A 55,845-nucleotide genomic window follows, 5' to 3' on the forward strand; every position below is an offset into this window, starting at 1 on the left:
CCCGGTGCCCAGCGCCCCCGCGGCCCCGGCGCCGCCCCCCCCCCCGCGCGCCCCCCCGGGGCCCGGGCCCGGACGCTTTCAGCGGCGCCGTGCGCGCACGGCGTGTGCCTCGCCGATGTGCGCGGTCAGCGCGAGCGAGGCGGTGGCCCGTTCATAGGTCAGCTGCGCCACCCGCGCGAAGAGGCAGTCGAGGATCAGCAGCACCGAGTGGCGGGTGCCGAATCCGCCGCGCCGGAAACTGGTCTCCGCCGAGGTCGAGGTGAGGTGGACCGAGGCCGCGGCGGCGATGGGTGAGCGCGGATCGCCGGTGACCGCCACGGTCGCGGCGCCCCGCTCGGCGGCGAGTCGGAGCGGGCTGAGGACCTCACGGGTGGCGCCGGAGTGGGAGAGGGCCACCACCGTGTCGGAGGGCGTGAGCAGGGCGGCGGAGGTCTCCGCGGCATGGACCTCGGTCCAGCTCCGGGCGGCGCAGCCGATGCCGAAGAGCCGGGCCTCCGTCTCGCGCGCCACGATGCCCGAGGCGCCCACTCCGTAGACGTCGATGCGCCGCGCCCGGGCGACGGCCTGCGCCGCCCGCTCCAGGGCGTCCCGGTCGAGGTGCTCCACAGTCTGTCGCAGGGCCTGCAGATCGGCCCGGGCGACGACCGCGACGACATGGTCCAGCGGGTCGTCGGGGCCGATTCCGTGTCCGATGGGACGTTCGTCGGCGGGACGGCCCCCCTGTTCCTTGGCGAGTTCGAGCAGCAGGTGCTGGTACGAGTCGAGGCCGAGCGCCCGGCAGAAGCGGGTCACCGAGGCCTGGGACGTCCCTGTGCGGCGGCCGAGTTCGGCCGCCGAGGCGAGGGTGACGCTCTGCGGATCGGCCAGCACGTGCTCGCCGACCTTGCGCAGGGAGCCGCTCATCCGGGGCAGCTCGGAGCGGATCAGTGCGGTGATCATGGCGGCTCGTCTCTGGCGTTCGGTGCTCTGGGCTTGTCCTCGGGGAATCTATCAACCACGATGCGAGCTCATGAGTGAATCCATCAGCCGGCCTCTGGTCATCGGCGTCGACGCGGGCGGGACGCGGGTCCGCGCGCGCCTGGCGGAGGCGCGCGGCGGCGCCGTCCTCGGCGAAGGCACGGGCGGGCCCGGCAACGCGATGAGCGTCGAGCGTGACGCCCTCACCCGCCATCTGACCGCCGCCCTCGCCGGGGCCGTTCCGCCCGGCCTCGGCGGCACGGTCACCGCCGTCGTCGGCGGCTTCGCCGGCGGGTCGACCGTCGGCCCACCCGACAAGGGGCGCTCGCTCGCCCTGCGTTGCCTTGCCGAGGCGCTCGCCGCGGTGGGGGCGGCACCCGCGGCGCTGGACGTGTACGGAGACGTGGACGTCGCCTTCGCCTCGGGCCGGGGGGTGCCGGCCGACGGGCTCGTCGTCATCGCCGGCACCGGTGCGGTCGCCGCCCGCGTGGCGGACCGCCGGTCGGTGCGCTCGGCCGACGGGGACGGCTGGCTCCTGGGCGATTCCGGGAGCGGCTTCTGGCTGGGCCGGGAGGCGCTGGTCGCGGTGCTGAGGGCGCTGGACGGGCGTGGGCCGCGGACCGCGCTGGCGGAGCCGCTGCTCGCGCACTGTCTGGGCCGCCGGGGAGAGCTGCCGGAATCCTGGGCCGGTCGCAGATCGCTCCGCGAGGCCCTCATCGGGCACGCGTTCACGGAGCACCCCGTACGGCTCGCGGCGCTCAGCCCCTTCGTGGTGGCGGCCGAGGAGGCGGGGGACGAGGTGGCCCGGAGCCTGCTCGACCGCGCCGCGGACGAACTGGCCGCCACGGTCAGCGCGTTGGCCCCGATCCCGGGAGAACCCCTGGTCACGAGCGGTGGACTGCTGGGCCCTCAGGGGCCGCTGCTGGAGCGACTGACGGTGCGGACACGGGCGTTGGGGCTGCGGCCCGAACCCGTGACGGACGGTGCGGCCGGGGCCGTGGAGCTGGCGCGGCTCTTGACGTGAGATGCCGGCGGCTGATTCATTGAGCCGAAATGTGCATGGGGCGGTGAATCACTGATTCGATGGTTCACGATGCGGGCACGCCTGATGCATGCCATGAGCCGGTCGTCGACGTTCTCCCAGGGAGTCAGTCATGCCTCAGTCGCACCAGGGCCCTCACGCGCAGCTCGGGGCCGGCCTGTTCGTCGACCACGGACGCGCGGCCTTCGAGCGGGCGGTCGAGGCCAACAAGGACTCCGTCGCGGCGGCGGCCCGGCTCATCGCGGACTGTGTCGCCGCGGACGGCGTCGTCCACGCCTTCGGCACCGGGCACTCGCAGGCGGCCGCCCTGGAGATCGCGGGCCGGGCCGGCGGACTCGTCCCCACCAGCCGGATCTCCCTCGCCGATCTCGTGCTCCGCGGCGGCGAGGACCGCGCCGTACTCGACGACCCGCTGCTGGAGCGTTCCCCCGGCCTGGCCGCCCGGCTCTACACCCTGGCCACGCCACGCCCGCAGGACATGTTCGTGATCATCTCCAACTCGGGTGTCAACAACTCGATCGTCGACATGGCCCTCCATGTGAAGGCGGCGGGCCACCCGCTGGTCGCCCTCACCTCGCTGGAGCACACCAACTCCGTGCCATCCCTGCACAGCAGCGGAAAGCGGCTCGCCGACCTCGCCGACGCCGTCCTCGACAACTGCGCGCCCACCGGTGACGCCCTCCTTCCGCTGCCCGACGGCAACGCCCTGTGCGGCGTCTCCACGCTCACCTCCTCGCTGCTCATCCAGATGACCGTCGCCGAGGCCGTCGCCCTGCTCGGCGCGGAGGGCCACGAGGCGCCCGTGTACGTCTCCGCCAACGTGCCGGGCGGTTACGAGCGGAACGCCGTGCTCGAAGCCCGCTACCACGGGCGGCTGCACCGAGGCGGGCACTGACCGGGCAGGGCGGACTCGGGCGCGGCCGCTGCTCGCCGCCGCGTCTGCGGCCACCGGATCAACTAGGTTGGTGGGGCAGCGGGGCACGCAGGCAGGTACGAGAAGAAGTGGGCTGAAGATGAACGCAACCCGGCTCAACCGGACGCCCGAATGGGCTGCTCTCACCAAGCACCGTGAGCAGCTGGCCGACACACATCTGCGGGAACTGTTCGCCGCCGATGCCGAGCGCGGCAGCCGGTACACCCTCCAGGTCGGCGACCTCTACCTCGACTACTCCAAGCAGCGGGTGACCGACGAGACGCTGGCGCTGCTGCGGGACCTGGCGGCGGCGACCGATGTGGCGGGGCTGCGGGACGCCATGTTCCGCGGCGAGAAGATCAACATCACCGAGAACCGGGCGGTGCTGCACACCGCGCTGCGCGCCCCCCGTGGCGCCGTCATCGAGGTCGACGGCGAGAACGTGGTCCCCGCGGTGCACGCCGTGCTCGACAAGATGGGCGCCTTCTCCGAGCGGATCCGCTCGGGCAGCTGGACCGGTCACACCGGAAAGCCCATCAAGAACGTCGTCAACATCGGTATCGGCGGCTCCGATCTGGGTCCGGCGATGGCCTATGAGGCACTGCGCTCCTACACCGCACGGGACCTGACGCTCCGTTTCGTCTCCAACGTCGACGGGGCCGATCTCCACGAGGCGGTGCGCGACCTCGACCCCGCCGAGACGCTGTTCATCATCGCGTCAAAGACGTTCACCACCGTCGAGACCATCACCAACGCCACGTCCGCCCGCGACTGGCTGCTCACCGGCCTCGGCGCCGGCCAGGACGCCGTCGCCAAGCACTTCGTGGCGCTGTCGACCAACGCCGGCAAGGTCTCCGAATTCGGCATCGACACGGCCAACATGTTCGAGTTCTGGGACTGGGTCGGCGGCCGCTACTCGTACGACTCGGCCATCGGACTCTCGCTGATGATCGCCATCGGCCCGGACCGGTTCCGCGAGATGCTCGACGGGTTCCACCTCGTCGACGAGCACTTCCGCACGGCGCCGCCGGAGGAGAACGCGCCGATGCTGCTCGGCCTCCTCGGCATCTGGTACGACAACTTCTTCGACGCCCAGTCGCACGCGGTGCTGCCCTACTCGCACTACCTGAGCAGGTTCACGGCGTACCTGCAGCAGCTGGACATGGAGTCCAACGGCAAGTCCGTCGACCGCGAGGGCAACCGGGTCGACTGGCAGACCGGGCCCGTCGTCTGGGGCACCCCCGGCACCAACGGGCAGCACGCGTACTACCAGTTGATCCACCAGGGCACCAAGCTCATCCCCGCCGACTTCATCGGCTTCGCCGAGCCGGTCGGGGACCTGCTGCCCGGGCTCGTGCCCCAGCACGACCTGCTGATGGCCAACTTCTTCGCCCAGACCCAGGCGCTGGCGTTCGGCAAGACCCCCGACGAGGTGCGGGCCGAGGGCGTCGCCGAGGACCTGGTGCCGCACAAGACGTTCGTGGGGAACCACCCGACCACCACGATCCTGGCGAAGCAGCTGACCCCGTCCGTCCTCGGCCAGCTCGTCGCGCTCTACGAGCACAAGGTGTTCGTCCAGGGCGCCGTCTGGAACATCGACTCCTTCGACCAGTGGGGCGTCGAGCTCGGCAAGGTCCTGGCCAAGCGGATCGAGCCCGTACTGACCCGCACGGGGACACCGGCCGCCGACGCGGCGGGCGGCGAGGACCTCGACAGCTCGACCGCCACGCTCGTGGACACGTACCGCACCCTGCGCGGCAGGTAGCCCGATGCCGGGGGAGGGGACCGTGCGGCTGCGGCCGCCGAACAACAGGGTGGACGAACGGGCCGTCGGCTGGTGGCGCGTGCAGTGCCTGCTGACGACGCTGGTGCCGGTGGCGGTGCTCGCCGTCCTCGGCGCGTTCATCGAGCCCGCCAGGGGCCGGCTGCTCACCGCGGCCGGCGCCCTGGCGGTCCTCGGCCTCGCCGGCACGGCCTTCTTCCCCTCCTGGTGGTACCGGGTCCACCGCTGGGAGGTCACGGACGAGGCGGTGTACGTCCGTACCGGTGCCCTCTGGCAGGAGTGGCGGATCGCCCCGATGTCCCGGATCCAGACCGTCGACACCGTCCGCGGACCGCTGGAGCAGGCCTTCCGGCTCGCCACCGTCACCGTCACCACGGCCTCCGCCAAGGGCGCGATCAGGATCGAGGGCCTGGACCACGAGCTCGCGGCGGAGCTGGCCGAACAGCTGACCAGGATCACCCAGGCCACGCAGGGGGACGCCACATGAGCGCCACCGGCGGGCCCGACGGGACCGCCGGGCGTCCGGACGACGGGCACCGACCGGACGACAGCCACCGACCGGACGACAGCCGACGACCGGCCGACGGCCTGCGGTCCGATGACAGCCGACGGTCCGATGACAGCCGACGGTCCGGCGACGGCCTGCCGCCCGATGACAGCCCGCCGCCGGACGACGGCTGGAGGCAGCTCGACCGGCGCACCGTCCTCGTCACGGCCGCGGTCATGGCGGGCGTGGCCGGCGGCGCCGGACTGCCCGCGCTCCTCGGCCTCGCCGGCGGCATGCCGTGGTGGCGGGCGCTCGCCTGGGTGCTCGCGGGTGCCGCCGTGCTCATCGCGGCAGGCGCGGGCGCGGACTACGTACGGTGGCGGCGCACGCGGTACCGCATCGGGCCCGAGCGCGCCGAACTCCACACCGGGCTGCTGCTGATGAAGCGCCGCTCCCTGGCGCGTGAACGCATCCGCAGCGTCGACCTGACGGCCCATCCGCTGCTGCGGATACTCGGCCTGGTCAAGGTGCGGATCGGCACCGGCGAGCACACCGGCACCGGAGAGTCCACGCTGGAGCTCGACCCGGTGACGAAGGCGGAGGGCGAGCGGCTGCGTCGTGAACTGCTGGCCCGTAGCGCCGTGTCCGCCCCGGGGAGCCACCGGGAGGGCACGCTGGCCGTTCTCGACCCCCGCTGGATCCGCTACGCGCCGGTCTCGTTCGTCGCCCCGCTGCTCGGCGGGGCGGCCGTCGGCGCGGTGATGCAGGTCAGCGAGTGGTTCGGCGCTCAGGCCCGGGTCATCGACTGGGTCGGCGAGCGCTTCCAGGACACGCCGCTGGTCTGGACGCTCGTCGTGCTCGTCGCCGCGGCCCTCGTCGCCGGCGTCGTCGGCGCGCTCGGCCTCTGGGTCGAGATGTGGTTCAACCACCGGCTGGAACGGGAGCCGGGCGGCACCCTGCGGGTCCGCCGTGGGCTGTTCACCACCCGCTCGATCTCCATCGAGGAGCGGCGGCTTCGGGGCGTCGAACTCGTCGAGCCGATCGGCGTACGGCTGTGCGGGGCGGCGCGGGTGGACGCGGTCGCGACCGGTCTTGCCACGGACGAGGCGGACCAGCACGCGGACCACAAGACGCTGCTGCCGGCCGCGCCACGGGCCGTCGCCGACGAGGTCGCGGCGCTGGTGCTGCGGGAGACCGGGGCCCCGACGAGCGCGCCGCTCACCGCCCATCCGCGCGCCGCCCGCAGCCGCAGGCTCCGCTGGGCGCTCGGCGCCGCGCTGCTGCCGCTCCTGGTGCTCACGCTGCTGGGGCTGCTGCTCACGAACGTCCTGCTGTACGTCGCGGCGGCCTGCGCGGTGCTGTTCCTTCCGCTCGCGGTGGTGCTGGCCCTGGACGCGTACCGGAGCCTCGGTCACGCGCTCGGCGGCGACTATCTGCTCGCCCGCTCCGGGACCGTCCGGCGCGCGACCGTCGCACTCCAGCGCGACGGGGTCATCGGCTGGACGGTCAAACAGTCCTGGTTCCAGCGCCGTGCCGGGGTCCTCACCCTGACGGCGACCACGGCGGCGGGCGACGGGGCGTACTCGGTCTACGACGCGGATCCTCACGAGGTCCTCGACTTCGCCTCCCGCGCGGTCCCGGGCCTGCTGGAGCCGTTCCTGGAGCGACCGGAACGCACCCTGTGAGAGACCTCACCGCCGGAGCGGTCCGGAGTGTCTCGTTCCGCCGTGATCATGACGTGCATGACCTCTACCGATCGCCGCACCGTACTGGCCGGACTCGCCAGCGCCGCACTCGGCGCCTCCGTGCTCAACGCCTTCACCGCCGCCCCCGCGTACGCCGTCGACGGCTATGCGTCGAACACCGACCTCTACACGAAGCTCGCCGGAAGGGAGGGGACGGACTTCGCCCGGCGCTACAAGCGCCTTGAACTGGTCGACAGCAGCAACGAGTTGAGACACCCCTTCAACCGCACCACGATCATGGCCATCCACGGCGGAGCCATCGAGGGCGGCACCTCGGAACTGTGTCTGGCCATCGCCGGTTACCACCCCGCCACTCTGGCCCCGACAGCCGCCGGTGGCCCGCTGCACGACTACTGGATGTTCGAGGGCATCGCCTCGGACGGCAACGCCTCGATGCACGTCACCTCGACGCACAACGACGACCGCATCGCCCTCTCGATGGCCGCGGCCAGCCTCAACGTCCTGAGCCTGCACGGCTGCGACGCGAAGACGGCAGGTACGTCCGCGGCGCCCGAGGCGGTCGTCGTCGGCGGTCGCAACGGCGACTTCAAGGCCCGGCTTCGCGAGGAGCTCGAGGCCGCGGACTTCCGCACCATCGACGGCTCGTCCGTCCCCGCTCTCGCAGGTACCGACGTGGACAACATCTGCAACAAGACCCTGCTGGGCAAGGGCGCGCAGCTGGAGATCACCGAGGAGCTGCGCCGCAGCCTGTTCGAAGCGGGCCACTTCACCCGCCTGGGACGGCCGAACCACACCAACGACCGCTTCACCGCGTTCGTCGGCGCCACCCGCAGGGCCATCGCCGGTCTGGAGGCCCACCCGGACCAGGTGATCCTCTGACGCGGCGAAGGCCCGGTCCGCCGAAGGGCGGGCCGGGCCTTCGTGTCACCAGGTGACCTCCCGTCAGGGCGAGGCCGGGGGATACAGGTCGCGCGGAAGCTGCGAGGCCGCCGCCGAGTCGAGCAGCCACAGCGTCCGCGACCTGCCGTAGGCGCCCGCCGCCGGTGCCTGGATCTCGCCGGCACCCGAGAGGGCGATCCTCGCCGCGTTGGCCTTGTCCTCGCCGGCCGCGAGCAGCCACACCTCGCGCGCCGCGCGGATCGCCGGAAGCGTCAACGAGACACGCGTCGGCGGAGGCTTGGGCGCGCCGTGGACGCCGACGACCGTGCGCTCGGTCTCCCGTACCGCCGGAAGCTCGGGGAACAGGGACGCGACATGCGTGTCCGGGCCGACACCCAGCATCAGGACGTCGAACGTGGGCACATCGGCGTGGTCCTCGGGCCCCGCCGCCGCGGCCAGTTCCTCCGCGTACGCCGCCGCGGCCGCCTCCGCGTCGGTGCCGTGGGGTCCGTCGGACGCGGGCATCGCGTGCACCCGGGACGGGTCGAGCGGGACCGAGTCCAGCAGGGCCGCACGGGCCTGGGTGACATTGCGCTCCGGGTCGCCCTCGGGCAGGAAGCGCTCGTCGCCCCACCACAGATCGAGCCGCGACCAGTCGATCGCGTCCCGCGCGGGCGCGGCGGCGAGCGCGGCCAGCAGGCCGTTGCCGTTGCGCCCGCCGGTCAGCACGACCGACGCGGAGCCGCGACCGGACTGGGCGTCCACGATCTTGGTGATCAGCCGGGCCGCGGCGGCCTGCGCCATCAGCTCCTTGTCGCGGTGGACGACGAGTTGAGGGGCGCTCACTTGGAGGCCGCCTTCTTGGCCGGGGCCCTGGTCGCCGTCTTCTTCGCAGCCGGTGCGGACGTGATCTCGGCCGACTCGTCGTTCAGCCGCTCCACGCCGTAGCGCAGCGCCGAGGCGTAGGTGTCGTCCGGGTCGAGCCGCCGCAGCTCCTCCGCGATCAGCTCGGCCGTCTCCCGGCGCTTCAGCGCCACCGCGCGGTCCGGCTGGCCCTGGATGGACAGCGTCGCGAGCGAGCCGTCCGCCCGGTCCAGCACGATCGGGCCGTTGTCCGTCTGGAGCCGTACGGCCGTGAGGCCGGGACCGGCCGACACCGAGCGCTTCACCGGTACCTTCAGCCGGTCGGCGAGCCACATGCCGAGCAGCTCGCAGCTCGGGTTGAACTCCTCGCCCTCCACCTCGGCCGAACTCGCCTGCCACGGGACCTGGTCCAGTGCCGCCGCGAGCATCGAGCGCCACGGTGTGATGCGGGTCCAGGACAGATCCGTGTCGCCCGGGGTGTAGGCGTCGGCGCGGGCCGCCAGCTCGGCGACCGGACGCTCACAGGCGTAGGTGTCGGTCACCCGCCGCTGGGCCAGTGCGCCCAGCGGGTCGGACGCCGGGTCCACCGGGGCGTTCACCGGCCACCACACCACGACCGGGGCGTCCGGCAGGAGCAGCGGCAGCACTACCGACTGGGCGTGCTCGTTGACCTCGCCGTACAGCCGCAGCACCACCGTCTCGCCGGTGCCGGCGTCCGCGCCGACCCGCACCTCGGCGTCGAGGCGCGCCTTCGCCCGGTCGCGCGGCGAGCGCGAGACCCGCTTGATGACGACGAGGGTGCGCGAGGGGTGCTCCCGGGACGCCTCGTTCGCCGCCTTCAGCGAGTCGTACGCGTTCTCCTCGTCCGTGACGATGACGAGCGTGAGGACCATGCCGACGGCCGGTGTGCCGATGGCCCTGCGGCCCTGCACCAGCGCCTTGTTGATCTTGCTGGAGGTGGTGTCCGTAAGGTCGATCTTCATGGCCGACGCCAGCTCCGTCCGTCTCGTGCGAGCATTTCGTCCGCCTCGACCGGACCCCAGGTGCCGGCCGGATACTGCGCGGGCTTGCCGTGCTTGTCCCAGAACTGCTCGATCGGGTCGAGGATCTTCCAGGACAGCTCGACCTCGGCCAGCCTCGGGAAGAGGTTGGAGTCACCGAGCAGGACGTCCAGGATCAGCCGCTCGTAGGCCTCGGGGCTGGACTCCGTGAAGGACTCGCCGTACGCGAAGTCCATCGAGACGTCCCGGACCTCCATCGACGTGCCCGGCACCTTCGAGCCGAACCGCATCGTCACGCCCTCGTCCGGCTGCACCCGGATCACCAGGGCGTTGTGCCCCAGCTCCTCGGTGGCCGTCTGATCGAAGGGGGAGTGCGGCGCGCGCTGGAAGACGACCGCGATCTCGGTGACCCGGCGGCCCAGCCGCTTGCCGGTACGGAGATAGAAGGGGACACCCGCCCAGCGGCGGTTGTCGATCTCCAGCTTTATGGCGGCGTAGGTGTCGGTCTTCGACTTCGGGTTGATGCCGTCTTCCTGGAGATAGCCGACGGCTTTCTCGCCGCCCTGCCAGCCCCCCGCGTACTGCGCGCGCACCGTGCCGGTCGCCAGGTCCCTGGGCAGCTTCACCGCGCCCAGCACCTTGGTCTTCTCCGCCGCCAGCGCGTCCGCGTCGAAGGAGGCGGGCTCCTCCATCGCGGTCAGCGCGAGCAGCTGGAGGAGGTGGTTCTGGATGACGTCACGGGCGGCGCCGATGCCGTCGTAGTAGCCGGCGCGGCCGCCGATGCCGATGTCCTCGGCCATGGTGATCTGGACATGGTCCACGTACGACCGGTTCCAGATCGGCTCGAAGAGCGTGTTGGCGAAGCGGAGCGCCATGATGTTCTGGACGGTCTCCTTGCCGAGGTAGTGGTCGATACGGAAGACCTGGTCCGGCGCGAAGACCTCGTGGACGATCGAGTTCAGCTCCATGGCGGAGGCCAGGTCGTGGCCGAAGGGCTTCTCGATGACGGCGCGCCGCCACGAGCCGTCCGCCTGGTCGGCGAGACCGTGCTTCTTGAGCTGCTTGACGACCTTGGGGAAGAACTTCGGCGGCACCGAGAGGTAGAAGGCGAAGTTGCCGCCGGTTCCCTGCGCCTGGTCCAGCTCCGTGATCGTCTTCTTGAGGTTCTCGAAGGCGTCGTCGTCGTCGAAGTCGCCCTGGACGAAGCGCACTCCCTGAATGAGCTGCTGCCAGACCTCCTCGCGGAAGGGGGTGCGGGCGTGCTCCTTCACGGCGTCATGGACCACCTGTGTGAAGTCCTGGTCGTCCCATTCGCGACGCGCGAATCCGACGAGCGAGAAGCCCGGCGGCAGCAGCCCGCGGTTGGCGAGGTCGTAAACAGCGGGCATCAACTTTTTACGTGACAAATCGCCCGTGACGCCGAAGATCACCAGGCCCGACGGCCCCGCGATACGCGGGAGCCGTCGGTCCGCGGCGTCACGAAGCGGATTGGCTCCGTGTGCGGAAGACAAGGTGCTCAGCCCTCCGAGGGAGCGAGGCGATCGAGCTCCGCCTGCGTCGACTTGAGCAGATCGTTCCAGGACGCCTCGAACTTCTCGACGCCCTCGTCCTCCAGCAGCTGCACGACGTCGGCGTAGGAGATCCCGAGCTTCTCGACGGCGTCGAGCTCGGCGCGCGCCTGCTCGTAGGTACCGCGCACCGTGTCGCCGGTGATCTGCCCGTGGTCGGCGGTGGCCTCCAGGGTCGCCTCCGGCATGGTGTTGACCGTGCCCGGGGCGACCAGATCGACCACGTACAGCGTGTCCTTGTACGCCGGGTCCTTGACGCCCGTCGAGGCCCACAGCGGACGCTGCTTGTTGGCCTGCGCCTTGTCCAGCGCGGCCCAGCGGTCCGAGGAGAAGACCTCCTCGTACGCCTGGTAGGCGAGACGCGCGTTGGCGAGCGCCGCCTTGCCGCGCACCTCCTTCGCCTCGTCCGTGCCCAGCGCGTCCAGCCGCTTGTCGATCTCGGTGTCCACACGGGACACGAAGAATGACGCCACCGAACGGATCTTGGACAGGTCGAGGCCCGCGGCCTTGGCCTTCTCCAGGCCCGCCAGGTAGGCGTCCATGACCTCGCGGTAACGCTCCAGCGAGAAGATCAGCGTGACGTTGACGCTGATACCGAGGCCGATGACCTCGGTGATCGCCGGCAGGCCGGCCTTCGTCGCAGGGATCTTGATGAACGTGTTCGGCCGGTCCACCAGCCAGGCCAGCTGCTTGGCCTCGGCGATGGTCGCCGTCGTGTTGTGCGCGAGACGCGGGTCGACCTCGATCGACACCCGGCCGTCCTGGCCGCCCGTCGAATCGAAGACCGGACGCAGCACGTCGGCGGCGTCCCGCACGTCCGCCGTCGTGATCATGCGGATGGCTTCCTCGACGGTCAGCCGACGCGCGGCGAGGTCGGCGAGCTGCTGCTCGTAGCCGTCACCGGACGAGATGGCCTTCTGGAAGATCGACGGGTTTGTCGTGACACCCACGACGTGCTGCTGGTCGATCAGCTCCGCGAGGTTGCCGGACGTGATCCGCTTGCGCGACAGGTCGTCGAGCCAGATCGCGACGCCTTCGTCGGAGAGGCGCTTGAGTGCGTCTGTCATGAGAGTTGCATCTCCTACTAGTCGTGTACCGGCGTCAGCGCGCGGCGGCTTCGATCGATTCCCGTGCCGCGGCGGCCACGTTCTCGGGGGTGAACCCGAACTCACGGAACAGCACCTTGCCGTCGGCCGACGCACCGAAGTGCTCCAGCGAGACGATCCGGCCGGCGTCACCGACGTAGCGGTACCAGGTAAGACCGATACCCGCCTCGACCGCCACCCGGGCCTTCACCGAAGGCGGCAGCACGCTGTCCTTGTACGCCTGGTCCTGCTCCTCGAACCACTCGACGGACGGCATCGAGACGACCCGGGCCGGGATGCCGTCGGCCTGCAGCTGCTCACGGGCCTCGACGGCCAGGTGGACCTCGGAGCCCGTGCCGATCAGCACGACCCGCGCCTCGCCGCCCTCGGCCTCGAAGAGGACGTAACCACCCTTGGCCGCGTCGTCGTTGGGCTCGTACGTCGGCACGCCCTGACGGGTCAGCGCCAGACCGTGCGGGGCGCCCACACCGAATTCCTTCGTGTAGCGCCGGAGGATCTCGCGCCACGCGATCGCGGTCTCGTTGGCGTCGGCCGGACGCACGACGTTCAGACCCGGGATGGCACGCAGCGAGGCCAGGTGCTCCACCGGCTGGTGGGTCGGGCCGTCCTCGCCGAGACCGATCGAGTCGTGCGTCCAGACGTACGTCACCGGCAGGTGCATCAGCGCGGACAGCCGGACCGCGTTGCGCATGTAGTCGGAGAAGACCAGGAACGTGCCGCCGTAGACACGGGTGTTGCCGTGCAGCGTGATGCCGTTCAGCACCGCGGCCATGGCGTGCTCGCGGATGCCGAAGTGGATCGTGCGGCCGTACGGGTCGGCCTCCGGCAGCGGGTTGCCCTCGGGCAGGAACGACGACGTCTTGTCGATCGTCGTGTTGTTCGAGCCGGCGAGGTCGGCGGAGCCGCCCCACAGCTCGGGAACGACCGCGCCCAGCGCCTGCAGCACCTTCCCGGAGGCGGCGCGGGTGGCCAGACCCTTTCCGGTCTCGAACACCGGGAGCTTCTCCTCCCAGCCGGCCGGCAGCTCGGTCGAGCGGATCCGGTCGAACTCGGCGGCCCGCTCCGGGTTGGCGCCCCGCCACTCGGCGAACGCCTTCTCCCACTCGTCCCGGTCCGTACGACCGCGGTCCAGGGCCTTGCGGGTGTGCCCGATGACCTCGTCGGCGACCTCGAAGGACTGCTCCGGATCGAAACCGAGGACGCGCTTGGTGGCCGCGACCTCGTCGTCACCCAGCGCCGAGCCGTGCGCGGCCTCGGTGTTCTGCGCGTGCGGGGCGGGCCAGGCGATGATCGACCGGGCCGCGATGAAGGAGGGGCGCTCGGTCTCGGCCCGGGCCGCCCGCAGCGCCTCGTACAGACCCACCGGGTCCAGGTCGCCGTTCGGCAGCTGCGCCACGCGCTGGACGTGCCAGCCGTAGGCCTCGTACCGCTTCAGCGTGTCCTCGGAGACGGCGGTCTCGGTGTCGCCCTCGATCGAGATGTGGTTGTCGTCCCACAGCAGCACCAGGTTGCCGAGCTTCTGGTGACCGGCCAGCGAGGACGCCTCGGCCGAGATGCCCTCCTGGAGGCAGCCGTCACCGGCGATGCACCAGATGGTGTGGTCGAACGGGGAGGTGCCGGGCTCCGCCTCCGGGTCGAACAGGCCGCGCTCGTAGCGGGCGGCCATCGCCATGCCGACGGCGTTGGCGACACCCTGGCCCAGCGGGCCGGTCGTCGTCTCGACGCCCGTCGTGTGGCCGTACTCCGGGTGGCCCGGCGTCTTCGAGCCCCAGGTGCGGAACGACTTGAGGTCGTCCAGCTCCAGGCCGTAGCCGGCCAGGTAGAGCTGGATGTAGAGCGTCAGGCTCGAGTGACCCGCGGAGAGCACGAACCGGTCACGGCCGGTCCAGTCCGCGTCGGCGGGGTCGTGCCGCATCAGTTTCTGGAAGAGGACGTACGCCGCGGGGGCCAGGCTCATGGCCGTACCCGGATGGCCGTTGCCGACCTTCTGTACGGCGTCAGCGGCAAGGACACGGACGGTGTCCACGGCCCGCTGGTCCAATGCGGTCCACTCGAGGTCTGTGGTGGTCGGCTTGGTGCTCACCCTGAGTCAGGGCTCCTCTCCACATGTTCGGGTCCCGGTGACGAGGGGTGTACCGGGCGCTGTCGAGCCTACCCTCGCAGCAGCGTGCGTCCTTTCGGGTGCACGTCTCTCCAATCGGACACATCAACCAGCCTGCGGGCACGGGCCCGACTTCGCCTCTCGTCGGGGCTTTCGTGGGTGATTACGCATGGCGTCGCGGCACCGCTCAACACGACCCACCCCCGCGAAGATCGGCATGCGGCCAACGTCTAGAGTGGCGTGGTACGCGCAAGTCTTCACCGAGGATTCGCCTCCATCGCCCTGAGGGCACGGGAGATGCCCTCAGGCATGAAGCTTGCTGGGAATTTCTCTGTCAGGGGTGTGCGTGACGGCCGTCGAGTCCCGACCCGCAGGGGTCGTCTTGACTCCCAGCCCGGGGGGCCACCGGCCGTTCGGGGCCCGCGTCAAGGCATTCGTGGCGCTGACGAAGCCGCGGATCATCGAGCTGCTGCTCATCACCACCGTACCGGTGATGTTCCTGGCGGCGCAGGGTGTGCCGGACCTCTGGCTGGTCGTCGTCACCTGCGTCGGCGGGTACCTCTCCGCCGGCGGCGCGAACGCGCTCAACATGTACATCGACCGCGACATCGACGCGCTGATGGACCGCACCGCTCAGCGGCCCCTGGTCACCGGCATGGTCTCGCCGCGCGAGGGCCTGGTCTTCGGCCTCGCTCTCGCCGTGGTCTCCACCCTCTGGTTCGGACTGCTCGTCAACTGGCTGTCCGCCGCGCTCGCGCTCGGCGCGCTCCTCTTCTACGTCGTCGTCTACACGATGCTGCTGAAGCGGCGCACCGCGCAGAACATCGTGTGGGGCGGGATCGCCGGCTGTATGCCGGTGCTCATCGGCTGGTCCGCCGTCACCAACTCGGTGTCGTGGGCGGCGGTCATCCTCTTCCTCGTCATCTTCTTCTGGACGCCGCCGCACTACTGGCCGCTGTCGATGAAGGTGAAGGAGGACTACGCGCGGGTCGGCGTGCCGATGCTGCCCGTCGTCGCCTCCAACAGGGTCGTCGCCCGCCAGATCGTCCTCTACAGCTGGGTGATGGTCGCCGTCTCGCTGCTGCTGACGCCGCTCGGCTACACCGGCTGGTTCTACACGGCGGTCGCGCTGGCGACCGGCGGCTGGTGGCTCTGGGAGGCGCATGCGCTGCAGAGCCGCGCGAAGGCCGGGGCGACGGGCGGCAAGCTCAAGGAGATGCGGCTGTTCCACTGGTCGATCACGTACGTCTCGCTGCTGTTCGTGGCCGTCGCGGTGGACCCGTTCCTGCGCTGACCCACCCCGCCCTCCCGCGGCGTGGCCGAGGCCACGTGACCCGACGGTCGCCAGTGGATCTACCCGCGAGTAGCATCCTGGGCATGGCAGACACGCAGGTTGACGAGAAGCAGGCGAGGCAGTCCGCGAAGGCCGAGCGCAAGGCGGCGAAGCTCGCCAAGCAGATCGGCGCCTTCGCCAAGGCGCACGGCGGCGCCGAGGGCCAGCTCGCGTACATCGGGCAGATGGGCACCCGCATCGTGCTCGTGGGCGAGGACGGCGGCTGGGGCGACCTGGTGGCACCGACCCACGACATCGCGGTCAGCGCGGCCGAGAAGTCCGGCATCACGCTGCACGAGTCCTTCGACGGCGACTTCGCGCTGAAGGTCCGCACCGGACCGTACGAGTGGACGCGCATGGCGGGCATCCAGGTGGGCGGCCCCTCGAACGGCTGACGAGCCATCGCCGGAGGGGCCGGAGAACCGGCCCGTCCGGCGGCCGGGGGCACGGCCGCGGGCCGTGCGGGAACAGGGTGCGAAGCCCGCCGCGTCAGCACGTAGGCATCGGGGGCAACACCTCAGGCGGGGCTCACCCGTTAGGACGTGTGGAACGATGTCCACCGCTGGGAGCCCCCGGATGATCGACACACCGTCGTTGGTGGATCAGTACTGCCACGGCGTCCTCCGCACGGAGCTGGGCCTCGGCACCTTCGAGGCCCACCTCGGCAGGACCGCCGGGCCCCCCGCGCCCGGCACCACCTTCTTCGACACCCAGACCGGCTTCGCCGTACGACGCTGGTGTCCGCCGCTGCTCGGTCTGGAACCGCACTGCCCGCCGGCGCACTATCTCGCACGGCGCAGAGAGCTCGGCGTCCTGGAATCCGGCAGGCGGCTGCTGCGGGCCACCGGGATCTCCACCTATCTGGTGGACACCGGACTGCCCGGAGACCTCACCGGACCGCCCGAGATCGCCGCCGCGGGCATGGCCGACGCCCATGAGATCGTCCGGCTGGAGCTGCTCGCCGAGCAGGTCGCCGACACCTCCGGCACCGTCGACGCATTCCTCGCCAACCTCGCGGAGGCCGTGCACGGCGCCGCCGGATCGGCCGTCGCCTTCGCCTCCATGGCGGGGGCACGGCACGGGACGGCCCTCGCGCCCGAGCCGCCCGGCCCCGGCGAGGTGCGCGGCGCCACGGGGCGCTGGCTGGCCGGACGCCCGGTCGGCGGGCCGCTCGACGACCCCGTACTGCTGCGTCATCTGCTCTGGATCGCCGTGGCCTCGGGCCGGCCGCTGCAACTGCACGTCGGGGTGGGCGATCCGCTGCTGCTGACCGACTTCGCGGCGGCCACCGCCGGACTCGGCACCGATCTCGTGCTGCTGCACGGCTACCCGTACCACCGGCACGCCGCGCATCTGGCGAGCGTCTTCCCGCACGTGTACGCGGACGTCGGACCCGCGCTCGCCCATACGGGGGCGGGGGCCGCGGCCGTCCTCGCGGAGATCCTGGAGCACGCCCCGTTCGGGAAGCTGCTGTTCTCCAGCGGTGCCCGGGGGCTGCCCGAACTGCACGTGGTCGGGGCGCAGACCTTCCGGGAGGCGCTGGGGCGAGTGCTCAGCGGCTGGGTGGCGGACGGCGCCTGGTGCCGCACGGACGCCGAGCGGGTCGCCGGGATGATCGCGGCGGACAACGCCCGCCGCGTCTACCGGCTCACGTGCTGAGGGTGGCCGGGGTCAGGCCGACGCCGGCGCGGGGTGCTGAGGGCGGCTCGGGTCAGGCCGACGCCAGCTCGGCGTCCTGCCGGTCCGGGGCGTCCGGCGCGGCGAGCGGCCGTTCGCGCAGGCTCAGCGCCAGCCGGAGCACGGCGATCCACATCAGCGAGGAACCGAGCATATGGGCGCCGACCAGCAGCTCGGGCACGTCCGTGAAGAACTGCACGTAGCCGATGGCGCCCTGTGCGACCAGGACGAGCAGCAGCTCCCGGGCGCGCGCCCGGGTGTCGTCGGGCGCGTCCACGACCCGCAGCGTCAGCCACATCGCCACGGCGAGCACGCACACCAGCCAGGCCAGCGCGGCATGGACATGCGCCGCGTCCACCCAGTCGAACGGCATCCGCGGCACGTCGCTGCTGTCGCCCGCGTGCTTGCCGGAGCCGGTCACGACCGTGCCCAGGGCGATAAGCACCGCGGCGGCGGAGGCCAGCACCCAGGCCAGCTTCCGCACCGGGCGCGGCACCCGGGGGCGTGGCGCGCCGTCCCCCTCGCCCGCCCGGACCCAGGTGACCACGGCGACCGTGAGCAGCAGGTTGGCGGCGAGGAAGTGCCCGGCCACCGTCCACGGGTTGAGGCCCGCCCACACCGTGATCCCGCCGAGGACGGCGTTGCTCATCACGACCCAGAACTGCGCCCAGCCGAGCCGGGACAGCCCGCGCCGCCACGGCTTCGTGGCACGCGCCGCGATGATCGCCCAGCCGACGGCCGCCGACAGGACGTACGTCAGCATCCGGTTGCCGAACTCGATGGCACCGTGGATGCCCTGTTCGGGCGTGGCGAAGAGGCTGTCGTCCGTGCACTTGGGCCAGGTGTCGCAGCCGAGCCCGGAGCCGGTCAGCCGGACCGCGCCGCCGGTGACGATGATGACCACGCTCATCACGACGGGCGCGAGAGCGGCACGCCGGAGGGTCTTGGGGGACGGCGTCCAGCGCTGGGCGATGTAGGCGAGGGGGGTCTGCACGGCGACCATCGTAGAGGGGCGCTTGTGCACGGATTCACGTGGGTGGCCATGTCGGGACAGACCGCCCCGGGGATCACCAGGGCAGGGGCCCTCGACGGTGAAGCAGCCGCCGGTCGGGTCATGCCGCCATGCCTCCAGCTTCGGCCGGGGCACGAGGGCAGCCGGTCGTCCGGCGGCGTCACTCCCAGCGGAAGAACCTCGCCGCGGCACCCAGGCCGAGAACCGCCCACCCCGCCAGGATCCCGAGGTCGCCCCACGGCATCGACGCACCGTGCTGGAGCACGTCCCGCAGCCCGTCCGAGAGCGCGGAGATCGGCAGCAGGCCGAGTACCGACTGCGCGGCCTCCGGGAACCTGTCGAGCGGGACGATCACGCCGCCGCCCACCAGCAGCAGCAGGAAGACCAGATTGGCCGCGGCGAGCGTCGCCTCGGCCTTCAGCGTGCCGGCCATCAGCAGCCCGAGACCGGAGAAGGCCGCCGTGCCGAGGACGAGCAGCAGGAGCACGGAGCCGGCGCCGCCCCGCGGGTCCCAGCCCAGCGCGAGGGCGATCAGCGTCAGCAGCACGATCTGCAGCACCTCCGTGACCAGCACGGAGAGCGTCTTCGCCGCCATCAGGGCCCAGCGCGGCAGCGGGGAGGCGCCGAGCCGCTTCAGCACGCCGTAACGGCGCTCGAAGCCGGTGGCGATGGCCTGACCGGTGAAGGCCGTGGACATCACGGCAAGAGCGAGGACGCCGGGCGCGAGGAAGTCGACCGGCCGGCCGGCGTCCCCCGTGGCCGAGACCGGCACGGTGACGATGTCGACCGTCGAGAACAGCACGAGCAGCAGCGACGGAATGATCACGGTCAGCAGCAGCTGCTCCCCGTTGCGCAGCAGCATCCTCGTCTCCAGGGCCGCCTGCGCCACGATCATCCGTGCGACGGGGGCGCCGCCCGGGTCCGGGGCGTACGTCCCCGGCGCTCCCGGGGCTTCGGACGTCACGTCCGTGGTCACCTCAGCGGTCACGACCGCAGCTCCTTCCCGGTGAGCTCCAAGAAGACGTCCTCGAGGGTGTGGCGCTCCACCGAGATGCCGTCCGGCATCACGCCGTGCTGCGCGCACCAGGAGGTGACGGTGGCGAGCAGCTGGGGGTCGACCGTGCCGGTGATCCGGTAGGCACCCGGCGTCAGCTCCGCGGCGGCCGTGCCGTCCGGCAGCGCCTTCAGCAGGGAGCCCAGGTCGAGGCCGGGACGGCCGGTGAAGCGCAGCGTGTTCTCCGCGCCGCCGCGGCAGAGCTGCTCGGGGCTGCCCTGGGCGACGACCCGGCCCGCGTCGATGATCGCGATGTCGTCCGCGAGCTCTTCCGCCTCGTTCATGAAGTGCGTGGTCAGGACGACCGTCACGCCGTCCGTGCGCAGTTCGCGCACCAGATCCCAGGTGGCGCGGCGGGCCTGCGGGTCGAGTCCGGCGGTCGGCTCGTCCAGGAAGACCAGTTCCGGGCGGCCGACGACGGCCATGGCGAGCGCGAGCCGCTGCTGCTGTCCGCCGGAGAGCCGCCGGTACGTCGTCCGGCCGCAGGAGCCGAGACCGAGTCGCTCGATCAGGGCGTCCACGTCCAGCGGGCGGGCGTGCAGCTTCGCCATGTGGCGGAGCATCTCGTCGGCGCGGGCGCCGGAGTAGACGCCACCCGACTGGAGCATCACGCCGATCCGCGGGCGCAGCCGCGCGGCGTCGGCGACCGGGTCGAGGCCGAGGACGCGGACCGTGCCCGAGTCGGCGCGGCGGTAGCCCTCGCAGGTCTCGACGGTGGTGGTCTTCCCGGCGCCGTTCGGACCGAGGACGGCGGCGACCGTTCCGGCGCGGACGTCGAGGTCGAGCCCGTTCACGGCGGTCCTGGCTCCGTACCGCTTGACCAGGCTCCGTACCCGGACGGCGGACTCGTTCATCATGCGGGGCAGTCTAGGGAGGCCCGACGGCTCCACGGGCCCCCGGGGCGGGAACGCACGCTGGGTGACCGCCCGGTTCCGGCCACCTCCTCGGCGGACAAATCGCCGGTCAGCGGGGTCGCCGGCCCGCCGGATGCCTTCCCGCGCACGGCGGGGGACGGTGGCCGATTGATCCCATGAATGATCATTCCCGCAGGTCAGGTTAGGTTTCCCTTAGTGATGCACGGCACCGTCCGTCCGGTGGGACGCGGCTTGTCAGTCTCTCGGGAATTACGCAACAATGGTGTTGTGAAAAGCGGCGGAGCTGTTGGGGAGTCCCCACAGGAGGAGCTCGCGACCGGGGAGCGGTCCACCCGCAACCGGGTTGCGCGGTCCATCCTGGACCACGGGCCGTCCACCGTCGCCGATCTCGCCGGGCGCCTCGGACTCACCCAGGCCGCCGTCCGCCGCCATCTCGACGCGCTGGTCTCCGACGACGTCGTCGTCGCCCGCGAGCAGCGCGTGTACGGGGCGCGCACCCGCGGCAGGCCCGCCAAGGTCTTCGCACTGACCGACTGCGGCCGGGACGCCTTCGACCAGTCCTACGACGCCCTCGCGGTGGACGCCCTCCGCTGGATCGAGCAGAACGCGGGCGGCGAAGCCGCCGTCGCCGCGTTCGCCCGGGACCGGATGGAGGCCCAGGCGGAGGCGTATCGCGCGGCCGTGGAGGCCGTGGACGCCGAGGAGCGCACCGAGGCACTCGCCAGGGCGTTGACCGCCGACGGGTACGCTGCTACGGCGCGTAGTGCGCCGGTGGGCGAGCAGCTGTGCCAGCACCACTGTCCCGTCGCCCATGTGGCCGAGCGGTATCCGCAGCTGTGCGAGGCGGAGACCGAGGTCTTCTCCCGCTTGCTCGGCACGCATGTGCAGCGTCTGGCCACCATCGCCCACGGCGACGGAGTGTGCACCACCTTCATCCCGAAGGCGGGCCACAGACCCGACGAGCGGGCGGGCGGGACCAGCAGGGCCGGCACGACCGACGAGACCAGCACGACCGACAAGACCACTTCGCAAGCATCTGATAGCACGGCCGGGAGGAACCCCGCATGACTCTCCCCACGGAGACTGCCCACCCTGAGCTCGAGGGCCTGGGCAAGTACGAATACGGCTGGGCCGACTCCGACGCCGCGGGCGCATCCGCCAAGCGCGGTCTCTCGGAGGACGTCGTCCGCGACATCTCCGAGAAGAAGTCCGAGCCCGAGTGGATGCTGAAGCTGCGTCTGAAGGGTCTGCGGCTCTTCGACAAGAAGCCCATGCCGAACTGGGGCTCCGACCTCTCCGGCATCGACTTCGACAACATCAAGTACTTCGTGCGGTCCACCGAGAAGCAGGCGGAGTCCTGGGAGGACCTCCCGGAGGACATCAAGAACACGTACGACAAGCTCGGCATCCCCGAGGCCGAGAAGCAGCGCCTCGTCGCCGGTGTCGCCGCGCAGTACGAGTCGGAGGTCGTCTACCACCAGATCCGTGAGGACCTGGAGGAGCAGGGCGTCATCTTCCTGGACACCGACACGGCGCTGAAGGAGCACCCGGAGCTCTTCAAGGAGTACTTCGGCACGGTCATCCCCGTCGGCGACAACAAGTTCGCGTCGCTGAACACCGCGGTGTGGTCCGGTGGATCCTTCATCTACGTCCCGAAGGGCGTGCACGTCGAGATCCCGCTCCAGGCCTACTTCCGGATCAACACCGAGAACATGGGCCAGTTCGAGCGGACGCTGATCATCGTCGACGAGGACGCCTACGTCCACTACGTCGAGGGCTGCACCGCGCCGATCTACTCCTCGGACTCCCTGCACAGCGCCGTGGTCGAGATCATCGTCAAGAAGGGCGCCCGCTGCCGTTACACGACCATCCAGAACTGGTCGAACAACGTCTACAACCTGGTCACCAAGCGCGCCGTGGCCTACGAGGGCGCGACCATGGAGTGGGTCGACGGCAACATCGGCTCCAAGGTGACGATGAAGTACCCGGCCGTCTACCTCATGGGCGAGCACGCCAAGGGCGAGACCCTCTCCATCGCCTTCGCGGGCGAGGGCCAGCACCAGGACGCCGGAGCCAAGATGGTCCACATGGCGCCGAACACGTCGTCGAACATCGTCTCCAAGTCGGTGGCGCGCGGCGGCGGCCGTACGTCCTACCGCGGGCTGATCGAGATCGGCGAGGGCGCTCCGGGTGCGAAGTCCAACGTCCTCTGTGACGCTCTGCTCGTCGACACCATCTCCCGCTCCGACACCTACCCGTACGTCGACGTCCGCGAGGACGACGTCTCCATGGGACACGAGGCGACCGTCTCCAAGGTCTCGGACGACCAGCTCTTCTACCTGATGAGCCGCGGACTCTCCGAGGACGAGGCGATGGCGATGATCGTGCGCGGCTTCGTCGAGCCGATCGCCAAGGAGCTGCCCATGGAGTACGCGCTGGAGCTCAACCGGCTGATCGAGCTGCAGATGGAGGGCGCGGTCGGCTGACGCCGGCGGCCCGTCCGCAGCGAGCACGCAGGACCGGGGCCCGTGGCGCAGCCACAGGTGCCACGGACCCGGAACAGACACAGGCTTAACGAGGAAGCGAGCAAGACGACAGCCATGGCTGAGGCTCAGAACATTCCGGTGGGCTCCACCACCGCCGGCTCGATCGCGGTGGCCGCCGAGTCGACCGTCGCCACGCGCATGAGCGCGCCCCCGTCCTTCGACGTCGCGGACTTCCCGGTCCCGCACGGTCGCGAGGAGGAGTGGCGGTTCACGCCGCTGGAGCGCCTGCGGGGTCTGCACGACGGCACCGCGAAGGCCGACGGTTCCCTCAAGGCGGAGGTGAGCGCGCCGGACGGGGTCACCGTCGAGGCCGTCGGCCGTGACGACGCGCGTATCGGCAAGGCCGGCACGCCCGTCGACCGCGTCGCCGCCCAGGCGTACTCGTCCTTCGAGAAGGCCACCGTCATCTCCGTGCCCAAGGAGACGGTCCTGACCGAACCGGTGCGGCTCACCCTGCACGGCGAGGGCGGCACCACCTTCGGGCACACGGTCTTCGACATCGGCGCCTTCGCCGAGGCCGTCATCGTCATCGACCACACCGGCGACGCCGTGCGCGCCGCCAACGTGGACTTCCTGATCGGCGACGGCGCCAAGGTCACGTTCGTCTCCGTCCAGGACTGGGACGACACCTCGGTGCACTGCTCGCAGCACAACGCCCTGATCGGCCGCGACGCCGCCTTCAAGTCGGTCGTCGTGACGTTCGGCGGCGACGTCGTACGCCTCCACCCGCGCGTTTCGTACGCGGGAACGGGCGGCGAGGCCGAGCTGTTCGGTCTGTACTTCACCGACGCCGGCCAGCACCAGGAGCACCGCCTCCTGGTCGACCACAACATGCCGCACTGCAAGTCCAACGTCGCCTACAAGGGCGCGCTCCAGGGCGACAACGCCCACGCCGTGTGGATCGGCGACGTGCTCATCGAGGCCAAGGCCGAGGGCACGGACACCTACGAGCTCAACCGCAACCTGGTGCTGAGCGACGGCGCCCGCGTCGACTCCGTGCCGAACCTGGAGATCGAGACCGGTGAGATCGCCGGCGCCGGTCACGCCTCCGCCACCGGCCGCTTCGACGACGAGCAGCTCTTCTACCTGATGGCCCGCGGCATCCCGGCGGCCGAGGCACGTCGCCTCGTCGTCCGTGGCTTCTTCGCCGAGCTGGTCCAGCAGATCGGCCTGCCCGACGTCGAGGAGCGCCTCATCGCCACGATCGAGGCCGAGCTGGAGGCGTCCGTCTGATGGCCTTCGTCCGAGCCTGTGGGCTGAGCGAGCTGGAGGAGGACACCCCGAAGCGGGTGGAACTCGACGGCACGCCGGTCTCCGTCGTCCGTACGGAGGGCGAGGTGTTCGCGATCCACGACATCTGCTCGCACGCGAACGTCTCCCTGTCCGAGGGCGAGGTCGAGGACTGCCAGATCGAGTGCTGGCTGCACGGCTCCAGCTTCGACCTCCGCACCGGCAAGCCGTCCGGCCTTCCCGCGACGCGCCCGGTCCCCGTGTACCCCGTAAAGATCGAAGGGGACGATGTGCTCGTCTCCGTCACCCAGGAGAACTGAAGTCCCCATGGCAACGCTTGAAATCCGCGACCTGCGCGTCTCCGTCGAGGCCGACAACGCCACCAAGGAGATCCTCAAGGGCGTCGACCTGACCGTGAAGCAGGGCGAGACCCACGCCATCATGGGCCCCAACGGCTCCGGCAAGTCGACCCTCGCCTACTCCCTGGCGGGCCACCCCAAGTACACGATCACCGGTGGCACCGTGACCCTGGACGGCGAGGACGTCCTGGAGATGTCCGTCGACGAGCGCGCCCGCGCCGGCGTCTTCCTCGCCATGCAGTACCCCGTCGAGATCCCGGGCGTCTCGGTCTCCAACTTCCTGCGCACCTCCGCCACCGCCATCCGCGGCGAGGCCCCCAAGCTGCGCACCTGGGTGAAGGAGGTCAAGGAGACCATGGAGCGTCTCCACATGGACCCCTCCTTCGCCGAGCGCAACGTCAACGAGGGCTTCTCCGGCGGTGAGAAGAAGCGCCACGAGATCCTTCAGCTGGAGCTCCTCAAGCCCAAGATCGCGATCCTCGACGAGACCGACTCCGGCCTCGACGTCGACGCCCTGCGCACGGTTTCCGAGGGCGTCAACCGTGTCCGCGAGTCCGGCGAGGTCGGCACCCTGCTGATCACGCACTACACGCGCATCCTGCGCTACATCAAGCCCGACTTCGTGCACGTGTTCGCGAACGGCCGTATCGCCGAGTCCGGCGGCGCCGAGCTCGCCGACAAGCTGGAGGCCGAGGGCTACGAGGCATACACGAAGGGTGGCGTATCCGCGTGACACATCTGCCGGGCCTCCTCGACACCGAGGCGATCCGCAAGGACTTCCCGATCCTGGACCGTCTGGTCCACGACGGCAAGAAGGTCGTCTACCTGGACAACGCGGCGACGTCCCAGAAGCCGCGCCAGGTGCTCGACGCGCTCAACACCTACTACGAGCGGTACAACGCCAACGTCCACCGCGGCGTGCACGTCCTTGCCGAGGAGGCCACGGCGGCGTACGAAGGCGCCCGCGACAAGGTCGCCGCCTTCATCAACGCGCCCAGCCGCGACGAGGTGATCTTCACCAAGAACGCCTCGGAGTCGCTGAACCTCGTGGCGAACATGCTGGGCTGGGCCGACGAGCCCTACCGCGTGGACCGCGAGACCGAGATAGTCATCACGGAGATGGAGCACCACTCCAACATCGTTCCGTGGCAGCTGCTGGCGCAGCGCACGGGCGCGAAGCTGAAGTGGTTCGGGCTCACGGACGACGGCCGGCTGGACCTGTCCAACATCGAGGAGATCATCACGGAGAAGACGAAGATCGTCTCCTTCACGCTGGTCTCCAACATCCTGGGCACGGTCAACCCGGTCGACCAGATCGTCCGCCGGGCGCAGGACGTCGGTGCGCTCGTCCTCATCGACGCCTCGCAGGCCGCTCCGCACATGCCGCTCGACGTCCAGGCCCTGGGCGCCGACTTCGTGGCCTTCACCGGTCACAAGATGTGCGGCCCGACCGGTATCGGCGTCCTGTGGGGCCGCCAGGAGCTGCTGGAGGACCTCCCGCCGTTCCTGGGGGGCGGCGAGATGATCGAGACCGTCTCGATGCACTCCTCGACGTACGCTCCCGCGCCGCACAAGTTCGAGGCGGGTACGCCCCCGATCGCCCAGGCCGTCGGCCTCGGCGCGGCCGTGGACTACCTCACCTCGATCGGCATGGACAAGATCCTCCAGCACGAGCACGCGCTCACCGAGTACGCGGTGAGCCGCCTCCAGGAGGTTCCCGACCTGCGGATCATCGGCCCGGTCACGGCCGAGGACCGCGGCGCGGCGATCTCCTTCGTGCTCGGCGACATCCATCCGCACGATGTGGGGCAGGTGCTCGACGAGCAGGGCATCGCGGTCCGTGTCGGCCACCACTGCGCACGGCCGGTGTGCCTCAGGTACGGAATTCCTGCGACCACGCGGGCGTCGTTCTATCTGTACTCCACGCCGGGCGAGGTGGACGCGCTGATCGACGGCCTGGAGCACGTCCGCAACTTCTTCGGATGAGGGACTGAGGGACGCTCTGTGAAGCTTGATTCGATGTACCAGGACGTCATCCTGGACCACTACAAGCACCCGCACGGCCGGGGCTTGCGGGACGGTGACGCCGAGGTGCACCACGTCAACCCAACCTGCGGCGACGAGATCACGTTGCGTGTGAAGTACGACGGCACGCGCGTCGAGGACGTCTCGTACGAGGGCCAGGGCTGCTCGATCAGCCAGGCCTCCGCCTCCGTGCTGAACGAGCTGCTCGTCGGCAGGGAGCTCGCCGAGGCGCAGAAGATCCAGGCGACGTTCCTTGAGCTGATGCAGTCCAAGGGCCAGATCGAGCCGGACGACGCGATGGAGGAGGTGCTGGAGGACGCGGTCGCGTTCGCCGGCGTCTCGAAGTACCCGGCGCGCGTGAAGTGCGCCCTCCTGAGCTGGATGGCATGGAAGGACGCGACGGCCCAGGCGCTGTCCGAAGGGAAGACCGCATGACTGAGAACCCCGAGACCACGGCGGAGAAGGACTGGCCGGACGAGGAGACCTTCTCGTCCGGGGCCGCGACGCCCGGCACGAAGGCCTCCGAGGAGGAGGTCCGCGAGGCGCTGTACGACGTCGTCGACCCCGAGCTGGGCATCGACGTGGTCAACCTCGGCCTGATCTACGGCATCCACATCGACGACTCGAACATCGCGACGCTGGACATGACGCTGACGTCCGCGGCCTGCCCGCTGACCGACGTGATCGAGGACCAGGCGAAGGCGGCGACCGACGGCATCGTCAACGAGCTGAAGATCAACTGGGTCTGGATGCCCCCGTGGGGTCCCGACAAGATCACGGACGACGGTCGCGAGCAGCTGAGGGCGCTCGGCTTCAACGTCTGACACACGCGCGTACGGCACGCGTACTCCAAAGGCCATGCCCGCCAGTCACGGACCGGCGGGCATGGCCTTTCGCCGTGCCGGGGTCCGCCGCGTTGTGTACGGGCGTACCCATCCATGTGTACAGTTGTACGCATGGGATACGGACTGCTGGCCGCGGCCATCGCGGCGGAGGTCGCCGGCACCACGGCGATGAAGTACAGCGACGGCTTCACCCGGCTCTGGCCCTCCCTCGTCACCGTCGTCGGCTATGTGCTCGCCTTCACGCTGCTCGCGCAGACGCTGAAGACGCTGTCGGTCGGGACGGCCTACGCGATCTGGGCGGGCATCGGGACGGCGGCCGTCGCGGCGATCGGCATGCTGTTCATGAACGAGTCCGCCGGCCCGGTGAAGATCGCCGGAATCGCGCTGATCGTCGCCGGGGTCGTCGTGCTCAACCTCGGGGGTGCGCACTGATGGGCCGCCGGTACGACCCCGACCGGCGCCAGCGCATCATCGACGCGGCGATCCGGGTGGTCGGCCGCAACGGCATCGCCGGGCTGAGCCATCGCACGGTCGCCGCCGAGGCCGATGTGCCGCTCGGCTCGACGACGTATCACTTCGCCTCGCTGGACGAGCTGTTGGTCGCCGCCCTGCGCCAGGCCAACGAGGGCTTCGCGGCGGCGGTGCGGGACAGCGGCGCACTCGTCGACCCCGGGAGCGACCTCGCCCGGGAGCTGGCCCGGCTGATGGGCGAGTGGCTCGGGGGCGAACGCACCGGCGTGGAGCTGGAGTACGAGCTCTATCTCGCCGCTCTGCGCCGCCCCGCCCTGCGGCCCGTCGCGGCCGAGTGGGCCGACGGCGTCGCCGAGTCCCTCGCCCGTCGCAGCGATCCCGCGACGGCACGGGCGCTGGTGGCCCTGATGGACGGCATCTGCCTGCAGGTGCTGCTGACGGACGCGCCCTACGACGAGGACTACGCACGCGAGATGCTGGACCGGATCCTTCCGCGCCCGACACCGTGAACCCGAACGCGGCCTGCCGCCGACATCCACCGCTACGCCGCACGACGGCTCGGTGAGAGCGCGGCCGACGACATCACCGCCGACACCTTCCTGGCCGCGTTCCGCACCCGTGCGCGCTACGACCTGGCGCGCCCGAGCGCCCGCCCCTGGCTGTACGGCATCGCCGCGAACCTCATCGGCAAGCACCGCCGCGCCGAGGTACGGGCCCTGAGGGCACTGGCCAGGACGGGCCAGGACCCGGTCGCCGAATCCTGGTCCGACCGCGCGGACGCCCGGGTCGCGGCCCAGGCCACGGGCGGGCCCATCCGTGCCGAGGGGCCGTGTGCTGAACGAGGTACCGTCCGGCTTCACGGAAAGCCTGTCCCCGCAGAAGTCGGACGCGCTGATGGCCGAGTTCCCCGAGGACGACCCGGAGGCCGTGCTGCGCCTGATCCGCGAGCGGTCCATCCCGACGCGCGTGACCAGCGCCGTCCGGAAGACCCAGAGCCAGCGTGACTACGACGAGATCGTGGAGGTACTGGCGGGGGCGCCCGCGGCCACCGTCGACCAGCGTCGAAACCTCTACCGGGTCATCACGGGTCTGGACGGGGCGACGAACCCCGTGCCGACGACCGACGGAATCGGCAGGAAGGTCATCGCCGTCGGCGTCGAGGGCAACCAGCGCGACTACGCGTGGCAGCGCAACACGTACCAGGTACTGCTCGACCCGGAGACCTATGCCTACCGGGGCGCCCGGGTGGTGGCGGGCATGGGCTACTACGTGGGCGGCAAGGCCTCCGGAGGCCCCTTCGTGGCAAAGGGCACGGTGATCGCCACGGTCACCAGACAGCGCACCGAGATCGTCGACGATCGCCCGAGCAGCTTCTCCGTCGAGCGGGGATACCCGAGCCAGTGGCATCGGATAGATGTGCGCTGGCGCCGGGCGCGATCGGCCTCGCCCCGTGGGGGAGGGCGGGACGGTACACCGGCCCGCCCTCTGCCCACAGCGGGGGCGGACCGGCACCTGAGACCGGTTCGCACCGGCCGGGCCCTGCCGGTTAGGTTCTCCTCATGACTGACTCGCCCGACAGCACCACCGCTACGCGCACCACCGGCGCCGTCGCCGCCGGCCTTGCCACCATCGCCGGCGACGGCACCGTTCTCGACACCTGGTTCCCCGCCCCCGAGCTCTCGTCCGAGCCCGGTCCGGCCGGTACCGAGCGGCTCTCGCCCGACCAGGCGGTGAACCTCCTCGGTGAGGGCGCCGTGAAGGCCATCGGCGTGGACGCCCGCCGCGAGGTCGAGGTCGTCGCCGTCCGTACGGTCATCGCCTCGCTCGACGAGAAGCCGATCGACGCGCACGACGCCTATCTGCGCCTCCACCTGCTCTCGCACCGGCTGGTGCGGCCGCACGGCCAGAGCCTCGACGGTGTCTTCGGGCTGCTCGCCAACGTCGCCTGGACCTCGCTGGGCCCGGTCGCCGTCGACAACGTCGAGAGGGTGCGGCTCAACGCCCGCGCCGAGGGCCTGCACCTGCAGGTGACGTCCATCGACAAGTTCCCGCGGATGACGGACTACGTGGCCCCCAAGGGCGTCCGGATCGCCGACGCCGACCGTGTCCGGCTCGGTGCGCACCTCGCCGAGGGCACCACGGTCATGCACGAGGGCTTCGTCAACTTCAACGCCGGCACCCTCGGCACCTCCATGGTCGAGGGCCGGATCTCCGCCGGCGTCGTCATCGGCGACGGCTCCGACATCGGTGGCGGCGCCTCCACCATGGGCACCCTCTCCGGCGGCGGCAACGTCATCATCTCCGTGGGTGAGCGCTGCCTGATCGGCGCCGAGGCGGGCGTCGGGATCGCGCTCGGCGACGAGTGCGTCGTCGAGGCCGGTCTCTATGTCACGGCGGGCACCCGGGTCACGCTGCCCGACGGCCAGATCGTCAAGGCCCGTGAGCTGTCCGGTGCGTCGAACATCCTCTTCCGCCGCAACTCGGTGACCGGTGCCGTCGAGGCCCGCCCGAACAACGCGGTCTGGGGCGGTCTCAACGAGGTGCTCCACAGCCACAACTGAGGGTCCGTGCGCGGGCCCCATGAGGCGCGTCCGAGGGTCCGACGGTCCCGTTGCGTCGCTCGTACCGACGTATTCGTGTGACTCTGCGTAACCTTTCATGCCCCCGGGCGGATGAGCGGGTGACCGTAGAGTCACACGAACACGCAAGGCGAGGAAGCGACATGAAGACCAGGGTGGCCGTACTCGGAACGTTGACGCTGTTGGCCGTGGCGCAGCAGTGCGGCCTCGCGCAGGCCGACGAGATCCACACCGACTCGCACAACGCGCCGGTCGTGGCGCTGATCTCGACCGGCCAGATCGACGACCCGCTCGAGGACGTCCTGGAGCACGCCGCGGTGTTCGGAACGACCTCGGTGTACGACTAGGCCCACCAGGCCCACCAGGTCCGCTCAGGGATTCGGTCAGGCCGGGAACAGCCGGGCCAGTTCCTCGTAGACAGCCAGCAGCCCGCCCGCCGTGTCACGGTCGGCGGGCTGCAGCGGTTCCCGGACCGGACCGGCCGGCAGGCCGAGCGCGCCGAGCAGAGCCTTGGCGGTCACCGTGCCGGGCAGCCCCGACGCCATCATCAGCTCGGCGAGCGGCAGCGTGAGCCCGTTGAGCTCGGCGGCCTCCGCCGTCCGGCCGGCGTCGTACGCGTCGAGCACGGCACGCATCGGGCGCGGGGCCGCGTTCGCGACCGTGCTGACGAAGCCCGAGCCGCCCACCGCATACAGCGGAAGGTTCAGTTCCTCGCAGCCCGAGTAGTAGGCGAGCGACGTCCGGGCGATCACCTTGGTGCTGCCGAGCAGGTCGTACGCGCAGTCCTTCACGGCCACGATCCGGGGATGCGCCGCGAGGGCCAGCATCGTCTCGGGCTCGATGCGGGTGCCGGTGCGGCCGGGGATGTCGTACAGCATCAGCGGGATGCCGACCGCGTCCGCCACCCGCCGGAAGTGCGCCGCGACGGCGGGCTGCGGCGGCCGGCTGTAGTACGGGGCGACGACCAGGAGCCCGTCGGCTCCCGCGTCCTCGGCGGCCCGCGCCAGCTCCACCGTGTGCCGGGTGCTCGCACTGCCGACGCCCGCGACGACGGCCGGTCCCTCGCCCACGGCCTCGCGGACGGCCCGTACGAGCGCCGTCTTCTCGGCGTCGGTCGTGGTCGGGGACTCGCCGGTCGTGCCGTTCAGCACGAGCCCGTCGCACCCCTCGGCCACCAGATGGGTGGCGAGCTTCCGGGCACCGTCCAGGTCGGGCGCGCCCTCGGCGGTGAAGGGCGTGATCATCGCGCACAGGGCGCGGCCGAAGGGGCGTGGGCGCGGTCGTTGCGTCGTCATATCCGAAGTGTCCGCTCGCCGACTGTGAAGGTCCACTTAGTTCTGCTAGGGGTCAAGGGCAAGCGAAACTGAAAGGTCGAGGATGGCTTGACCTCAACCGAGGTTGAAGTCCGAGCATGGTCGTCGAAGGCCCGACCGGCTCAGGAGGACCACGATGACCGCGCATCTCTCCTCCCGCCCCGACCTCACCCGCTCCGGCGTCGGCAGCGTCAAGGTCAGCACCTGGCACGTCGGCACGCCCGAGCGGCAGCGGGCGGCCGTCGAGGCGATCGGCCGTGCCTGGCGGCTCCGCGACTGGCCCGACGTCGGCCTGCTCTCGTACAGCGTGTGCACGAGCAACGACGGAACCGCCCTGCTGCACTACTCGCAGTGGACCGGGGAGGACGCGTACCAGGAGTTCTCCCGCACCTTCCGGGACGAGCGCAACGACGAGATCGACGCCGCCGTGCCGGGCATCGAGCGGCTGGGGCTGCACACCTACGAGCTCTACCGCAGCGGACGGCGTCCCGAGACCGACCTCAGGGTCCCGGGCTGTGTCGTGATCGTCGAGATCGGCTTCGACGGGCCGGACCCGGCCCGTCAGCGCGACTGGGTCGACGCCGTGTTCACCGCGCTCGAAGGCGATCCGCACCCGCACCCGGGCGGCATCTCGGCCCACTTCCACCTCGGCACGGACGGTACCCGCGTCCTCAACTACGCCGAGTGGGAGAGCGAGCAGGCCCACCGGGAGGCGCTCGCAGCCCCGGGCGACGGCGTCGGTTCGCCCACGGAACAGTGGGAGCGCGTCCGGCACCACCCGGGCCTCACCGGCAGCCGGGTGACGCGCTACACGCCCGCGCTCAGCCTGAGCGCGGGCGCGTAGCACCGCCGGCAGGTTACGGGCGGAAGCGCAGCACCTGCGGGTCGTGGTCGCTGTTCTGGTCCGCGAACTCCGCGTTGATGTGCACGCTGTCGTAGCTGAACTCATCGATCGACGGGCTCGTCAGGATCTGGTCGAGCACCTGGCTGTTGCCCTGGTAGACGTACGAGTAACGCTCGGCGCGCGGCAGGGACTTGATCGCCGGGTACAGCGCACCGCCGTCGGTGAGCGCCTTCGTCGTCTCCGAGAACTCGAAGTCGTTGATGTCGCCGAGGACGACGACATCGGCGCTGCGCTGGGCCTTGAGGATCTGCTTCACGAAGCCGTTCACGGCCTGCGCCTGCTGGAGGCGCTTGGCCTCGGAGGAGCGCACCGGCGGCTGGTGGTGCGAGGTCAGGCCCTCGTCGCCGCCCTTCGAGCCGAAGTGGTTGGCGATCACGAAGACCGTGCGGCCGCGGAAGACGAACTCACCGGCGAGCGGCTTGCGGCTCGCCTCCCAGGCGGTGTTCGCCGGGTCGATCCGGCCGGGGGAGAGGGTGAGGGCGGCGCGGCCGTGCTCGCGTACGACTCCGGTCACGGCCGTCGCGTTCCCGCCCGAGCGGTCGGTGAAGGAGACGCGCTCGGGGTTGAAGAGGAACACCTGGCGGATGTTGCCGCCGGGCTCGCCGCCGTCCTTGTTGTTCTCGGGGTCGACGGTCCGCCACTCGTACGCCGGGCCGCCGGCCGCGACGATCGCCTCCGTGAACTTCTTGACCGTCTGCTCGGCGGAGACGACGCCGTCGTTCTTGGCGCCGGTGTCGTCCTGGATCTCCTCCAGGGCGAGGATGTCGGGCGTCGCGAGGTTCTCCACGACGGCCTTCGCCAGCGCGTCGAACTTCTCCTGCGGGTCGGACGGGTCCAGGTTCTCCACGTTGTACGTGGCGACGGACAGCTCGCCGCGGCGCTCCTCACGCGCCGACTCGCGCTCCAGGCCGCGGTCGGTGACCGTGCCGAGGGTGCGGGCGGTGATCGTGTAGCCGCCGAACTGGTTGAAGTCCAGGGGGCCTTCGGTCGTGCCGGAGAGCACATCGCCGACGTTCGCCTTGGGGAACGGCTGCTGGGCGGTGGGCACCAGCGACTGGATCTGCAGCCTGCCGGTGTTCTGGGACGCGTACGAGCCGTAGCGGGCACCGCCGCGCCGGGTCGGGTTCTCCCACGGCTTCACCGTGACCCACAGCTCGGAGTACGGGTCGGTCGCGCCGACGACGCGCGAGGTGCCGATCCGTACGTTGCTGCCCTCCAGCGACTCGTAGTAGTCCAGGGCGTACGCACGGGGCTCGAGCGGCAGCGCGTTGATGCTGTTGGCGGCGGCCGGGTCGCCCTCGGGCGCGTACGCCGAGGGGACGGACCAGGCGGAGACGGTCACCGGGGCGGGCAGTGCGTTGCCGGAGGAGACCACGGTGACGGCCGGCTTGGAGATCTGGGTGAGTGACTGGTTGCCCGAGCTCAGGCCGCCCGGGACGTACTCGCCGACGGTGCCGGAGACCTTCACGGCGTCGCCGGTGGTGACGGTAGGCGTGGAACCGGTGAAGACGAACAGGCCCTCGCTGGTGGCCGGGTCGGCGTCGGCCTGCGGGTCCTGGAACCAGAAACCGCGCGAGGAGCCGTACGTGCGGACACCGGTGACGATGCCCTCGACGTCCTGCACCTGCTGCCCGACGAGCGGGGACGTACGGGTCGTGCCCTGGATGTCATGGATGCGAACGCCGGTGTCCGCGGTCTCGGCGTCGGCGGCGGCCGAGGAGGAGCCTGCGAGCAGGCCGGCGGCCAGCGCGGCGGCCACGACGGCCGCGACGGCGGCAGATCTCGGTATGGAAGGCATCAGGGAACTCCGTTGTGAGGGTTGGGGGGTGGCGATTTCACCACTGATGGGATCTACGCGCGTCAATCTCTTGGCAGAACACGCCACTTGTCAAGAGGTGCCGGGTGTACGGGGGTTGACGGGTACATGAACCGGACGGCATCGGGCGAAATGCGTCTACGCTGGGGGCCGCCACGAGCGCAAGTGAACCGAAGGGGCGCACGCTGGAGCGCCCCGGAGCCGAACCGAGCCGCAAACCGGTACGCCCGAAAGTCGAGGAGAGCCACCAGATGCCAGGAGACCGCCCCGCCGGACGCCCCACCCTGCCGCCGGTGCGACTGCATCCGGACGCGGAACTGGCGCGGGACGCCCTCGGCACACCCCTGCTGGCCAGGACCGTCCGGCTGGCGCGCTGGGCCGGCCCGGAGACCAGGGTCGGCGCGGGCGGGGAACTCGTGGACGAACAACTGCCCGCCGCGGCCGAGGCGTTGGGGCTCGCGGCGGACGAGGACGGCGCCGCGTACGCGAGCGAGGCATGGCGGATCGCCGTGGACACGGGGCTCGTCGACGTCGTCGACCCGGAGGACGACGCCACCGGACACGGCACCGTCACCACCGGCGGCCGGCTCCCGCTGGTCACCGGCGGCGGCCCCAAGGACGTGCTCGCCCTCTGGCAGGACGCCTTCGACGCGGTCTTCGCCGACGCGATCGCGCCGGAGCTCGACGATCTCGCCCATGTCATCGGCGAGGGCGGCGAGATCGACTTCGAGGCCCTCGACTGGGACCCCGAGTCGGAGGCCGAGTTCCTCGACGGCGTCCTCGGCAATCTGTACCTGCTCACCGTCAGCGAGAGCGGCGCGGGCGAGGAACAGATCCCCCTGCCCGCCCTCGCCGCGTCGATGATCGTGCCCGACGACATAAGGGAGCCCACCGACGCCGTCCTGGAGCAGGTCTCCGACGCGATGATGCGACTGGACGACCAGTTCCGGCTGCTGGAGCCGATCGGCCTGGTGGAGTACCGCCCGGTGGACGAGGCGCTGATGGCCGAGGAGGGGACGGAGTCCGCGCCGTCGCTGTCGGCCGCGGAGGAGGAGGACGTCTCCCGGTACGGAATGGTGAGGCTCACCCCGCTGGGGCTGTACGGGATCAGGGCCAGGATGCTGGAGGGCGGGGTGGTGGCACCCGCGGTCGGGGACCTCGCAGACAAGGACGCGAAGGCGCTGCTCGACGGGGTCGCGCACTACCCCGACCGGTCGGCCCGGGCCGAGACCGCCCAGTGGCTGGCCCGGCGCGAGACGCCGGCGGCCGCACGGGAACTCCTCGCCGCCGCCCGCGGGACCGACCCCGGGGCGCCCCTGCGCCGCCTCCACTGCCAGCAGGCCCTCGCACTGGCCGGCGCGGAGGCGGAACCGGCCGTGCGGGACGTCCTCGACGACCGTGAACTCGGTGGCCTCGCCCGCGTGTGGCTCGCCGAACGCGGCTCGGCGGACGTGCCGGCGCCCCCCGAGTCCATGATCTTCTGGCTCGCCGTCGACACGATCGCCGCGCAACTCGACGCCGAGGGGGATCTGGAGGAACTCCAGGACCTGGTCGAGGGCCTCGTCGGACAGCACAGCGGCTTCTTCGAGGAGGCGTGGCGGGTGGACCATCCGGCCGCGGCGGACGTCCTGGAGGCGATGGGGCGTCTGCACCGCGACAAGAAGACGGCGAAGGACGCACGCAAGGCCGCGTTCAAGGCCCGCTCCCGGCCGGGTTCCTGACCCCGCGCGCCCGGCGCACGAAGCGGCGCAGCGGTGCGGCGGTGCGGCGTCCGCCGGTGGGCAGGGACCACCGGGCGCACGAAAGAGTGAGATGTCGCATTGACTTCAACTGCCGTTTATACGTGACCGGGAGCGTGTGGGCCGACACCGGCCAGACCCCAGGTGCCCGTAGAACCAGCCCCTCAGGAGACTGCGATGCCGCTCACCCGCAGGGAATTCACGAGACAGTCCGCGCTCACCGGCGCGGGCGTCGTCCTCACCGGCGCCGTCGGTGCCCTCGCCACCGCGCCCGGCGCGCTCGCCGCCGAGGACGGCCCGGCGGAGACCGACCGCCACGGCCACCACCACGGCCCCGGCTACGGCCCCCTCCTCCCCGACCCGAAGGGCATCCTCGCCCTCCCCGCCGGGTTCGCCTACCGCATCGTCACCCACAGCGGTGTCACCAAGCTGGAGTCGGGCGAGTTCACCCCCTCCAACCACGACGGCACCGCCGCCTTCGAAGGCCCCCGCGGAGTCACCCTCCTCGTCAACAACCACGAGCTCAAGGGCCCGCGCAAGAACTGGAAGTACCCCGTACCGCTCACGGACGCCCTCGTCTACGACCCCGCCGCGGCCGGCGGCTGCACGGTCGTCGAGACCCACCGCGACGGCCGCACGGCCGAGTGGGTCGGCATCGCCGGCACCTCGCAGAACTGCGCGGGCGGACGCACCCCCTGGGGGACCTGGCTCACCTGCGAGGAGAACGCGGACAAGGCCGGCGAGAACGGCATGACCAAGGACCACGGCTACGTGTTCGAGGTCGACCCCCACGACCGCCGCGCCAACCGCCACCCCATCCCGATCAAGGCATTCGGCCGCTACGAGCACGAGGCCGTCGTCATCGACACCAAGCGCGGCCACGCCTACCTCACCGAAGACGCCTCCGGCCCCAACGGCCTGCTCTACCGCTGGGTCCCGCCGCACGGCTTCCAGCACGGCCGCGGGCGGCTGCGCCACATCCCCGAGGACGCGGGCATCCTGCAGGCGCCCAAGTGCTACGACGCGGGCGGCCGCTTCATCGACGATCTGTCCCGCGCCACCAGGCTCGGCACGGTGTACGGCGTGGACTGGGTCGACGTACCCGACCGCGACGCGAAGACCGTTCCGGTGCGCAAGCAGTTCGCCGACGACGGGATCACCCGCGCCCGCAAGCTCGAAGGCATGTGGTGGGCGGACGGCGGCGCGTACATCGTCTCCTCCTACGCCCGCGACGAGAGCCCGGGGCAGCCGCACGACGGCCAGGTCTGGTTCTACGACCCCCGGCGCCGGACGCTGACCCTCAAGGTGCTGCTCGGTGTGAACGCGGACCCGTCGAAGGACGGCGCGTACGACGGCCCCGACAACATCACCGTCTCACCGTACGGCGGGCTGATCATCGCCGAGGACGGCGAGGGCGTCCAGCACCTCTTCGGCGCGACCGAGCGCGGGCGGACGTACCCGATCGCCCGCAACGAGCTGAACCTCGGCACCGAGGAGGAGCCGGCCTACAGCGAGTTCGCCGGCGTGGTCTTCTCGCCCGACGGACGGACGCTGTTCGCCAGCATCCAGACGCCGGGCATCATGGTCGCCATCACGGGCCCGTGGAAGCGCGCCTGCTGACCACCTGGTCCACGTCCCACGGATGAGGGGCGGCGCCCGGTCGTCCGGGTGCCGCCCCTCCACGTCGGGACGCCTGGGCGTATCGACCTAGAGCGCCTGCGCCGCGGGCTTGACCATGCCGCGGACCGTACGGGACTTCACGAACTCACCGATCGCCGTCATCTCCCACTCGCCGGAGAACTGGCGGATCAGCTTCGCCATCATCACTCCGGTCTGCGGCTCGGCGCCGGTGAGGTCGAAGCGCACCAGCTCCTCGCCGGACGCCGCGTCCATCAGCCGGCAGTAGGCCTTGGCGACCTCGGTGAACTTCTGGCCGGAGAAGGAGTTGACGGTGAAGACCAGGCCCGTGGCGTCGGCGGGCAGGCGGCCGAGGTCCACGACGATCACCTCGTCGTCGCCCGCGCCCTCTCCGGTGAGGTTGTCGCCCGAGTGCTTGATCGCGCCGTTGAGGATGGACAGCTTCCCGAAGTAGCAGCTGTCGAGGTGGTTGCGCTGCGGGCCGTAGGCGATCACGGACGCGTCCAGATCGATGTCCTTGCCGCGGAAGGCGGGCTCCCAGCCGAGGCCCATCTTGACCTGGGAGAGCAGCGGACGGCCGCCCTTGACCAGGGACACGGTCTGGTTCTTCTGGAGACTGACGCGCCCCTTGTCCAGGTTGATCTTGCCGGCGCCGGGCGCGGGCGCCGCCGCGGGTGCCTGAGCCGGGGGAGCGGGTGCGTGGGCCGGGGGAGCGGGCGTCTGGGCCACCGGGGCGGGGGCGGGGGCCGGCGCCGCGGCCGGCTCCTCCTCGACCGAGACACCGAAGTCGGTGGCGATGCCCGCCAGCCCGTTCGCATAGCCCTGGCCGACGGCCCTGGCCTTCCAGGCCCCGTTCCGCAGATAGACCTCGACGATCACCAGGGCGGTCTCGGTGCCCAGCTGCGGCGGGGTGAACGTCGCCAGGACCGATCCGTCGTCCGCGTTCCGGATCGTGGCCGTGGGCTCGATGCCCTGGAAGGTCTGCCCCGCGGCGTCGGGACTGGCCGTGACGACGATCTTCTCGATCCCGGCCGGAACGGCGCCGGTGTCGACGACGATCGCGTCCGGGGCCGTGCCGCCACCGGACCGGTGGGCCACGCCGGGGCCGGCCGGCTGGTTGTAGAAGATGAAGTCGTCGTCGGAGCGCACCTTGCCGTCGGCGGTGAGCAGCAGGCCCGATACGTCGAGCCGCACCGGAGCGGCGACGTCCACCGCCACGCGCGCGGCGGTCAGGGGGATGTTCGAGCCGGGGGTCATAGCTGTCATGCCTGAGGTAACGAGCGACCCGGCTTTGCCGTTCCCTTACCTTCGGCCGAATCGGTCACCGGCCCGCGACGACCGCGTGCGGCACACCGCCTCAGTGCGGCCAGCGGGGCGGATTCGTCACGAACTGTCCGCCCAGATATGCGTGGTCCCGGTTCGCCGGGTCCAGTTCGCCCTGCTCGGCGACGAGCTTCTCCGCGAACTGCTCCGAGTCGTCCTGCGGCTCGAACCCGAGCCCCCGCGCCGTCGACAGGTCCCACCACAGGCGCGTGTTCGCCGAGGAGCCGTACACGACGGTGTGGCCGACGTCCTGTGCGGTGAGCGCCGCGTGGAAGAGGCGGGCGCCGTCGCCCGGGCTCAGCCAGACGGAGAGCATCCGCACGGTGGTGGGCTCCATGAAGCAGGAGCCGATCCTGACGGACACGGTCTCGATGCCGTGCTGGTCCCAGTAGAGCTGGGCGAGGTCCTCGCCGAAGCACTTGGACAGGCCGTAGTAGGTGTCGGGACGGTGGGGCGTGTCGACCGGGATCAGCCCGGCCGCACCGACGGGTGTGCCCTCGCGCGGGCGCGGGGTGAAACCGACGGCGTGGTTGCTCGAGGCGAAGACGACGCGCCGGACACCTTCCGCCCTGGCCGCCTCGTAGAGGTTGTACGTGCCTTCGATGTTGGCGCGGAGGATCTTGTCGAAGGAGGCCTCCAGGGAGATGCCCGCGAGGTGGACGATCGCGTCGACACCCCGGACGGCTTCGCGCAGCGCGTCCCTGTCGGCGAGGTCGGCGGTGATCGCCCCGGGCTCCCCCTCGATCGAGGTCATGTCGAAGAGACGGAGCTCGTAGCCGTACGCGGGCAGCAGTCCCCGCATCAGGGTGCCGAGGCCGCCGGCCGCGCCGGTGAGCAGGAGGGTGCGGGGTGCGGGCATGGATCGGTTCTCCTCGACGCGACTCAGATCGTGGCCTCTAGGCGGCATTCACATGCGTGGACACGCTAAGGAGCGGTCGCGGCACCGTCAAGTGCCGTGCAGAGTGTCAACTACGCCCCTGAGCGACGGTTTCCCCGCTTGACCTCGGCCGAGCGGCTGCCCTAGCGTGAGTTGTTCAGAAATATAGACGCCGATCAGAATGATGCACGAGCTGATGGCTCGGTGCATGGCCAAGGGAGCGCCCGTGACCTCAGCCCCGCTCGCCGCCCGGCTCACCAGCGGCACCGGACCGCTGTTCTTCCCCGTCACCGCCTACGGACCGGACGGCGCTCTCGACCTCGACGCCTTCCGCGCCCATGTGCGCGCCGGGGTCGAGGCCGGAGCCGCGGCGGTCTTCGCCTGCTGCGGCACCGGAGAGTTCCACGCGCTGACCCCGGAGGAGTTCCGCGACTGTGTCGCCGCCGCCGTCGAGGAGACCGCCGGCCGCGTCCCCGTCGTCGCGGGCGCCGGCTACGGCACGGCCCTCGCCGTCCGGTACGCGAGACTCGCCGAGGAGGCGGGCGCCGACGGGATCCTCGCCATGCCGCCGTACCTCGTCGTCGCAGACCAGGCCGGACTGCTGCGCCACTACGCGGCGCTCGCCGCCGCCACCGGGCTCGGCGTCATCGTCTACCAGCGCGACAACGCCGTCTTCACCCCCGAGACCGTCGTCGAACTCGCCAAGGTCGACGGCATCATCGGCCTCAAGGACGGATACGGCGACCTCGATCTGATGCAGCGCATCGTCAGCGCCGTACGCACGGACGCCCCCGGCCGTGACTTCCTCTACTTCAACGGACTGCCCACCGCCGAGCTCACCGGCCTCGCCTACCGCGGCATCGGCATCACCCTCTACTCCTCCGCCGTCTTCTGCTTCGCCCCCGAGATCGCCCTCGCCTTCCACCGCGCGCTCATGAGCGGTGACGACGCGACGGCCGAACGGCTGCTGGACGGCTTCTACCGGCCGCTCGTCGAACTGCGCGCCTCCCGCAACGGTTACGCCGTCTCGCTCGTCAAGGCCGCGGTACGACTGCGCGGACAGGACGTCGGAGAGGTACGGCCGCCGCTGAGCGAGCCGTCCGCCGACCACATCAAGGAACTGGCCGACATCATCGGGCGCGGCTACGCCCTCCTCGGGGACGGAGCCGCCGAATGAGGACCGGCGCCTTCGTCTACCCCTGGGACGTCAACGGCGACCCCGGCGCCGCCGAGCGGATCGCCGGCCTCGGCGTCGGCCAGGTCACCCTCGCCGCCGCCTACCACTCCACCAGGGCCCTCACTCCTCGCCATCCCCGCCACCGCGTCGTCACCGCCGAGCACGCGGCCGTGCTCTACCCGCCGGACGTGAGCCGCTGGGCCGGGCGGACACCGCACCCGTACCCGGCCGGGGCATGGGCGCCCGGCGACGCGTACGGGGAGGCCGCCGAAGCCCTCGCCGCCGCCGGGCTCGACGTGCACACCTGGGTCGTCCTCGCGCACAACTCCCGCCTCGGCTCAGAACATCCCGGCACGTCCGTCGTCAACGCCTACGGGGACCGCTACCCCTGGGCACCCTGCATCGCCCAGCCCGCCGTCCGCGCGTATCTGCTGGACCTCGCCGCGGAGGCGGCGGTCAGGCCGGGGGCGCGCGGCACCGAACTCGAATCCTGCGGCTGGTACGGCCTCGCCCATCTGCACGCCCACGACAAGATCGCGGGCGTCGGACTCGGCGACGCCGCCCAGTACGCGATGTCGCTGTGCTTCTGTCCCGCCTGCGGCGAGGGCTACGCCGCCCGGGGCGTGGAGCCCGGAGCGCTGAGCGCGGCGGTGCGGGAGGCACTGGAGCCGGTGTGGCGGGGGAGCGCGCCCGCCGACATCCCGGTGGAGAAGTTGCTTGGGGCCGAACCGGCCGCGCTCACCCTGGAGTTCCGCACGCGTACCGCCCGCACCCTTCAGGAGGCGGTGGTCGCGGCGGTTCGGGCCGCCGCGCCGGACGGTTTCCAGGTGCTGCTGCACGCCGACCCGGTCGCGTACCACTGCGGTGCCAACGCCGGGGTCGACCCGGCGCACGTCCTGGGCCTCGCCGACGGCGTGGTCGTGCCCTGCACCGGCGGTGCAGGGCTGCTGTCCCCGTTCGCCCGGCACGCCTCGGCCACCTCCGTGATCGCCGCGAACCTCACGGTGGTCGGCGGTATGGGCGGCAGTCCCGGCACCCTCGCGGCCGACGCGGCCGACGCCGCATCGCTCGGTGCGAACGAACTGCGGCTGTACCACGCGGGTCTGGCGTCCGACCAGGATCTGGCGGCGGTCAGGCGAGCGCTGTCCGGCCTCGGCTGAGGCCCGCCAGGGCTGCCGCCGTCACCAGGCCCAGCACCCCGACCGCCACCAGCAGCACCCGTACCTCCACCACCGCGACCAGCCCCGCGCCCAGGGCCAGTGCCAGCGCGTTGGGTACGAACAGGAGGGACTGGGCGGTGGCGGCGGTACGGCCGAGCACCGCGTCCGGTGTCTCGCGCTGTACCGCCGTCGTCGCCGCGACGAGCACACACGGCAGCCCCAGCCCGACCGCTCCGGCGCACACCAGCGCCACCGCGTCGTACGGCAGTGACCGCAGCCCCACCGCCACCGCGAACAGCCCGGTGCCCGCCGCCGCGAACACCCGCTCCGGCAGCCTCCGCAGCAACGGCCCGGCCAGCAGCCCGGCGACCAGGGAACCCGCGCCCTGCACCGCGTACAGCACCCCGACGAACGCCGGGGCGTGCCCGAGCACGCGGTCCACGACCGCGAACAGCAGCGCCCCGTTCAGTCCGGCCAGCAGCATCGTGGCCCCGCCGGCCGCCAGCAGCGGCCGCAGCACGGGGGAGCGCCACAGCGCGCGGGCGACCTCGGCCGTGTCCGCCCACGCGTACCGGGACCGGGCCGGCTTCTCCTCCCGCACCCTGAGCAGCGCGAAGATCCCTGCCGCCAGCGCGAACGTCGCCGCGTCCAGCAGTGCCACCGAGGCCCCGCCGAACCGGGCGAACAGCCCGGCCGCGGCGAGCGGAGCGATCAGTTTCGTGCTCTCGTTCACCGTCATCCGCAGCCCGTTGAGGTCGCCGAGCAGCCGCCGGTCGACGGCGCCCGCCACCAGTGCCGTCTCCGCCGCGTCCTGGACCACCCCGGCGGCCCCGTACACGACGAGGACACCGAACAGCAGCCACACGCGGTCCGCCGAGTCGAGCAGCAGCAGCGCCGGCAGCAGCACCGCCATCGCGGCGTTGACCGCGATCAGCAGCGGCCGTCTGCGCACCCGGTCGGCGAGCGTGCCCAGCAGCGGTCCGGCGAGCGCGGGCGCCCACATCGCGAACACCGTCAGCGCCGCCAGACTGTCCGACCCCGTCAGCGACTTCACCCAGATACCGGAGACCAGCCACATCGCCGTCGTGCCGAACCCCGACACGAGCAGTCCCGACACCCACAGCGCCGCATTGCGGTCCCGCAGCACTCCGACCGTTCCGGCAGCCACCGTCGCTCCCTCCTCAGGTCCCGTCCGTCGGATCCCGCCGATCCCGTCGATCCCGCGGGCATCGTGGCAGCGGCAACCGGTCGGCCGGATGGGGCAGTTGCCGTACTTTCCGGTGCGATGGCTCCCTACGCCGTAACATCCCGCGCACCACCCGTCACTCATGTACGAGGGGAAACACTGTGCGCAACAAGGGGATAACCGCGCTTCTGTGCGCCGGGCTGGTCTCCGGTACGGCGATCCTGGCCGGAGCCGTGCCCGCGTCCGCGGCCGGCCCGGCCGCCTCCGCCAAGGCCGGGGCGAGCGCCGCCGAGGACGTACGCGAACGGCTGGAACGCATCCCGGGCATGACGGTCGTCTCGGTCGTGGACCGTGAGGGACACCCGTACTACACACTGACGTACGCCCAGCCCGTCGATCATCGCAACCCGCGCCGCGGCACCTTCACCCAGCGTCTGACGCTGTGGCACAAGTCCACCGACCGGCCGACCGTGTTCTACACCGGCGGCTACACCCTCCCCACGGGCATCGCTTCCCTCACCCGCCTCATCGACGCCAACCAGATCAGCGTCGAGCACCGCTACTTCGCGGACTCCCGGCCCGCGGGCCCGGCCGGGGACGACTGGTCCAGGATGACGATCCAGCAGGAGGCGAGCGACGAGCACCGCATCACCCAGGCACTGCGTCGTATCGAGAAGGGCAAGTGGCTGGGGACCGGTGGCAGCAAGGGCGGCATGACGGCCACATACCACGAGCGCTTCTATCCGCAGGACCTCGACGCGGTCGTGGCCTTCGTCGCCCCCAACGACGCCGACAACCGGGACGACTCGACCTACGAGCGGTTCTTCCGCACGGTCGGCACCGAGGAGTGCCGGGACGCGCTCAACGCCGTACAGCGCGAGATGCTGGTGCGCCGCGAGCGTCTGCTGCCCAAGTTCGAGGCGGACGCCGTGAAGAACGGCGACACCTTCGAGGAGACTCTCGGCACCACCGACCGGGCCTACGAGTTCGCCGTCCTCGACCAGGTGTGGAACTTCTGGCAGAGCGACACGGCCGAGAACTGCGCCACCGTGCCCGACGCCGAGGCCGTCGGTGACGACGAGCTGTACGAGTGGTCGAAGCAGCACGGCTTCAGCGTCTACCAGGACGAGACGCTCGGCACGAACGGATCCGGGCCCTACTACCGGCAGGCCGCGACCCAGCTCGGCTGGGCCGACCTGAAGTTCAAGCACCTCAAGGACGTGCGCCACCACCCGGACATCTACCAGCCGAACTCGGTGCTGCCCGCGGCGATGCGCGGCTCGTACAGCAACGAGGCCATGGCCGACGTCGACCGCTGGGTCACGACGCGCGGTGAGCGGATGATGTTCATCTACGGCGAGAACGACCCCTGGAGCGCGGAGAAGTTCACCCCGAGCCGCCACGACTCGTACCGCTTCGTCGTCCCGGGGGCGAACCACGGCGCCTCGATCGGCAAGCTGCCCGCCGAGCAGCAGGAGCAGGCGATCGCCACGATCAAGCGGTGGGCCGGGGTGAAGTAACACCCGAGGTCGGGTAACAGCCTGGTCAAGTAACGTGACGAAAACCTGAAAGGCCTCCTCGGCGGGCACAATCCAGCCGTCCGACACCGCGCGGAACCGTCACCCGCCGAGGAGAGCCCATGCCGGAATCACAGCAACGGAACGCTGTCGACCGATACTTCCGAATAAGTGAACGGGGATCGACCTTCGGTCGCGAGGTACGAGGCGGTTTCGCCACGTTCTTCACGATGGCCTATATTCTCGTCCTCAACCCGATCATCCTCGGCGGCGCCGAGGACAAGTTCGGCGCCCATCTCTCCGGGCCCCAACTGGTCACCGTCACCGCCCTCGTGGCGGCCGTGATGACCGCGATCATGGGCCTGGGCGGCAATCTGCCGCTCGCCATCGCGGTCGGGCTCGGCCTCAACGCCGTCGTCGCGTACCAGATCGCGCCGCTGATGAGCTGGCCCGACGCGATGGGTCTGGTGGTCATCGAGGGCGTCGTCATCTGCGTACTCGTCGTCACCGGGCTGCGCGAGGCCGTCATGCACGCCATCCCGCAGCAGCTGAAGCAGGCGATCAGCGTCGGTATCGGACTCTTCATCGCCTTCATCGGCTTCGTCGACGCGGGCTTCGTGACCCGCATCCCCGGCGAGACCGGCTCCGTTCCTGTGCAGCTCGGCGCCCAGGGGCAGCTGTCCGGCTGGCCGGTGCTCGTCTTCTGCCTGGGTGTCCTGCTCACCATCTCGCTGGTCACCCGCAAGGTGCGCGGCGCGATCCTCCTCTCCATCGTCGCCATGACGGTCCTCGCCATCGTCATCAACGAGGTGGCCGACATCGCCCCGCTCGCCTGGGGCCTGACCGTTCCCACCGTCCCCGGGGACGTCGTGGCGGCCCCGGACTTCGGACTCGTCGGCTCCTTCAGCCTCTTCGGAGCCTTCGGTCAGGTCAGTGCCATCACCATCGTCCTGCTCGTCTTCACCCTCGTCCTGAGCGACTTCTTCGACACCATGGGCACGGTCGTCGGCGTCTCCAACGAGGCCGGGCTGCTGGACGAGAAGGGCGACGTCCCGAACCTGGGCCGCGTCCTGCTCATCGACGGCGCGGCGGCCGCGGCGGGCGGCGTGGCCTCCGCCTCCTCCGCCACCTCCTACATCGAATCGGCCGCCGGCGTCGGCGAGGGCGCCCGTACCGGCCTCGCCAGTGTGGTCACGGGCGCTCTCTTCGGACTCGCCCTCTTCCTCACGCCGCTGGCCACGGTCGTCCCCGCCCAGGCCGCCGCCCCCGCGCTGGTCGTGGTGGGCTTCCTGCTGATGACACAGGTCCGCCACATCGACTGGCAGCGGTACGAGATCGCCATCCCCGCGTTCCTGACGATCGCCGTGATGCCCTTCACCTACTCCATCACCAACGGCATCGGCGCCGGATTCCTCGCGTACGTGGTCCTGCAGACGGTGCTCGGCAAGGCGCGCGAGGTGCACTGGCTGCTGTGGGCCACGGCGGGGCTGTTCGCCGTGTACTTCGCCGTCGAACCGATCGAGCAGCTGATCGGCGTCAAGTAGCGCGGCGTCCGCGTGGAGCAGCGCGGCGTCCGTGTCAGGCGGCGCGGCGTCCCGCCTCGTGACGGAGGGCCAGGCCCGTCGCCAGCGCGCCCAGGCCCTCCCACAGGCCCACACCCAGGAAGCCGGAGGGTGCCCGCCCGCTGATCACGGCCACGGTGAAGACCGTGCAGGTCAGCAGGCGGAACGGGACCGTCCAGCGGAAGAAGGGTCTCCAGTCGGAGAGCGCGGCCAGGACGTAGTACACGCCCATGTTGAGCGCCGCCATGGACGAGGCGGTCAGAAAGACCGGTGTGTGGTCGCCTTCCGCGCGCGCCGAGTCCGGTATGGGCTCGAAGCCCATGGCGGTGAGCAGAGTGCCCGGGGCGACCAGCCCCACCACGCCCATGACGGCGGCGAGCGCGCCGAAGACGGCCATGGTCCAGCCGGACGGGGAGCGGGGCAGCAGCTGCACGAAGTCCTCCATGCACACGGTGAGTTGAGGCTTGAACGACCCTGCATACCGTGTGCCCCGCTCCGGTCCGCGACCGGGGGTCTATCCGAGCGCCGCCTTCATCATCTTCTGAGCGATCGGCGCCGCCAGCCCGTTGCCGCTGACCTCGGAGCGTGCCGCCCCGGAGTCCTCGATGATCACCGCGACCGCCACCTCCTTGCCCGTCGATCCGTCCTTGGCGTACGAGGTGAACCAGGCGTACGGCGTCTTGCTGTTGTTCTCGCCGTGCTGGGCCGTGCCCGTCTTGCCGCCCACCTCGGCGCCGCTGATGCGGGCGTTGGTGCCCGTGCCGTCCTCGACGACCGTGACCATGGCGCTGCGCAGCTGCTCCGCCGTGGCCGAGGACACGATCCGCTCGGTGTCGGAGTCCTCGTAGCTCTGCAGCGTGTTGCCGTCCGCGTCGACGACCTTGGAGACCATGTGCGGGGACGCCATGAGGCCATCATTGGCCAGGGCCGCGGACACCATCGCCATCTGCAGCGGGGTGGCCGTGACCTCGAACTGGCCGATGCCCGTCAACGCCGTCTGCGCCGAGTCCATGTTCTCCGGGTACACACTCTTCGAGGCGCGCACGGGAACGTCCTGTTCGGCGTCGTTGAAGCCGAACTTCTCCGCCATGGCCCGGACCTTCTCCTTGCCCAGATCCGCGGCCAACTTCCCGAAGACGTTGTTGCAGGAGTACTGCAGCGCGGTGCGGATCGTGGCGTTGCGACAGGGCGCGGACTTGTTCTCGTTCTCGAGCACGGTCCGGGTGTTCGGGAGCGTGTAGGGCTGGGGGCTGTCGGTCCGTTCGTCCACCGACGAGTAGAGCCCGTCCTCCAGCGCCGCCGCCGCGACCACCAGCTTGAACGTCGAGCCGGGCGGCAGCGGCTGCCGGAGGGCCCGGTTGACCATGGGCTGGTCCTCGTCGCCGGAGAGCCGCTTCCAGGCGTCGCCGTCGGTGGTCCCGCTGATCTTCGACGGATCGTACGACGGGGTGCTCACCACGCCGAGGATCCTGCCGGTGCCGGGATCGATGGCGACCGCCGCGCCCTTGTTGTCGCCGAGCGCCTCGAAACCGGCCTTCTGCACGGCCGGGTCGATGGTGGTGAGCACGTCACCGGACTGCGCCTGCTTTCCGGTGAGCACGTCCAGCGGGTTCTTCAGCCGGTTGTCGGTGCCGTCGAGGACGTCGCTGTAGATGCCCTCCAGCTGCGTGGCGCCGTACGCCTGTGAGCTGTAGCCGGTGACCGGCGCGTACAGCTCGCCGTTCGTGTACGTGCGCTTGTACGCGAGATCGCTGCCCTCCGTTCTCTTCGAGCCCGTGACCGGGGAGCCGGCCACGACGATGTCACCGAGCGGCTGCGCGTACTGCGCGATGGTGTTCCGCCGGTTGTGCTTGTCGTCCGCGAGGGCCTCGGCCTTGTATCCCTGCACCCAGGTGGCCCGCACCAGCAGGGCGAGCACCAGGAGCAGGCTGAAGACCGCGGCGCGCCTGATCGTCTTGTTCATCCCTGAAAAGGACGAGGCGCCCGGAGGCTTCCGTTCCGTTCTGCCGGGATTCTCAGGGAATCCTCATCCGGCACCGTGGGAGATCAGCCGTCGAGCCGGAGGACGAACTCCTCGGTCTCCTCGCCCCGCGCATGGGCGAACCCACGGTCACGGCCCGTGACGGTGAAGCCACACTTGGCCAGGACGCGCAGTGAGCCCGCGTTGTCGGCGGCGGCGCGCGCGTACAGCGGACGTTCCGCCACGAGGACGAGCAGTTCGCGCAGCGCGGCCGTGGCCACCCCGCGTCCCCAGTGGGCACGGTCGATCCAGTACGTCACCTCGCGCTCCCCGGGCGGTCCGTAGACGGCGGCGTGGCCGGCCGGGGCGCCGTCGACGAGCACGGTGCGATTGACGTCGTCCGTGCCGAGGATCCGCTCCCAGTGGGCGTCGAAGCGGGCCCGGTCGCCCGGGTCCTCGGCGGTGAACGCGGCCATGCGGCCGCTTTCGGGGTCCTGCATCAGCGTGAAGAAGTAATCGAGGTCCGGCTTGCGGACCTCGCGCAGGGCGATCCGCATCAGAGCCTCCGGGTGGCGAGGGTGAGCCGGTCCCGCGCGTCGAACAGCGCGTCCTTGATCATCTGCTCGTGTCCCGGCGTCAGCCGGGCCACCGGCACCGAGCAGCTGATCGCGTCCCGCGCCGGGGTGCGGTACGGGATGGCGACGCCGAAGCAGCGCAGCCCGAGCGTGTTCTCCTCGCGGTCCACGGCGTAGCCCTGCTCGCGGATCTGCCGCAGCTCGTCGATGAGCCGCTCCCGGTCGGTGATGGTGTGCTCGGTGAGCGCGGGCAGCGTCTGCGGCAGCATCTTGCGGACCTGCTCGTCGCTGTGGGTGGCCAGCAGTGCCTTGCCCAGCGAGGTGGAGTGCGCGGGCAGCCGGCGACCGACGCGGGTGAAGGGGCGCAGATAGTGCTGCGACTGCCGGGTGGCGAGGTACACGACGTTCGTGCCGTCGAGACGGGCCAGGTGGATCGTCTCGGTGGTGTCGTCCGAGAGCCGGTCCAGCGTGGGCCGGGCCGCCGCGACGACCTCGTCACCGTCGATGTACGACGTGCCGACGAGCAGCGCCCGCACGCCGATCCCGTACCGCGTGCCCGTCGCGTCGGTCTCCACCCAGCCCAGCTCGACCAGGGTGCGCAGCAGCATGTACAGGCTGGACTTGGGGTAGCCGACGGCCTCCTGGACGGCGGCGAGCGAATGCATACCGGGCCGGCCCGCGAAGTACTCGAGCAACTCCACCGTCCGCACCGCGGACTTGACCTGAGCCCCACCCTGCTCGGCAGTTGCCATGGCCCTCCACCCTTCTTGACCGCGCAGAACGCCCGGAAATAGAGTCCCCACGTCATCACACATTCATCATCGGGAACTCTGTTCAGAATACCGAACAACTCCGGGAAGGAAGCCGCGGTGGGAGCAGCACCAGTCTGGAGTGTGGACCCCCGAACCGGGAAGCCGCGTGAGCAGGTTGCGGTCGAGGCCACAGCAGAGGAGGTCGACCGGGCGGTACGGGCCGCGGACGCCGCACGGCCCGCCCTCGCCGACCGTACGGTCCGCGCGGCCCTCCTGCGCACCGCCGCGGACCTCCTCGACGAGGCGGGCGAGCACGTCATCGAGGCGGCCGACGCCGAGACCGCCCTCGGTCCGGTGCGGCTGACCGGAGAACTCGCCAGGACCACCGCCCAGTTGCGGGCCTTCGCCGACGTCGTCGAGGAAGGTGCCTTCCTCGACATCCGCATCGACCACGCCGACGCCGGACGCACCCCTCCGTGGCCCGATCTGCGCCGCTGGAAGATCCCGCTCGGTGTCGTCGCCGTCTACTCCGCGAGCAACTTCCCGCTCGCCTTCTCCGTGCCGGGCGGGGACACCGCGAGCGCCCTCGCCGCGGGCTGCCCCGTCGTCGTCAAGGCCCACCCGGACCATCCGGCCACCTCCGAGCTGTGCGCGGCGGTGCTGCGCAGGGCCGCCCAGCAGGTCGGGCTGCCCGAGGACGTCGTCGCCCTGGTCCACGGCTTCGACGCGGGTGTGGAACTCGTACGCCACCCGCTGGTCGCGGCCGCCGGTTTCACCGGTTCGGTACGCGGCGGGCGCGCCCTCTTCGACGCGGCCGCCGCCCGTCCCGCGCCCATCCCCTTCCACGGTGAACTCGGCTCCCTCAACCCGGTGGTGATCACCGAGGCCGCGGCCGCCGAACGCGCGGAGGCCATCGGCAACGGCCTGGCCGGCTCGATGACCCTGGGGGAGGGGCAGTTCTGCACCAAGCCCGGATTCGTCCTCGCCCCCGAGGGCGACGCGGGCGACCGGCTGCTGAAGTCGCTGACGGCGGCGGTGAGCGAGACCGAGCCCGGCGTCATGCTCGACCACCGGATGCGGGACGCGTTCGTCGCCGGCGTCACCGAGCGGGCCGCGCTCGACGGCGTCGAGGCACCCGTCACCCCCGGCGCGGGAGGGGAGCACACCGTCAGCGCGGGCTTCCTGACCGTACCCGCGCGGCGGCTGGCCGCCGAAGGGGCGCACGATCTGCTGCTGGAGGAGTGCTTCGGCCCGGTGACCGTCGTCGCCCGCTACGCCGCCACCGACGAGATCGGGGCCGTCCTCGCCCGGCTGCCCGGCAATCTCACCGCCACGCTGCACATCTCCGAGGACGAGGCGGCCGGCCCCGCGGCGGAGCTGCTCGCCTCGCTGACCCCGCTCGCCGGCCGGGTCCTCGTCGACGGCTGGCCGACCGGAGTCGCCGTCGCCCCCGCCCAGCACCACGGCGGCCCCTACCCGGCCACGACCTCCACCTCGACCTCGGTCGGCGGCACCGCGATCGAGCGCTGGCTGCGCCCGGTCACCTACCAGTCGACGCCGCCCGCGCTGCTCCCGGCCGAGCTGCGCGACGAGAACCCGCTCGGGCTTCCGCGCCGGGTCGACGGGCGCCCGGAGGGTCTGGAAGGCTGACCGTGTGACCGACGAGATCGACCTGCCCGAACTGCCCTTCCCGCTGCGTCCGTACGGCCCCGACGCCGACTGGTCGTACGAGAACGGGATGCTCACCGGCTGGGCGGGCGCGCGGCAGGACCGTTTCGTGCCGCCCACCGGCGAGGCACTGGACCCGGCCTCCGACGCACCACGCCTGCTCGGTGCGCCGGAGGGCGACTTCCAGCTGATCGCGCGGGTCAAGGTCGGGTTCGGTGCCGCCTTCGACGCGGGCGTGCTCTACCTCCACGTCGCCGAGCGGGAATGGGCCAAGCTCTGTCTGGAGCTGTCCCCGGACCGGCCGACGATCTGCACCGTCGTCACCCGGGGCCACTCCGACGACGCCAACTCCTTCGTCCTGGAGGGCGACAGCGCCTGGCTGCGGATCAGCCGCACCGGCGGCGCCTTCGCCTTCCACGCCTCGCCCGACGGGGAGCGCTGGACCTTCGTCCGGATCTTCACCCTCGGCACCCGGGATCAGGCGGACGCCGCACTCGTCGGCTTCATGGCCCAGTCCCCGGTCGGCGAGGGCTGCGTCGTCACCTTCGACCGCGTCGAGTTCCGGCCGGCCTGGCCGGAGGGCCTGCGAGACGGGTCCTGACCCCGGCCGCCTCTCCGCCGGCGACGGGTCGACCGCCCACGGCGGGCCGCGGTGGCGCGGCCCGGCAACCGCCGCTCCGGTCGGCCGCGTCCTGACCGGCATGATCCTTCCTGCCGGGATACGCCCGGCCGTACCCGCCGACCTCGACGCCATCACGCCGCTGCACGCCGAGGCCCGTGCCACCTACTACCGGGGCCGGATACCGGACCACCTCTTCGACAGCGCCGCCGAGCACGCCAGGACCGGCGAAGGCTGGGCACGCGCCGTGGAGCGCGGCGATGTGCTCTGCGCCGTGCTGCCGGACGGAGAGCTCGCGGGCGTGGCCGCGTACCGCGTGGACGGCGAGGGCACCGTGACCCTCACCCAGCTCCACGTCGCTCCCGCCCGCTGGCGCCACGGCATCGGCAGCTCCCTGCACTCCGCGTGCCTCGCCGCCTGGCGCCGCGCGGGCATGAGCACGGCACGCCTGGAGGTGTACGAGCACAACGAACGCGCCCGGGCGTTCTACGCGGCCAGGGGCTGGGCGCCGGATCCGGACGGGCCGCGGGCCGGCGCCCATCTGGTGCTGACGCTGCGGCTGAGCGGGGAATGAAAGCACACGATCACAGGTTGTCGCGCACGCCGGGTGAACCGTGGACGGGCACCCGCACACAACCGAGCACGGCCGAAGAGAGAGAAGTCAGTCCCATGCGCGTCGAGATCTGGAGCGACATCGCCTGCCCCTGGTGCTACGTCGGGAAGGCACGCTTCGAGCAGGGCCTCGCGGCCTTCGCCCACCGCGACGAGATCGAGGTCGTGCACCGCTCCTTCGAACTCGACCCGAGCCGCCCCAAGGGTGAGACCGCTCCCGTGATCGAATCGCTGGCGAAGAAGTACGGCCGCACGGTGGAACAGGCCCGTTCCATGGAGGAGCACGTGGCCACCACCGCCCGCGCCGAGGGGCTCGGGTACCGCACCGACGGCCGCGACGTCGGCAGCACCTTCGACATCCACCGGCTGCTGCATCTCGCCAAGGCCCGCGGCCGCCAGGACGAGCTGCTGGACCTCGCCTACCGGACGAACTTCGCCGAGGAGCGGTCCGTGTTCGACCCGGAGGTCCTGGTCGACCTGGCCGCCCAGGCCGGTCTCGACGCCGACGAGGCCCGTGCGGTGCTCACCGACGAGGACGCGTACGCCGACGACGTACGGGCCGACGAGCGCGAGGCCGCCGAGCTCGGGGCGAGCGCCGTGCCGTTCTTCGTTCTCGACCGCCGTTACGGGGTCTCGGGCGGACAGCCGGCCGAGGTCTTCACCCAGGCCCTGGAGCAGGCCTGGCAGGGCCGCGCACTCGTCCCGGTCAGCACGGCGGACGCGGCCGCCGCGGGCGCCTGCGACACCGACGGCTCGTGCGCGGTCCCGCCGCAGGCGTGATCGCACGGTCCCCGTCGGGGTCCACGGCAGGCTCGGTCGCACGACTCGCACGATTCGTGCGGGCTCCGGCGCAGGCTTGGTCGCACGGTCCGTGCGGGTAGGGGTGGGGACATGGACACCCTGGGTGGCGCCGAGTTCGCGCCGACGTCGACGTATCTGAACACGTCCGGTTGCGGACTGCTGCCGCGCCGTACGGTCGAGGCCGTCAAGCGGCTCGCCGAGGAGATCGCCGACGGCCGCCCCGAAGGCGCGGGCAGCTTCGCGTCCGTGGAGGCCGCCCGCGCGTCCTTCGCCCGCCTCACCGGCGTGTCCGCGGAGCGCGTCGCGGTCGGCGGTTCGGTCGCGGTGCATGTCGCGCTGATCGCGGCCTCGCTGCCCTCCGGTGCCGAAGTCGTCTCTCCGGAAGGGGAGTTCAGCTCCGTGGTCACGCCCTTCGCGGTCCGCGGCGATCTGAAGGTGCGCTACGTGCCGCTCGACGGGATCGCCGCCGCCGTGCGGCCCGGCACCGCGCTGGTCGCCCTGTCCGCCGTGCAGTCCGCGGACGGCCGGATCGCGGACCTGCCGGCGGTACGGGCCTCCGCGGCCGCCCACGGCGCGCGTGTCCTCCTCGACGCCAGCCAGGCCGCGGGGTGGCTGCCGCTGGACGCGGGGGCGTACGACTACACCGTCACCGCCGCCTTCAAGTACCTGCTCTGCCCGCGCGGCGCCTCGTTCCTCACCGTCACCGAGGACGCGCAGGAGTCACTGGTCCCGGCCCACGCGGGCTGGTTCGCGGCCGAGGACCTGGAGGGGAGCAGCTACGGTCCGGTCGAGGAGTTCGCCCGTACCGCCCGGCGCTACGACGAGCCACCGGCGTTCCTCGCGTACCACGGGGCCGAGCAGTCCCTCGCGCTGCTGGAGGAGATCGGGGTCGGGGCGGTCCACGCCCACAACACCGCCCTCGCCGCCCGCTTCCGCGCGGGGCTGACGGAACTCGGACACGCGCCCGTGACCGGTGACTCCGGCATCGTCGCCGTACCCGGTCTCGGCGGGCGGCAGCCGGAACTCACCCGTGCCGGGATCGTCGTCTCGGCCCGCGCGGGCAATCTGCGGGCCTCGTTCCACCTCTACAACACGGTGGCGGACGTGGACAGGGCGCTCGACGCGCTCTCGGACTGAGCGGGCTGCCCCGGCCCGTCCGTCGGCGTGGGCGTCTGTCCCGGCTCGTCCGTCTGCCCCGGCTCGTCCGTCTGCCCCGGCTCGTCCGTCTGCCCCGGCCCGTCCGTCGGCGTAAGCGTCTGCGTCGGTCCGTCCGCTCCTCCCGGGACCTGCCCGGCGCACTCCGCCATGTCCGTGCAGAGGTTTCCCTCGACCTTGGCCAGCAGCCGGGCCAGTTCGGTGCGCTCGGCGGGGTCGAGCCCGGCGAGGGTGTGCTCCTCCAGCGTGCCCCAGGCCCGGCTCACCTCGGTGTACAGCGCGCAGCTGGCCTCCGTGGCCTCGACGAGAACCGCTCGCCGGTCCGCCGGGTCCGGGCAGCGCCTGACGTGCCCGGACTGCTCCAGCCGCTGGAGCATCTTCGTGACGGTGGACGGGTCGAGCTCGCAGACCTTGATGAGCTCCGACTGACGGACCGGCCCGGCGCTCCAGACGTGCATCATCACGATCTCCTGGCCCGGATACAGGCCGGTCTGCTTCAGCAGCCTGCCGGCGGCCATGCGGTGGAGCCGGGCGACCCGTGAGACGGCATGGCTGACCGGGCCGCTGCGGGCGGCCGCGGGCAACCGTTCGTCGCGGCGGGCGTCGGAACAGACGGCGTCGGAACAGACGGGGTCGGCCTCCGGTCTCATCGGGCCTCCTCGGGGTGCTTCCGGCGGATGCCGGGGGATCGGTCCGACCGTCCCACACATCCTTGTCCACAGATTACCTTGGTCGGCCAATGAATGCGTTACAGTGGCAGGCGTGGTCATTACTTGGCCGACCAATTATCCCTGCCCGCCTGTTTCCCGGGAGCTGACATGACCCTCGCCTTCGACCCGATCGACCTGTCGGGCACGCGGCTGTCCAACCGCATCGCCATGGCGCCGATGACCCGCAGCCGCGCTTTCGGACCCGGGCTCAGCCCGACCGACTCCACCGTCGAGTACTACGCGCAGCGCGCCTCGGCCGGACTGATCATCACGGAAGGCATCCAGCCCTCCGTCGTGGGCCAGGGCTACCCCGACACTCCCGGCCTCCACTCCGAGGAGCAGACCGCGGCCTGGCGTCGGGTGACCGA

53 protein-coding genes and 2 pseudogenes (1 of these 55 running past the window's edge) are annotated in these 55,845 nt (G+C 71.2%); 36 read left to right on the forward strand and 19 right to left on the reverse strand.

Annotated elements, in window-relative coordinates; genetic code table 11:
- Positions 1-78 precede the first annotated feature (78 nt).
- Positions 79-939, reverse strand: coding sequence for a MurR/RpiR family transcriptional regulator (locus tag ACIQMR_RS03505; RefSeq protein WP_401382323.1), 861 nt, complete (start codon positions 937-939; stop codon positions 79-81).
- A 70-nt stretch (positions 940-1,009) separates the two neighbouring features.
- Between ACIQMR_RS03505 and ACIQMR_RS03510 the strand changes: the two genes are divergently transcribed.
- The 6 genes from ACIQMR_RS03510 to ACIQMR_RS03535 all read left to right on the forward strand — a co-directional run bounded on the left by ACIQMR_RS03510 (position 1,010) and on the right by ACIQMR_RS03535 (position 7,767).
- Entirely contained in the window at positions 1,010-1,981 is a 972-nt protein-coding gene (locus ACIQMR_RS03510; RefSeq protein WP_401382325.1) for an N-acetylglucosamine kinase, read from the forward strand.
- 130 nt (positions 1,982-2,111) lie between these two features.
- Positions 2,112-2,894, forward strand: a complete 783-nt coding sequence (locus ACIQMR_RS03515) for a sugar isomerase domain-containing protein (protein ID WP_401382328.1) — start codon at positions 2,112-2,114, stop codon at positions 2,892-2,894.
- Positions 2,895-3,012: 118 nt separating this feature from the next.
- Positions 3,013-4,677 (forward strand): glucose-6-phosphate isomerase, encoded by a 1,665-nt coding sequence (gene pgi, locus ACIQMR_RS03520; RefSeq protein ID WP_401382331.1) that lies wholly within the window; start codon positions 3,013-3,015, stop codon positions 4,675-4,677.
- 4 nt (positions 4,678-4,681) lie between these two features.
- Entirely contained in the window at positions 4,682-5,182 is a 501-nt protein-coding gene (locus ACIQMR_RS03525; RefSeq protein ID WP_401382334.1) for a PH domain-containing protein, read from the forward strand.
- Positions 5,179-6,867 (forward strand): PH domain-containing protein, encoded by a 1,689-nt coding sequence (locus ACIQMR_RS03530; RefSeq protein ID WP_401382336.1) that lies wholly within the window; start codon positions 5,179-5,181, stop codon positions 6,865-6,867. Before ACIQMR_RS03525 ends, ACIQMR_RS03530 begins: the two co-directional genes overlap by 4 nt.
- A gap of 57 nt (positions 6,868-6,924) precedes the next feature.
- Complete coding sequence (locus ACIQMR_RS03535; protein WP_401382339.1) at positions 6,925-7,767, forward strand: poly-gamma-glutamate hydrolase family protein; 843 nt, start codon at positions 6,925-6,927, stop codon at positions 7,765-7,767.
- A 63-nt stretch (positions 7,768-7,830) separates the two neighbouring features.
- Here the strand turns inward: ACIQMR_RS03535 and pgl are convergent, their stop codons facing one another.
- Genes pgl through tkt form a run of 5 tightly spaced genes read right to left on the reverse strand, consistent with a single transcriptional unit; the run spans position 7,831 to position 14,389 of the window.
- Complete coding sequence (gene pgl / locus ACIQMR_RS03540) at positions 7,831-8,613, reverse strand: 6-phosphogluconolactonase (protein WP_401382341.1); 783 nt, start codon at positions 8,611-8,613, stop codon at positions 7,831-7,833.
- Positions 8,610-9,614: a glucose-6-phosphate dehydrogenase assembly protein OpcA gene (gene opcA / locus ACIQMR_RS03545; protein ID WP_401382343.1), complete on the reverse strand. Its 1,005-nt coding sequence runs from the start codon at positions 9,612-9,614 to the stop codon at positions 8,610-8,612. The genes pgl and opcA overlap by 4 nt, the downstream gene beginning before the upstream one ends.
- Entirely contained in the window at positions 9,611-11,143 is a 1,533-nt protein-coding gene (zwf, locus tag ACIQMR_RS03550; protein WP_401382346.1) for a glucose-6-phosphate dehydrogenase, read from the reverse strand. Before zwf ends, opcA begins: the two co-directional genes overlap by 4 nt.
- Positions 11,144-11,148: 5 nt before the next feature.
- Positions 11,149-12,267 (reverse strand): transaldolase, encoded by a 1,119-nt coding sequence (tal, locus tag ACIQMR_RS03555; RefSeq protein WP_401382348.1) that lies wholly within the window; start codon positions 12,265-12,267, stop codon positions 11,149-11,151.
- 34 nt (positions 12,268-12,301) lie between these two features.
- Positions 12,302-14,389, reverse strand: a complete 2,088-nt coding sequence (gene tkt / locus ACIQMR_RS03560) for a transketolase (protein WP_401382350.1) — start codon at positions 14,387-14,389, stop codon at positions 12,302-12,304.
- A gap of 364 nt (positions 14,390-14,753) precedes the next feature.
- Between tkt and ACIQMR_RS03565 the strand changes: the two genes are divergently transcribed.
- The 3 genes from ACIQMR_RS03565 (at position 14,754) to ACIQMR_RS03575 (ending at position 17,399) form a co-directional block, all read left to right on the forward strand.
- Complete coding sequence (locus ACIQMR_RS03565) at positions 14,754-15,701, forward strand: heme o synthase (protein ID WP_401382352.1); 948 nt, start codon at positions 14,754-14,756, stop codon at positions 15,699-15,701.
- An 83-nt stretch (positions 15,702-15,784) separates the two neighbouring features.
- Positions 15,785-16,135 carry a hypothetical protein gene (locus ACIQMR_RS03570; RefSeq protein WP_266375069.1) on the forward strand — a complete coding sequence of 117 codons (351 nt, stop codon included), beginning with the start codon at positions 15,785-15,787 and terminating at the stop codon, positions 16,133-16,135.
- Between the two features lie 181 nt (positions 16,136-16,316).
- Positions 16,317-17,399, forward strand: a complete 1,083-nt coding sequence (locus tag ACIQMR_RS03575; RefSeq protein WP_401382355.1) for an amidohydrolase family protein — start codon at positions 16,317-16,319, stop codon at positions 17,397-17,399.
- A 52-nt stretch (positions 17,400-17,451) separates the two neighbouring features.
- On the opposite strand, the gene ACIQMR_RS03580 is transcribed toward ACIQMR_RS03575, so the two are convergent.
- The 3 genes from ACIQMR_RS03580 to ACIQMR_RS03590 all read right to left on the reverse strand — a co-directional run bounded on the left by ACIQMR_RS03580 (position 17,452) and on the right by ACIQMR_RS03590 (position 20,340).
- Positions 17,452-18,420: a heme A synthase gene (locus ACIQMR_RS03580; protein WP_401382357.1), complete on the reverse strand. Its 969-nt coding sequence runs from the start codon at positions 18,418-18,420 to the stop codon at positions 17,452-17,454.
- Positions 18,421-18,589: 169 nt separating this feature from the next.
- Complete coding sequence (locus ACIQMR_RS03585) at positions 18,590-19,324, reverse strand: ABC transporter permease (RefSeq protein ID WP_401382686.1); 735 nt, start codon at positions 19,322-19,324, stop codon at positions 18,590-18,592.
- A gap of 89 nt (positions 19,325-19,413) precedes the next feature.
- Positions 19,414-20,340, reverse strand: a complete 927-nt coding sequence (locus ACIQMR_RS03590; protein ID WP_401382359.1) for an ABC transporter ATP-binding protein — start codon at positions 20,338-20,340, stop codon at positions 19,414-19,416.
- Positions 20,341-20,625: 285 nt separating this feature from the next.
- Here ACIQMR_RS03590 and ACIQMR_RS03595 point away from each other — a divergent pair, with 285 nt between their 5' ends.
- The 14 genes and pseudogenes from ACIQMR_RS03595 (at position 20,626) to ACIQMR_RS03660 (ending at position 30,760) form a co-directional block, all read left to right on the forward strand.
- Positions 20,626-21,426 (forward strand): helix-turn-helix transcriptional regulator, encoded by an 801-nt coding sequence (locus ACIQMR_RS03595; protein WP_401382361.1) that lies wholly within the window; start codon positions 20,626-20,628, stop codon positions 21,424-21,426.
- On the forward strand, positions 21,423-22,844 hold the full coding sequence (gene sufB / locus ACIQMR_RS03600; RefSeq protein ID WP_266375075.1) for a Fe-S cluster assembly protein SufB: 1,422 nt from the start codon (positions 21,423-21,425) through the stop codon (positions 22,842-22,844). The genes ACIQMR_RS03595 and sufB overlap by 4 nt, the downstream gene beginning before the upstream one ends.
- 114 nt (positions 22,845-22,958) lie before the next feature.
- Positions 22,959-24,137 carry a Fe-S cluster assembly protein SufD gene (gene sufD, locus ACIQMR_RS03605; RefSeq protein WP_401382364.1) on the forward strand — a complete coding sequence of 393 codons (1,179 nt, stop codon included), beginning with the start codon at positions 22,959-22,961 and terminating at the stop codon, positions 24,135-24,137.
- Positions 24,137-24,454 (forward strand): non-heme iron oxygenase ferredoxin subunit, encoded by a 318-nt coding sequence (locus tag ACIQMR_RS03610; protein WP_266375077.1) that lies wholly within the window; start codon positions 24,137-24,139, stop codon positions 24,452-24,454. Before sufD ends, ACIQMR_RS03610 begins: the two co-directional genes overlap by 1 nt.
- Positions 24,455-24,461: 7 nt before the next feature.
- The gene (sufC, locus tag ACIQMR_RS03615) at positions 24,462-25,226 is read left to right on the forward strand and encodes a Fe-S cluster assembly ATPase SufC (RefSeq protein WP_401382367.1); all 765 of its coding nucleotides are present in this window, start codon (positions 24,462-24,464) and stop codon (positions 25,224-25,226) included.
- On the forward strand, positions 25,223-26,479 hold the full coding sequence (locus ACIQMR_RS03620) for a cysteine desulfurase (protein ID WP_401382369.1): 1,257 nt from the start codon (positions 25,223-25,225) through the stop codon (positions 26,477-26,479). Before sufC ends, ACIQMR_RS03620 begins: the two co-directional genes overlap by 4 nt.
- Before the next feature lie 18 nt (positions 26,480-26,497).
- Positions 26,498-26,953 carry a Fe-S cluster assembly sulfur transfer protein SufU gene (gene sufU, locus ACIQMR_RS03625; protein WP_266375081.1) on the forward strand — a complete coding sequence of 152 codons (456 nt, stop codon included), beginning with the start codon at positions 26,498-26,500 and terminating at the stop codon, positions 26,951-26,953.
- Entirely contained in the window at positions 26,950-27,342 is a 393-nt protein-coding gene (locus ACIQMR_RS03630) for a metal-sulfur cluster assembly factor (RefSeq protein ID WP_401382372.1), read from the forward strand. Before sufU ends, ACIQMR_RS03630 begins: the two co-directional genes overlap by 4 nt.
- A 114-nt stretch (positions 27,343-27,456) precedes the next feature.
- Entirely contained in the window at positions 27,457-27,795 is a 339-nt protein-coding gene (locus tag ACIQMR_RS03635) for a DMT family transporter (protein WP_401382374.1), read from the forward strand.
- Positions 27,795-28,343 (forward strand): TetR/AcrR family transcriptional regulator, encoded by a 549-nt coding sequence (locus ACIQMR_RS03640; protein WP_401382376.1) that lies wholly within the window; start codon positions 27,795-27,797, stop codon positions 28,341-28,343. Before ACIQMR_RS03635 ends, ACIQMR_RS03640 begins: the two co-directional genes overlap by 1 nt.
- 9 nt (positions 28,344-28,352) lie before the next feature.
- A pseudogene (locus ACIQMR_RS03645) lies at positions 28,353-28,638 on the forward strand (RNA polymerase sigma factor); the annotation flags it as partial.
- Between the two features lie 27 nt (positions 28,639-28,665).
- Positions 28,666-29,397 carry a hypothetical protein gene (locus ACIQMR_RS03650; protein WP_401382378.1) on the forward strand — a complete coding sequence of 244 codons (732 nt, stop codon included), beginning with the start codon at positions 28,666-28,668 and terminating at the stop codon, positions 29,395-29,397.
- A complete protein-coding gene (gene dapD, locus ACIQMR_RS03655) occupies positions 29,394-30,395 on the forward strand; it encodes a 2,3,4,5-tetrahydropyridine-2,6-dicarboxylate N-succinyltransferase (protein ID WP_401382380.1) in 1,002 nt (333 codons plus the stop codon). The genes ACIQMR_RS03650 and dapD overlap by 4 nt, the downstream gene beginning before the upstream one ends.
- 161 nt (positions 30,396-30,556) lie before the next feature.
- Positions 30,557-30,760, forward strand: coding sequence for a hypothetical protein (locus tag ACIQMR_RS03660; RefSeq protein ID WP_401382382.1), 204 nt, complete (start codon positions 30,557-30,559; stop codon positions 30,758-30,760).
- A gap of 36 nt (positions 30,761-30,796) precedes the next feature.
- On the opposite strand, the gene dapA is transcribed toward ACIQMR_RS03660, so the two are convergent.
- Positions 30,797-31,708, reverse strand: a complete 912-nt coding sequence (gene dapA, locus ACIQMR_RS03665) for a 4-hydroxy-tetrahydrodipicolinate synthase (RefSeq protein ID WP_401382385.1) — start codon at positions 31,706-31,708, stop codon at positions 30,797-30,799.
- Positions 31,709-31,862: 154 nt separating this feature from the next.
- Between dapA and ACIQMR_RS03670 the strand changes: the two genes are divergently transcribed.
- Positions 31,863-32,570: an antibiotic biosynthesis monooxygenase gene (locus tag ACIQMR_RS03670; RefSeq protein ID WP_401382388.1), complete on the forward strand. Its 708-nt coding sequence runs from the start codon at positions 31,863-31,865 to the stop codon at positions 32,568-32,570.
- A gap of 13 nt (positions 32,571-32,583) precedes the next feature.
- Here ACIQMR_RS03670 and ACIQMR_RS03675 read toward each other — a convergent pair whose 3' ends face one another.
- A complete protein-coding gene (locus ACIQMR_RS03675) occupies positions 32,584-34,428 on the reverse strand; it encodes an endonuclease/exonuclease/phosphatase family protein (RefSeq protein WP_401382390.1) in 1,845 nt (614 codons plus the stop codon).
- 269 nt (positions 34,429-34,697) lie between these two features.
- Here ACIQMR_RS03675 and ACIQMR_RS03680 point away from each other — a divergent pair, with 269 nt between their 5' ends.
- Together ACIQMR_RS03680 and ACIQMR_RS03685 are read left to right on the forward strand one after the other, a co-directional pair.
- A complete protein-coding gene (locus ACIQMR_RS03680; protein WP_401382392.1) occupies positions 34,698-36,167 on the forward strand; it encodes a hypothetical protein in 1,470 nt (489 codons plus the stop codon).
- A gap of 195 nt (positions 36,168-36,362) precedes the next feature.
- The gene (locus tag ACIQMR_RS03685) at positions 36,363-37,805 is read left to right on the forward strand and encodes an alkaline phosphatase PhoX (protein ID WP_401382394.1); all 1,443 of its coding nucleotides are present in this window, start codon (positions 36,363-36,365) and stop codon (positions 37,803-37,805) included.
- A gap of 87 nt (positions 37,806-37,892) precedes the next feature.
- Here the strand turns inward: ACIQMR_RS03685 and ACIQMR_RS03690 are convergent, their stop codons facing one another.
- Together ACIQMR_RS03690 and ACIQMR_RS03695 are read right to left on the reverse strand one after the other, a co-directional pair.
- Positions 37,893-39,080 (reverse strand): TerD family protein, encoded by a 1,188-nt coding sequence (locus ACIQMR_RS03690; RefSeq protein WP_401382687.1) that lies wholly within the window; start codon positions 39,078-39,080, stop codon positions 37,893-37,895.
- A gap of 100 nt (positions 39,081-39,180) precedes the next feature.
- Positions 39,181-40,005 (reverse strand): NAD-dependent epimerase/dehydratase family protein, encoded by an 825-nt coding sequence (locus ACIQMR_RS03695; RefSeq protein ID WP_401382395.1) that lies wholly within the window; start codon positions 40,003-40,005, stop codon positions 39,181-39,183.
- Positions 40,006-40,249: 244 nt separating this feature from the next.
- On the opposite strand from ACIQMR_RS03695, the gene ACIQMR_RS03700 reads away from it, so the two are divergent.
- Positions 40,250-41,200, forward strand: a complete 951-nt coding sequence (locus ACIQMR_RS03700; RefSeq protein ID WP_401382397.1) for a 5-dehydro-4-deoxyglucarate dehydratase — start codon at positions 40,250-40,252, stop codon at positions 41,198-41,200.
- Complete coding sequence (locus ACIQMR_RS03705; protein WP_401382400.1) at positions 41,197-42,360, forward strand: hypothetical protein; 1,164 nt, start codon at positions 41,197-41,199, stop codon at positions 42,358-42,360. Before ACIQMR_RS03700 ends, ACIQMR_RS03705 begins: the two co-directional genes overlap by 4 nt.
- Here ACIQMR_RS03705 and ACIQMR_RS03710 read toward each other — a convergent pair.
- A complete protein-coding gene (locus tag ACIQMR_RS03710; RefSeq protein WP_401382403.1) occupies positions 42,332-43,528 on the reverse strand; it encodes an MFS transporter in 1,197 nt (398 codons plus the stop codon). The genes ACIQMR_RS03705 and ACIQMR_RS03710 overlap by 29 nt on opposite strands.
- Before the next feature lie 179 nt (positions 43,529-43,707).
- Here ACIQMR_RS03710 and ACIQMR_RS03715 point away from each other — a divergent pair, with 179 nt between their 5' ends.
- Complete coding sequence (locus tag ACIQMR_RS03715; RefSeq protein ID WP_401382406.1) at positions 43,708-45,066, forward strand: S28 family serine protease; 1,359 nt, start codon at positions 43,708-43,710, stop codon at positions 45,064-45,066.
- 119 nt (positions 45,067-45,185) lie between these two features.
- The gene (locus ACIQMR_RS03720) at positions 45,186-46,607 is read left to right on the forward strand and encodes an NCS2 family permease (RefSeq protein WP_401382408.1); all 1,422 of its coding nucleotides are present in this window, start codon (positions 45,186-45,188) and stop codon (positions 46,605-46,607) included.
- A 34-nt stretch (positions 46,608-46,641) separates the two neighbouring features.
- On the opposite strand, the gene ACIQMR_RS03725 is transcribed toward ACIQMR_RS03720, so the two are convergent.
- From ACIQMR_RS03725 to ACIQMR_RS03740, 4 genes are all read right to left on the reverse strand, one after another.
- Positions 46,642-47,070, reverse strand: a complete 429-nt coding sequence (locus tag ACIQMR_RS03725) for a hypothetical protein (RefSeq protein ID WP_401382410.1) — start codon at positions 47,068-47,070, stop codon at positions 46,642-46,644.
- A 69-nt stretch (positions 47,071-47,139) separates the two neighbouring features.
- Positions 47,140-48,588, reverse strand: a complete 1,449-nt coding sequence (locus ACIQMR_RS03730; protein WP_401382413.1) for a peptidoglycan D,D-transpeptidase FtsI family protein — start codon at positions 48,586-48,588, stop codon at positions 47,140-47,142.
- An 83-nt stretch (positions 48,589-48,671) separates the two neighbouring features.
- Positions 48,672-49,142, reverse strand: coding sequence for a GNAT family N-acetyltransferase (locus ACIQMR_RS03735; protein WP_401382415.1), 471 nt, complete (start codon positions 49,140-49,142; stop codon positions 48,672-48,674).
- A complete protein-coding gene (locus tag ACIQMR_RS03740) occupies positions 49,142-49,912 on the reverse strand; it encodes an IclR family transcriptional regulator (RefSeq protein WP_401382417.1) in 771 nt (256 codons plus the stop codon). Before ACIQMR_RS03740 ends, ACIQMR_RS03735 begins: the two co-directional genes overlap by 1 nt.
- A 117-nt stretch (positions 49,913-50,029) precedes the next feature.
- Between ACIQMR_RS03740 and ACIQMR_RS03745 the strand changes: the two genes are divergently transcribed.
- The 5 genes from ACIQMR_RS03745 (at position 50,030) to ACIQMR_RS03765 (ending at position 54,749) form a co-directional block, all read left to right on the forward strand.
- Positions 50,030-51,562, forward strand: coding sequence for an aldehyde dehydrogenase (NADP(+)) (locus ACIQMR_RS03745; RefSeq protein WP_401382420.1), 1,533 nt, complete (start codon positions 50,030-50,032; stop codon positions 51,560-51,562).
- 4 nt (positions 51,563-51,566) lie between these two features.
- A complete protein-coding gene (locus tag ACIQMR_RS03750; protein WP_401382422.1) occupies positions 51,567-52,181 on the forward strand; it encodes a DUF1349 domain-containing protein in 615 nt (204 codons plus the stop codon).
- A gap of 100 nt (positions 52,182-52,281) precedes the next feature.
- Complete coding sequence (locus ACIQMR_RS03755; RefSeq protein ID WP_401382424.1) at positions 52,282-52,773, forward strand: GNAT family N-acetyltransferase; 492 nt, start codon at positions 52,282-52,284, stop codon at positions 52,771-52,773.
- 95 nt (positions 52,774-52,868) lie between these two features.
- Entirely contained in the window at positions 52,869-53,591 is a 723-nt protein-coding gene (locus ACIQMR_RS03760; protein WP_401382426.1) for a DsbA family oxidoreductase, read from the forward strand.
- Positions 53,592-53,702: 111 nt separating this feature from the next.
- On the forward strand, positions 53,703-54,749 hold the full coding sequence (locus ACIQMR_RS03765; protein WP_401382429.1) for an aminotransferase class V-fold PLP-dependent enzyme: 1,047 nt from the start codon (positions 53,703-53,705) through the stop codon (positions 54,747-54,749).
- A 158-nt stretch (positions 54,750-54,907) separates the two neighbouring features.
- Here the strand turns inward: ACIQMR_RS03765 and ACIQMR_RS03770 are convergent.
- Positions 54,908-55,417, reverse strand: a pseudogene (locus ACIQMR_RS03770) (MarR family winged helix-turn-helix transcriptional regulator); the annotation flags it as partial.
- Between the two features lie 168 nt (positions 55,418-55,585).
- On the opposite strand from ACIQMR_RS03770, the gene ACIQMR_RS03775 reads away from it, so the two are divergent.
- Positions 55,586-55,845 carry the 5' end (the start) of an alkene reductase gene (locus tag ACIQMR_RS03775; protein WP_401382431.1) on the forward strand. Its footprint extends 820 nt past the window's final position, so 260 of the gene's 1,080 nt are visible here — the first part of the coding sequence; its start codon is at positions 55,586-55,588; the stop codon falls past the right edge of the window.

The sequence above is a fragment of the Streptomyces sp. NPDC091376 genome (genome assembly GCF_044757085.1).
GTDB classification, from domain to species: domain Bacteria; phylum Actinomycetota; class Actinomycetes; order Streptomycetales; family Streptomycetaceae; genus Streptomyces; species Streptomyces pratisoli.

Bases quoted from the DNA above. Each gene is read 5' to 3' on its own strand.
- ACIQMR_RS03505 (WP_401382323.1), bottom strand. From the start codon at position 939: ATGATCACCGCACTGATCCGCTCCGAGCTGCCCCGGATGAGCGGCTCC.
- ACIQMR_RS03510 (WP_401382325.1), top strand. From the start codon at position 1,010: ATGAGTGAATCCATCAGCCGGCCTCTGGTCATCGGCGTCGACGCGGGC.
- ACIQMR_RS03515 (WP_401382328.1), top strand. From the start codon at position 2,112: ATGCCTCAGTCGCACCAGGGCCCTCACGCGCAGCTCGGGGCCGGCCTG.
- pgi (WP_401382331.1), top strand. From the start codon at position 3,013: ATGAACGCAACCCGGCTCAACCGGACGCCCGAATGGGCTGCTCTCACC.
- ACIQMR_RS03525 (WP_401382334.1), top strand. From the start codon at position 4,682: ATGCCGGGGGAGGGGACCGTGCGGCTGCGGCCGCCGAACAACAGGGTG.
- ACIQMR_RS03530 (WP_401382336.1), top strand. From the start codon at position 5,179: ATGAGCGCCACCGGCGGGCCCGACGGGACCGCCGGGCGTCCGGACGAC.
- ACIQMR_RS03535 (WP_401382339.1), top strand. From the start codon at position 6,925: ATGACCTCTACCGATCGCCGCACCGTACTGGCCGGACTCGCCAGCGCC.
- opcA (WP_401382343.1), bottom strand. From the start codon at position 9,614: ATGAAGATCGACCTTACGGACACCACCTCCAGCAAGATCAACAAGGCG.
- tal (WP_401382348.1), bottom strand. From the start codon at position 12,267: ATGACAGACGCACTCAAGCGCCTCTCCGACGAAGGCGTCGCGATCTGG.
- ACIQMR_RS03570 (WP_266375069.1), top strand. From the start codon at position 15,785: ATGGCAGACACGCAGGTTGACGAGAAGCAGGCGAGGCAGTCCGCGAAG.
- ACIQMR_RS03575 (WP_401382355.1), top strand. From the start codon at position 16,317: ATGATCGACACACCGTCGTTGGTGGATCAGTACTGCCACGGCGTCCTC.
- ACIQMR_RS03580 (WP_401382357.1), bottom strand. From the start codon at position 18,420: ATGGTCGCCGTGCAGACCCCCCTCGCCTACATCGCCCAGCGCTGGACG.
- ACIQMR_RS03585 (WP_401382686.1), bottom strand. From the start codon at position 19,324: ATGATCGTGGCGCAGGCGGCCCTGGAGACGAGGATGCTGCTGCGCAAC.
- ACIQMR_RS03590 (WP_401382359.1), bottom strand. From the start codon at position 20,340: ATGATGAACGAGTCCGCCGTCCGGGTACGGAGCCTGGTCAAGCGGTAC.
- sufB (WP_266375075.1), top strand. From the start codon at position 21,423: ATGACTCTCCCCACGGAGACTGCCCACCCTGAGCTCGAGGGCCTGGGC.
- sufD (WP_401382364.1), top strand. From the start codon at position 22,959: ATGGCTGAGGCTCAGAACATTCCGGTGGGCTCCACCACCGCCGGCTCG.
- ACIQMR_RS03610 (WP_266375077.1), top strand. From the start codon at position 24,137: ATGGCCTTCGTCCGAGCCTGTGGGCTGAGCGAGCTGGAGGAGGACACC.
- sufC (WP_401382367.1), top strand. From the start codon at position 24,462: ATGGCAACGCTTGAAATCCGCGACCTGCGCGTCTCCGTCGAGGCCGAC.
- ACIQMR_RS03630 (WP_401382372.1), top strand. From the start codon at position 26,950: ATGACTGAGAACCCCGAGACCACGGCGGAGAAGGACTGGCCGGACGAG.
- ACIQMR_RS03635 (WP_401382374.1), top strand. From the start codon at position 27,457: ATGTGTACAGTTGTACGCATGGGATACGGACTGCTGGCCGCGGCCATC.
- ACIQMR_RS03640 (WP_401382376.1), top strand. From the start codon at position 27,795: ATGGGCCGCCGGTACGACCCCGACCGGCGCCAGCGCATCATCGACGCG.
- dapD (WP_401382380.1), top strand. From the start codon at position 29,394: ATGACTGACTCGCCCGACAGCACCACCGCTACGCGCACCACCGGCGCC.
- ACIQMR_RS03660 (WP_401382382.1), top strand. From the start codon at position 30,557: ATGAAGACCAGGGTGGCCGTACTCGGAACGTTGACGCTGTTGGCCGTG.
- dapA (WP_401382385.1), bottom strand. From the start codon at position 31,708: ATGACGACGCAACGACCGCGCCCACGCCCCTTCGGCCGCGCCCTGTGC.
- ACIQMR_RS03670 (WP_401382388.1), top strand. From the start codon at position 31,863: ATGACCGCGCATCTCTCCTCCCGCCCCGACCTCACCCGCTCCGGCGTC.
- ACIQMR_RS03675 (WP_401382390.1), bottom strand. From the start codon at position 34,428: ATGCCTTCCATACCGAGATCTGCCGCCGTCGCGGCCGTCGTGGCCGCC.
- ACIQMR_RS03680 (WP_401382392.1), top strand. From the start codon at position 34,698: ATGCCAGGAGACCGCCCCGCCGGACGCCCCACCCTGCCGCCGGTGCGA.
- ACIQMR_RS03685 (WP_401382394.1), top strand. From the start codon at position 36,363: ATGCCGCTCACCCGCAGGGAATTCACGAGACAGTCCGCGCTCACCGGC.
- ACIQMR_RS03690 (WP_401382687.1), bottom strand. From the start codon at position 39,080: ATGACCCCCGGCTCGAACATCCCCCTGACCGCCGCGCGCGTGGCGGTG.
- ACIQMR_RS03695 (WP_401382395.1), bottom strand. From the start codon at position 40,005: ATGCCCGCACCCCGCACCCTCCTGCTCACCGGCGCGGCCGGCGGCCTC.
- ACIQMR_RS03705 (WP_401382400.1), top strand. From the start codon at position 41,197: ATGAGGACCGGCGCCTTCGTCTACCCCTGGGACGTCAACGGCGACCCC.
- ACIQMR_RS03720 (WP_401382408.1), top strand. From the start codon at position 45,186: ATGCCGGAATCACAGCAACGGAACGCTGTCGACCGATACTTCCGAATA.
- ACIQMR_RS03725 (WP_401382410.1), bottom strand. From the start codon at position 47,070: ATGGAGGACTTCGTGCAGCTGCTGCCCCGCTCCCCGTCCGGCTGGACC.
- ACIQMR_RS03730 (WP_401382413.1), bottom strand. From the start codon at position 48,588: ATGAACAAGACGATCAGGCGCGCCGCGGTCTTCAGCCTGCTCCTGGTG.
- ACIQMR_RS03735 (WP_401382415.1), bottom strand. From the start codon at position 49,142: ATGCGGATCGCCCTGCGCGAGGTCCGCAAGCCGGACCTCGATTACTTC.
- ACIQMR_RS03740 (WP_401382417.1), bottom strand. From the start codon at position 49,912: ATGGCAACTGCCGAGCAGGGTGGGGCTCAGGTCAAGTCCGCGGTGCGG.
- ACIQMR_RS03755 (WP_401382424.1), top strand. From the start codon at position 52,282: ATGATCCTTCCTGCCGGGATACGCCCGGCCGTACCCGCCGACCTCGAC.
- ACIQMR_RS03760 (WP_401382426.1), top strand. From the start codon at position 52,869: ATGCGCGTCGAGATCTGGAGCGACATCGCCTGCCCCTGGTGCTACGTC.
- ACIQMR_RS03765 (WP_401382429.1), top strand. From the start codon at position 53,703: ATGGACACCCTGGGTGGCGCCGAGTTCGCGCCGACGTCGACGTATCTG.